Below are 54986 nucleotides of genomic sequence, written 5' to 3'. Positions count from 1 at the left end.
TTTTTGGAGAGCGCGTCGACAAGTTTGTTGAAGTTGGATACGCCAATACGACAGCAACTCAGGTCCAGCTCTACGAATGGCTTCTGGCTACAGAGGAACGGCATGTAGTACTGGAACTGGTCCGGCGTCGCGGCCATTTCTATGCTTCATGCATTCGCAGACCAAGCGACTACTCAGCTCTAGCCTTAAGCTTTCGGGGACATCACTCTTGATGTATTCCTTGATCAGCTGGTCGAGCACGGAGGGCATGTCATCCTGTGCTTTCAACTCAGCCTCGAGGTCCTTCTTCCAGTCGACGCGCCCTGTCAATTGAGCAGGGACCACCGTGACAACGTCCAGCTCACGCGCGTGCGTCCATAGATACGATGCGAACTTCATTTGTGTATTACTGCAGAGTTGAATGTAAAAGCGTTCCGCAGTCCCGCGAGAACTTTGATGAGTGGCACAGCCACGCAGATCGTTCCATCCCGCCAAGATCCACCCGTTGCCTGCACCACCAGATCGCGCCGCGGTCTGAGGCCTTCCTACCAAAGCGATGCTCAACCGGACACTGGTCCGCCGCGCCCAGCAGTCGGTCGATCGCTCAACGCGAAGAAGGCCCAAAAGCGGGACGCATCCCCACAAGCGCGCGCCGCAACTCTGCCGCACACATCGACACCGCCGCATTCGCCTCATCGATCAGCCGGCCCATGGTGATGAAGCCGTGGATCTGCCGCTCGAAGCAGACGTAGACCGCACGGTTGCCGACGGCGGTCAGGGCGCGCGCATAGTCCAGCCCTTCGTCGCGCAAGGGGTCGTAGCCGGCCGTCAGCACCAGGGCCGGCGGCAGGCGCGACAGGTCGGGGTGCAGCAGCGGCGAGGCGCGCCAGTCGAGGTCGTGCTGCGGATCGGCGATGTAGTGATCGTGGAAGTAGCGGATGCTGTCGCTGGTCAGCACATAGCCCTGGCCATTGGTGGTGTGCGAAGGGTGCCCGCGGCGCATGTCGGTGGCGGGATAGATCAAGAGCTGGAAGGCGAGGGGCAGGTTGCCGGCATCGCGCGCCGCGATCGCGACCACGGCCGCGAGGTTGCCGCCGGCGCTATCGCCGCCGATCGCGAGGCGGGCGGCGTCGACGCCGAGCGAGTCGGCATGCTCGCGCACCCAGTAGGTCGCGACCAGCGCATCGTCCACCGCGGCGGGGAAGCGGTGCTCCGGCCCCATGCGGTAATCGACCGCCACCAGCGCACAGCCCGAGAGATTGCAGAGCTCGCGGCACAGAGTGTCGTGCGTGTCGAGGTCGCCGATGGTCCAGCCGCCGCCGTGGTAATAGACCAGCACCGGCAACACGGCATCGTTCGCGCTGCCGAGCGGCCGGTAGTAGCGCAAGGGGATCGCGCCATGCGGGCCCGGCGCAGTCAGCTCGCGCACTTCGGCCACCTCGCCCGGCTCGGGCTGCGTGACCGCGCGGCGCTCGCGGTAGAACTTGCGCGCATCGGCCGGCGTCAGCGTGTGGGTGGGCGGCACCTTCCGCTCGATGAGCAGATCGATGAAGGCCTGGGCCTGAGGGTGCAGCATGGCGGGACTCCTTTGGCGGGATTTCAGGCAGCGCGCGGCTTGACGCGCGAGGCGGCTTCCTTGGCGTTGCGGCGCGCGGTCTCGATGTCGCCGGCACGCGCCAGGGCCACGCCCATGCGCCGCTTGACGAAGCTTTCGGGCTTGCCGAACAGGCGCAACTCGCTCCCGGGCACCTGCAGCGCATGGTCGACACCCTCGAAGACGATGCCGCGGGCGTCCGCGCCGCCATAGATCACGGCGCTGGCGCCAGGGCTCTTGAGCGTGGTGTCCACCGGCAGGCCGAGGATGGCGCGGGCGTGCAGCTCGAACTCGTTCTGCCATTGCGTCGTCATGGTCACCATGCCGGTGTCGTGCGGCCGCGGGCTCACTTCGCTGAACCAGACCTGCTCGCCCTTGACGAAGAGCTCGACCCCGAACAGGCCCTGGCCGCCGAGGTCGGCCGTCACGGCCTGGGCGATGCGCTGGGCTTTCTCCAATGCGGCGGGCGACATCGGGTGCGGCTGCCAGCTCTCGACATAGTCGCCGCTGACCTGCACGTGGCCGATGGGTTCGCAGAACTGCGTCTGCACCGTGGCGTCGGCAGCGAGGGCGCGCACGGTCAGCAGCGTGATCTCGTAGTCGAAATCGATGAAGCCCTCGACGATCACGCGGCCGTGGCTCACGCGGCCGCCGGCCATCGCGTAGTCCCAGGCTTTCTGCACGTCGGCCGGGCCATCGATCTTGCTCTGCCCCTTGCCGGAGCTGCTCATCACCGGCTTGACGATGCAGGGGTAGCCGATGCCGCCGTCGATCGCCGCCTGCAGCTCGGCCAGCGAGTCGCAGAACTTGTAGGGGCTGGTGGGCAGGCCCAGCGTCTCGGCCGCGAGGCGGCGGATGCCTTCGCGATCCATGGTGAGCCGGGCGGCGCGCGCGGTCGGGATCACGCGCACCGTGCCGGCCTCCTCCAGCTGCTGCAGCATTTGCGTGGCGATGGCCTCGATCTCGGGCACCACCAGCTGGGGCTTCTCGGCCTCGATCAGCGCCTTGAGCTGCTCGGGGTCGCTCATCGCGATGGTGCGCGCGTGGTGCGCCACCTGGTGGCCGGGGGCGTTGTCGTAGCGGTCGACGGCGATGGTCTCCACGCCCAGGCGCTGCAGCGCGATCAGCACCTCCTTGCCGAGCTCGCCGGAGCCGAGCAGCATCACGCGGGTGGCGGTGGGGGACAGGGGCGTGCCGAGGGTGGTCATGAGAGGTGATCGCGGTGAAAAGGGGAAGCCCGGCACTTTAAATCAACGCGACTGTCACCGGTGGCAACACGTGCGCCGCGCGCGCTGTTCCACAATCGCAGCTTTCAGTTCAAGGAGCATTTCACATGGCTATCCAGACCGTCGGCATCATCGGAGCCGGAACGATGGGCAACGGCATCGCCCAGGCCTGCGCCGTCGCGGGCGTCAACGTCGTCATGGTCGACATCGCGCAGGCCGCGGTCGACAAGGGCTTGGCCACGGTGGCCGGCAGTCTCGACCGGTTGATCAAGAAAGACAAGCTCAGCACCGAGCAGAAGGACGCGGCCCTGGCGCTGATCAAGGGATCGACGAACTACGAGGAGCTGAAGGCCGCTCAGCTGGTGATCGAGGCCGCGACCGAGAACCACGAGCTCAAGCTGAAGATCCTCAAGCAGATCGACGCCGTGCTGGCCCCCGAGGCGATCATCGCCTCCAACACTTCCTCCATCTCGATCACCCAGCTGGCCGCCGCCACCTCGCGGCCGGACCGCTTCATCGGCATGCACTTCTTCAACCCGGTGCCGATGATGGCGCTGGTGGAGATCATCCGCGGCTACCTCACCAGCGACGCCACGCACGACGCGGTGAAGGCGCTGGCCGTGGCGCTGGGCAAGTCGCCGATCACGGTGAAGAACGCGCCGGGCTTCGTGGTCAACCGCATCCTGGTGCCGATGATCAACGAGGCCTTCTTCGTGCTGGCCGAGGGGCTGGCCACGGCCGAGGACATCGATGCGGGCATGAAGCTGGGCTGCAACCAGCCGATCGGCCCACTGGCACTGGCGGACATGATCGGGCTCGATGTGTGCCTGGCGGTGATGGAGGTGTACCTGGAGCAGTTCGGCGATTCCAAGTACCGGCCGTGCCCGCTGCTGAAGGAGATGGTGGCCGCCGGCCAGTTGGGCCGCAAGACCGGGCGCGGGGTGTACACCTACTGAAGGGAGAGCTGCATGACCGCCATCCCCACCACACCCCCGCCCGAAGGCTGCATCGACACCCAGGTGCTCGACCATGTGCTGCTGATCGGCATCAACCGCCCCGCCAAGCGCAACGGCTGGACGCCGAAGATGTTCCGCGAGCTGGCCGAGGCCTACACGCGGCTGGACGACGATGCCGCGTTGCGCGTCGGCGTGCTGCATGCCTTCGGCGATCACTTCACGGCGGGCCTCGATCTGCCCGCGGTGGCCGAATTCATGAAGCGCGGCGAGAAGGCGACCCCCGAGGGCCTGGTGGAGCCGCATGACTTCGGGCTGCCGAACTACCGCCGCCGCACGAAGCCGATGGTGGTGGCGGTCAAGGGCATCTGCTTCACGGTGGGCATCGAGCTGATGTTGGGCGCGGACATCGTGGTGGCGGCGGACAACTGCCGCTTCTCGCAGATGGAGGTGCAGCGCGGCATCATGGCCACCGGCGGCGCCACGCTGCGCATGGCCGAGCGCGCGGGGCTGGGCAATGCGATGCTGCATCTGCTGACGGCGGACGAATTCGACAGCGCCGAGGCCTATCGCCTGAACTTCGTGCAGCGGGTGGTGCCGGCCGGGCAGGAGCTGGATGAAGCCTTGGCGCTGGCGCAGCGCATTGCCGCACAGGCGCCGCTGGCGGTGGTGGCGACGCGGCTCAATGTGATGAAGGCCATCGAGCAGGGGCCCCTGGCGGCGGTGGAGGATTTCATTCCGGTGCAGCAGCGGCTGGCGAACAGCGAGGATGCGGCGGAAGGGGTGCGCTCGTTCGTCGAGAGAAGGCCTGCCCGCTTCAGCGGACGCTGACTCCCTCCCCCTCTGGGGGGGAGGGCTGGGGGGTACCGGGCGGTCAAACGGGGATCAAGATCAAACAATTAACTTGCACACAACTTAATTGAACACTACAATTCACCTCATGCCCTCCAAAGCCACCGCCGACGAGATGCTCCAGCTCGACAACCAGCTCTGCTTCGCGGTTTATTCCGCCTCGCTGGCCATGACCAAGCTGTACAAGCCGCTGCTCGACAAGCTCCACCTCACCTACCCCCAGTATCTTGTGATGCTGGTGTTATGGGAGCGTGACGGCCTGATGGTGTCGGAGCTGGGCGAGCGCCTGTCGCTCGACTCGGGCACGCTGACGCCGCTCCTCAAGCGCCTCGAGGCCAATGGCCTGGTGGCACGCATCCGCGACGTGGCCGACGAGCGCCGCGTGCACGTCAGCCTCACGGCCGCCGGGCGCCGACTCAAGGCGCGCGCGGCTGCCGTGCCGGCCTGCCTGATGGCCGCCAGCCAGTGCTCGATCGAAGAGCTGGTGGCGCTCACGCAGCAGGTCCAGCAACTGCGGGACCGCGTGAAGGCGGCCGCCTAGGTTTTTTCCGTTCCCACCCGCTTCGGCATCGAAGCATCTTTTCCGCAACCACCAACCTGAAGGAATCATCATGGTCAAGCAGCTCGACAAGGTCCTCTACACCGCCCAGTCCCACACCACCGGCGGCCGCGACGGCGGCGCCGGCCAGTCCAGCGACAACGCGCTGGAGGTCAAGCTCAACCCGCCCGGCTCCGGCAAGCCCGGCACCAACCCCGAGCAGCTGTTCGCGGTCGGCTACTCGGCCTGCTTCATCGGCGCGATGAAGGCGGTGTCGCCGAAGATCAACGTCAAGGTGCCGGAAGACGTCGCGGTCGACGCCAGCGTCTCGCTCGGCCCGACGGACGGCGGCAAGGCCTACGGGATCGCGGTCAAGCTGGCGATCACGCTGCCGGGCCTGGACGACGCGCAGAAGAAGCTGCTGGTCGAAACCGCCCACCAGGTCTGCCCGTACTCGAACGCCACCCGCGGCAACATCGAGGTCGAGCTCGCGATCGCCTGATAGCGGCTCAGCTCGCCCGGCCCGGCGCGGCGTCACCCAGGTGACGCCGCGCCGGGCTTTTTTCATGCAACGGACGCAGCTTCGCGCTAAGGTGCTTTTCATGAGCACCACCACCCAGCTGCTGATCCGCAAGGACGATCTTTCTTCCACCCGTGTGCGCACGACCGAAGACGCGGCGCTGGCCGAGGGCCAGGTCCGGCTGCGCATCGACCAGTTCGCGCTCACGTCCAACAACATCACTTACGCCGCCTTCGGCGAGTCGATGAACTACTGGCAGTTCTTCCCGACCGGCGAGGAAGGCTGGGGCTGCATCCCGGTCTGGGGCTTCGCCTCGGTCGTGCAGTCGCTGCATCCAGGCGTGGCGGTGGGCGAGCGGCTCTACGGCTACGTGCCCATGGCCTCCAGCGTGGTGCTGGCGCCCGAGCGGCTCTCGCCCGCGCGCTTCGCCGATGGCACGCCGCACCGGACCGGGCTGCCGCCGGTCTACAACCAGTACTTCCGCTGCACGCGCGACCCGCTCTACACCTCCGACTCCGAAGACCTGCAGGCCCTGCTGCGCCCGCTCTTCATCACCTCCTGGCTGATCGACGACTTCTTCGACGACAACAACTTCTTCGGCGCGCGGCCGGGCATCGCCCTGCTCTCCAGCGCCTCGAGCAAGACGGCCTACGGCACCGCCTTCCAGATGCACCAGCGACCCGGCATCGAGGTGGTCGGCCTGACCTCGGCGGCCAACAAGGCCTTCTGCCAGAGCCTGGGCTGCTACCACCGCGTGCTGGTCTACGAGGAGCTCGACCAGGTCGCGACCGATATGCCCTGCGTGTACGTGGATTTCGCCGGCAACGGCGAACTGCGGCGCGCGATCCACACGCGCTTTTCGCAGCTGCGCCACGACTGCGTGATCGGCGGCACGCACGTGGAGCAGCTCGCGCCCGCCGGCACCGCCAAGGAACTGCCGGGGCCGCGCGCCGCTTTCTTCTTCGCGCCGGCCCAGATCAAGAAGCGCACCGAGGAATGGGGCGCCGAGGGCTTCGGCCAGCGCATGGTGCAGGCCTGGCAAAGCTTCCTCGCGAAGGTGGCGCGGCCCGCGACGCCCTGGCTGACGGCCGAGCACCACGATGGCGCCGAGGCGGTGCAGGCCGCCTATGCGCAGGTGCTGTCGGGCCGGGGCGATCCGCGCATCGGACATATCTTGTCGCTGTCCAGGTAGCGACAATGGGCGGATGACTTCTGCAGAGAAAGCCGCCGGCGCCCATCCCTACGAATCGCTCACGCCCGACGTGGTACTGGACGCGCTTGCCGGGTTCGGCCTGTACGGCGACGGCCGGCTGATGGCGCTGAACTCCTACGAGAACCGCGTCTATCAGGCCCACCTGGAGGACGGCCGCGCGGTGGTGCTCAAGTTCTACCGGCCGGGCCGCTGGAGCGATACGCAGATCGCCGAGGAGCACCGCTTCTCCACCGAGCTGGCCGCAGCCGAGGTGCCGGCGGTCGCGCCGCTCGCGCTGGAGGGCGCGACGCTGCACCACCACGGCGGCTTTGCCTTCAGCGTGAGCCCCTACCGCGGCGGACGCCAGTCGGAGCTGGACGACTTCGAGGTGCTCGAATGGGTGGGCCGCTTCCTGGCGCGCATCCACACGGTGGGCGCGGCGCGGCCCTTCGTCGAACGGCCGGCGCTCGACCTGCAGAGCTTCGGCCTGGCCTCGCGCGACTGGCTGCTCGAACACGAGATGATCCCGCTGGACGTGCAGCGCGACTGGGAAAAGGCCTGCAGCGAGGCCTTCGAGATGATCGCTCTCACGGCGCTGGGCGCAGACACTTACACCGAGTTGCAGAAGCTGCGGCTGCACGGCGACGTGCATCCCGGCAACATCCTGTGGACACCCACCGACCGCCCCGACGGCGGCCCGCACTTCGTCGACCTCGACGACACCCGCACCGGCTTCGCGGTGCAGGACCTCTGGATGCTGCTGTCGGGCGATCGTGCCCAGCGCACCGCGCAACTCAGCGGCCTGCTCGAGGGCTACGAGCAGTTCCGCCCCTTCGACCGGCGCGAGCTGGCACTGATCGAGCCGCTGCGCACCCTGCGCCAGATCCACTACAGCGCCTGGCTCGCGCGGCGCTGGCGCGATCCGATCTTCCCGATCAACTTCCCCTGGTTCGGCTCGAGCGACTACTGGAAGGAGCAGATCCAGATGCTGCAGGACCAGTGCGAGGCGATGGCAGAGGAGCCGCTGTACGCGTGAGCTGCTGGACGAAGCTCTGCACCACCAGGTTCTCCGGGCCGTTGCGCCACACGCAGTAGGCGTCGGAGTGCGCCACGTCGTCTTCCAGGGGGCGGAACACCGCGCCGCGCAGCATCGCATGCCGGAGCGCGCTGGGCACCAGCGCCACGCCCATGCCCTGCGACACCAGCGAGACCACCGACAGCCAGTGGCGCACCTCGTGCCGCACCTCGGGGCGGAAGCCGGCGTCGGCGCAGATGGCGAGGATGCGCTCGTGGTAGTCAGGCGAGGCGCTGCGCGAGAACAGCACGAAGGGCTCTTCGCGCAGGCTGGCCAAAGCCACTGAGCGGCGCCGCGCCAGCCGGTGCCCCGCCGGCAGGCAGGCGACGAAGGGCTCCGACAGCAGCAGCGCATGGCTCAGCTCGGCCGGCATGCGGCTGGTGTGGACGAAGCCCAGGTCCATGCGGTCGTGCAGCAGCTCGGCGATCTGCTCGCCTGAATTGAGCTCCGCGAGCGTGATGCGCACCGCCGGGTGCCTGGCCTGGAATTTCGCGAGCGCCTGAGGCAGGCCGCGGTAGAGCATGGCGCCGACGAAGCCGATGCGCAGGCGCCCGGCCGCGCCGCGCGCGACGTCGCGCGCCTCCAGCGCGGCCTCCTCGGCCTGGCGCAGCAGGCGGCGCGACGAAGCCTGCAGGGCCTCGCCCGCGGGCGTCAGCCGCACCTCCTTGCTGTTGCGCTCGAAGAGCCGCGCGCCCACAGCGTCCTCCAGCTGCCGGATGGCCACGCTCAGCGGCGGCTGCGAGATGGACAGCCGCCGGGCCGCGCGGCCGAAATGCAGCTCCTCGGCCAGCACGACGAAATAGCGCAGGTGGCGCAGCTCCATGGCCCTTCTCCAACGATAGGCAGATCGGATCGATCCAGACCCAATCAATATTAGACAGGAATCGTCGGGGCTCGAACAATGCGGCCGAACAAGGAGACACGCCATGACCCGCGCCGCCGAACACCCAGTCCCCGACCGCCACGGGCAGAACCTCTACAGCACCGACGCCGAGCTGCTGAAGCTGCTGCCGCTGTACCTGCCGCCCGCGCTGCTCGCCCACATGCAGCCGCACTTCGAGCGCCTGGGCACGCTGGCCGGCGGCCCGCTCGACGAGCTCGCGCACACCGCCGACATCAACCCGCCCACGCTCTCGCACCGCAGCCGCACCGGGCTGGACGAGCAGAAGGTGGTCAAGCACCCCGCCTACGTCGAGATGGAGCGCCTCGCGCTCAGCGAATTCGGCCTGGCCGCGATGTCGCACCGCGAGGAGACGCTGGGCTGGAAGGGCAAGATGCCGCCCCTGGTCAAGTACGTGCTGACCTATCTCTTCGTGCAGGCGGAGTTCGGCCTGTGCTGCCCGGTCTCGATGACCGATTCGCTGGCGCGCACGCTGCGCAAGTTTGGCAGCCCCGAGCTGGTCGAGCGCTTCCTGCCGCGCTTCCAGTCGCTGGATTTCGACACCCTGGCCCAGGGCGCGATGTTCATGACCGAGCAGGCGGCCGGCTCCGACATCGCCGCCACGCTCACCCGCGCCTCGCAGGACGAGGCCCGCCAATGGCGCCTCAGCGGCGACAAGTGGTTCTGCTCCAACCCCGACGCCGACTTCGCGATGGTGCTGGCCCGCCCCGATGGCGCGCCCGCGGGCATGAAGGGCGTGTCGCTGTTCCTGCTGCCGCGCCGGCTGGACGACGGCACGCTCAACCACTACCGCATCATCCGGCTCAAGGACAAGCTGGGCACGCGTTCGATGGCCAGCGGCGAGATCCGGCTCGAAGGCGCCATCGCCCATCTGGTGGGCGAGCCCGGCCGCGGCTTCCAGCAGATGGCCGACATGGTGAACAACTCGCGCCTGTCCAACGGCGTGCGCGCCGCCGGCCTGATGCGCCGCGCGGTGGCCGAGGCCGAGTACATCGCGAGCCGGCGCCGGGCCTTCGGGCAGCGCCTGGACCAGATGCCGCTGATGCAGCGCCAGCTGCAGAAGCTGCGCCTGCCGGCCGAGCAGGCCCGCACGATGGTGTTCCAGACCGCGCTGGCGCTGGCACGCTCCGACGGCGGCGACGCGAGCGCCTATCCGCTGCTGCGCATCCTCACGCCGCTCATCAAGTTCCGCGCCTGCCGCGATGCGCGCAAGGTCACGGGCGATGCGATGGAGGTGCGGGGCGGCTGCGGCTACATCGAGGAATGGGCCGATCCGCGGCTGGTGCGCGACGCGCACCTGGGCTCGATCTGGGAAGGCACCAGCAACATCGTGGCGCTCGACGTGATACGCGCGGTGCAGCGCGAGAACTCGCTGCCGGTCTTGCAGGCGCACTTCGGCGCCCTGCTCGCCGAGGCCGGCATCGCACCGGCCTTCGCCGCCGCTCTGCGCGATGCCCTCGCACGTGCCGCCGAGCTGGCCCACACGGCCGCGCAGGAAGGCGGCGCCGTGCTGGCGCGCCAGGCCGCCTCCGCCCTCTACCACTGCAGCAGCGCGATCGCGATGGCGTGGGAAGGCGCGCGCGCCGGCTCTGCGCAGCGCGTCGGCTGGGCGCAGGCGGTCCTGCTGCACCGGGTGCTGCCGCGCGACCCGCTCTCGGCCGGCACGGTGCCGGCCGACTGGAACACCGCATCCTGAACACCCCAACGGAGACAAGCTCATGCGACGACTCGCCACCCTCCTCCTCGCCTGCGCCGCGGCCCTGCCGCTGCTGCCCGCGGCCCACGCGGCCGACTTCCCCGACAAGCCCGTCATGCTGGTCGTGCCCTTCCCGCCCGGCGGCCCCACCGACGCGATGGCGCGCACGCTGGCCGCCGAGATGAAGGACCGCCTCGGCCAGCCCATGATCGTGGAGAACCGCGCCGGCGCCGGCGGCAACATCGGCGCCGAGTTCGTGGCGCGCGCGCCGGCCGACGGCCAGACCCTGCTGTTCGGCACCTCCGGGCCGCTCGCGATCAACGCCAGCCTTTACCGCAAGATCGGCTACGACCCGGTCAAGAGCTTCGCGCCGGTGATCCAGGTCGGCCATCTGCCCAACATCCTGGTGGTGCACCCCTCCGTGCCGGCCAAGGACGTGAAGGAGCTCATCGCCTACGCCAAGGCCAACCCCGGCAAGCTGAGCTACGCCTCCTCGGGCAACGGCGCCTCCTCGCACCTCGCGGGCGTGCTCTTCAACTCGATGGCGGGCATCGACCTCCAGCACATTCCGTACAAGGGCACGGGGCCTGCGCTCAACGACCTGCTGGGCGGCCAGGTCGGCATGAGCTTCACCGACGTGCTCACCGCCCTGCCCTACGTCAAGGCCGGCAAGCTGCGGGCGCTCGGCATGGCCAGCGCGGCGCGCTCGCAGGCACTGCCCGAGGTGCCGACCATCGCCGAGCAAGGCCTGAAGGGCTACGACGTCAGCGTGTTCTTTGGCATCGTGGCGCCGGCCGGCACGCCGGCGGATCGGGTCCAGAAGCTCAACCGCGCCTTCGCCGAGGTGCTGGCCTCGCCCAAGGTGAAGCAGCAGTTCGCCGCCCAGGGCCTGGAGCCGCCGCCGGCCACCACGCCCGAGCAGCTCGCGAAGTTCATCCCGGCGCAGATGCAGATGTGGGCCACGGTGGTCCGGCAATCCGGCGCGCAGCTCGACTGAGCACGGGAGTCCTCGCATGAACAACACCACCACCGGCGCGCTCTCCGGCATCCGCGTGCTCGACCTGTCCCGCGTGCTGGGCGGCCCCTACTGCGGCCAGGTGCTCGGCGACCACGGCGCCGACGTGCTCAAGATCGAGCCGCCGCAGGGCGACGACACGCGCACCTGGGGCCCGCCCTTCCGCGACGGCGTGTCTTCCTACTACCGCGGCCTCAACCGCAACAAGCGCGTGCAGCACCTGGACCTGGGCTCGGAGGAAGGCCGCGCAACGCTGATGGCGCTGCTGCCCGAGGCCGACGTGCTGATCGAGAACTTCAAGACCGGCACCATGGAGCGCTGGGGCATCGGCTACGAGACGCTGTCGCAGCGCTTCCCGCGCCTCGTGTGGTGCCGCGTCTCGGGCTTCGGCGCCGACGGCCCGCTGGGTGCGCTGCCGGGCTACGACGCCGCGGTGCAGGCCATGACCGGGATCATGAGCATCAACGGCGAAGCCGAGGGCGGCCCGCTGCGCGTCGGCCTGCCGGTGGTGGACATGGTGACCGGACTCAACGCCACCCTCGGGGTGCTGCTGGCGCTGCAGGAACGCGCGAAGAGCGGCCGCGGCCAGTTCGTCGAGGCAGCGCTCTACGACAGCGGGCTCTCGCTGCTGCATCCGCATGCGGCCAACTGGTTCCTCGACGGCGCGACGCCGAAGCGCACGGGCAATGCGCATCCCAACATCTACCCCTACGACGCGCTGGCGACCGGCACCGATCCGGTCTTCGTCGCGGTGGGCAACGACCGGCAGTTCGCGAGCTTCTGCGGCTGCATCGGCCTGCCCGGGCTGGCGGACTATCCGCTGTACCGCGACGCCCGCTCGCGCTCGGTGAATCGTGAAGGGCTCAAGCAGCAATTGGAAGCCGCGCTCGCAGGCTTCGACGGCCGCACGCTGGTCGAAACGCTGATGGCCGCCGGCGTGCCTGCCGCGCCGGTGCTGCCGGTGGATGCGGCGCTCCAGCATCCGCACACGGCGCATCGCGGGATGGTGGTGGAGCTCGAAGGCGGCTACCGCGGGATTGCGTCGCCGATCAAGCTGAGCCGCACGCCGGCGAGCTACCGTCATGCGCCGCTGACGCCGGGGGAGCGGTTCCTGGAGGGATAGGGAGACGCGCGGCGCGGTCAGCGTCGCCCCATGCTCTCCTGTCGGGTTTTTTGGACTCAGCCGGGCGCGGACCGCGATTCCTGTCGTGAATTTTTGATCAGAACATCGTCCATGTCGGAAATTTTGGCGCTAGTGGTTTTCATGCCAGCAGATCCGATCAGCCGCCTGACTCCCGAAATACGTTAAAAAACGCGACAAATATCAAAACAAAGGCTAATATTTACGACAAACGGGCTCACGATTCTGAACCGAGCCCAAAAAATGCGACAAGACGACGTCCTCTACCTCAACGCCGAACTGAGCCCCGCGGAGCAGCGCGCCGTGCAGCGTCGGGTCGTGGCGGGCGAACTGCACCGCGTGCGGGCTGGTATCGCCACCCCGCTGCCGGAGCCGGAATGGCCGGCGCTCTTCAAGCGTGAGAAGGCCAGGGTCCTCGCCGCGCTCTTCCCGGACGCTGTCGTGGCGTTCCGCAGTGCCTTCGACGGCATGGTCGGCAACACCATCTACCTGGCCGCCGGCTATCGACGAGTCGTTGAACTCCCCGGACTCAAAGTCTCGCTGTCAGTGGGTGCCGGCCCCGTCGACGGCGACACGAAGATCCAGGGACGCCAGCTCTACTTTCCGAGCCGGGAGCGCATGCTGCTCGATGCCATGGCGCCGCCGCCTCGCGGCAACGATCCGGCATATCCCCGGAACATCAGCGCAGAGGAACTCGAGGAGCGCCTCATCTCGATCTGCGACGCGCGGGGCGAGCCGGCCTTCCTGGCCTTGCGCGATCGCGTGAAGGTCGTGGGCGCGCTGCTGAAGACACCCAAGACACGCCTGGACGAATTGGATCGCCTGATGGGTGCGATTCTCGGCACGCGACCCGATCGAAAGATGGCCACGACATTAGGTGCGGGCCGTGCCAGGGGCTACGACGCGCCGCGCATGGATCTGTTCCACAAGCTCGTTCAGGCTCTCAAAGTGGAGGAGTTGCCGCGCATCACAGACGTGGCGGGCGCTCCACCGGCCAGCACCCATTTCGCCTTCCTCGAGTCGTACTTCAGCAACTTCATCGAGGGGACCGAGTTCGAGATCGGCGAGGCTCGCGCGATCGCGCTCGAAGGCAGGATCAGCGAGCTCCGTCCGAAGGATTCGCACGACATCCAGGGCGTCTTCGAGCAAGCGCGAGGCCCCGCCTGGCGCGCACGCGGCATCACCGACATCAGAGCGTTCGACGAGACCTTGCGCGAGCGCCACGCGTTGATGATGGCCGCGCGGCCCGAGGTTCTGCCGGGCGAATTCAAGACCGTGCGAAACGTGGCGGGCAACACCACCTTCGTCGAACCCAGGCTGGTGGTGGGCACCTTGCGCGAAGCCGGCCTGCTTCTTCACGATGTCGACGCGGGCCTTCCGCGGGCGCTCCTGGCGATGTTCATCGTCTCCGAGGTGCACCCCTTCAACGATGGCAACGGCCGCCTGGCGCGCCTGGTGATGAACTCGGAGCTGAGCGCGGCGGGCGAGCTGCGGATCATCGTCCCGACCCTCTATCGCGAGCAGTACCTCGACTGCCTGCGGGAGCTGACGCGCGCGGCGCGGACCGAGCCCTACCTCGATGCGATGACGAACATCCAGCGATGGACTGCAGCGTTCAGCTACGGGGATCTTGATGCGACCATCGATTTGATGAGGCGGTGCAATGCCTTCGAAAGATCACTGGTCAAGCACCGGCTTTTGTGGCCCGAGGGCGGGGGCGAACTACTCACCTGAGCAGTTGGACCCCCGGGGCGCGGTCATGGAATGAGCCAATTGCCGTGCTGTACGCCTGAGTCACGGTTGCCAACGTATGCCAGGAGGCTAGTTCATCGCGCCTTGGCGTGCTCGGCAGCAAGGCGGGCGCGCACTCTGTCAGCGGGGACAGCTCGGGAAGGATCGGCCTTCAATGCATCGTAGGCTGGACCTGCCTGGCTGTGTAGCCAACTCTCGACGGCTCGATCACGCGCCAGAAGTACGCGCGGGCCGTCACGGGTGACCTCGCTTTCGGTGGCGCATTTCCCCGTCCGCACCTTAGCCTTCACCACGTCGGCTAATTCGTTGGGTAGCGTGATGCTCAGTTGTTGCGTTGTTCGCATGGTCAGCCTCCGGACAACAGAACGGACTCAAGACTCGATCGGCAGCCCCAGACTCAGCGGCACCCGCAGGTACCCACGAAAGCGCACGCGCCCGCCGCGCACCGTCGGCCCGCACAGCCGGTAGTCCGGAAAGCGCGCAAGAAAGGCGGCGATGGCCACGCGCGCTTCCAGCCGCGCGAGGTTCATGCCCACGCACTGGTGCGTGCCGGAGCCGAAGGCCAGGTGGCGGTTGGGCGAGCGCGTGATGTCCAGCCGGTCCGGCTCTGCAAACACCGCCGGGTCGCGATTGGCCGCGCCGATGCACAGCGTGATCCGCGTGCCGGGCTGCACCTCGATGCCGCCCACGCTTGTCGCCACGGTGGCAATGCGATTGCCCAATTGGTTGGAGCTTTCGAAGCGCAGGAACTCCTCGATCGCGCCACGGATGAGCGAAGGGTCGTCGAGCAGCCGCTGCTTTTCTTCAGGCCATTCGAGCAGCGCGACGAGGCCGTTGCCGATCAGGTTGGTGGTGGTCTCGTGCCCGGCGTTGAGGATGAAGATGCAGTTCTGGTAGAGCTCGTTCTCGGTCAGCCGGTCGCCGCCGTCTTCCTCGCCCTGGATCAGCCGCGTCAGCACGTCGTGCGCCGGGTCGCCCGGGTGCCGGCGGCGCTCCAGCACCAGCCCGCGCAGGTAGGCCACCATCTCCGTCACCGCGCGATTGCCGGCTTCCAGCTGCGCCGCGCTGGGCTGCGGCTCCAGCGCGCCGAGGATGGCCAGCGACCAGTGGCGCAGCGGCCCGCGCTCCTCGCGCGGCACACCCAGCAGGTTGCCGATGACCTCCACCGGGATGGCGGCGGCGAAGTCCTCGATCAGGTCCACCTCGCCGCCGGCGTGCTGCCGCTCTTCCATGCGGTCGAGCAGGCCCGCGACGAGGTGCGTGAGCCCGTCCTCCATCGATTCGATGGCGCGGGCCGTGAGCGCCCCGGCGATCAGCCCGCGCACGCGCGTGTGCAGCGGCGGGTCGTTGAACACCAGGCTGGTGGTGTGGTGCTCGTAGAGCGGGCTGCCGACGCCGTACTTGGGCGCGTACTCGGCGCGCTTGTCGGAGCTGAAGGCGTGCGTGTCCTTGTAGACCGCCACGCAATCGGCATGGCGCGTGAGCAGCAGCGAGCCGTCGGGCATGCGGCGCACCGGCGTCGCGTCGCGCAGCGCCGCATACCAGGGGTAGGGGTTCTCGTAGAAGGCCGTGCCGGGACTTCGCAGATCGAAGCCCGAGAGATCGACGACACAAGGCTCGGCGTTCATGAATCGCCCCCGTGCGGGATTCGGGCCGGCCGGCGGCGCGGCCTCGGGTCCCCGCCTAGACCAGCAGTGCGTTCACGCGCCGCACATAGGCGGCAGGGTCGGCCGGCAGGCCGCCCTCGGCGAGCAAGGCCTGGTCGAACAGGATGTTCGCCAGGTCCTCGAAGTGCGGCGAGCCCTCCAGCTTTTTCACCAGCGGGTGCTCGGCATTCACCTCCAGCACCGGCTTGACTTCCGGCGCCGGCTGGCCGGCCTGCTTGAGCATGCGCGCGAGCTGGGTGCTCATGCCGCCGTCCTGCACCACCAGGCAGGCCGGGGAATCGACCAGTCGGGTGGTGACGCGCACGTCCTCGGCCTTGTCCTTGAGGGCTTCCTTGAGCCGCTCCAGCATGGGCTTGAAGGACTCGGCCGCTTCCTCGGCCGCCTTCTTCTCGGCCTCGTCCTGCAGCTTGCCCAGGTCGACCGCGCCCTTGGCCACGCTCTGCAAGGGCGTGCCGTCGAACTCGGTCAGGTAGTTGAGCGCCCACTCGTCGACGCGGTCGGTCATCAGCAGCACCTCGATGCCCTTCTTCCCGAAGATCTCGAGCTGCGGGCTGTTCCGGGCGGCGGCCTGGGTCTCGGCGGTGATGTAGTAGATCGCCTCCTGGCCTTCCTTCATGCGCGCCTTGTAGTCGGCGAAGCTGACGCTCACCGTGTCGCTGGTGCTGGAGGCGAAGCGCAGCAGCTTGGCGATGCGCTCGCGGTTGCCGAAGTCCTCGCCCAGGCCTTCCTTCAGCACGGCGCCGAACTCGGCATAGAACTTGGCGTACTTGCCCGATTCGTCGCCGTACTCGGCCGCGGCCTCGGCGGCCAAGGTGGTGTCGGCGTTCTTGTCGACCACATCGGTCACGCCATCGGCCGGGTTGGGCGCGGGCACCGATTCGCCGGAGCCGATGTCGAGCTTGCCGTCATCGCCGCTGCTGGTGGTGGTCTTGCGCTGCTTCTTCGCCAGGTCTTCGAGCATGCCGAGCACGCGCTTGGTGCTGCCCTCGCGGATCGCCTTCACGTCGCGGCTTTCCTGCAGCAGCTCGCGGCTCACGTTGAGCGGCAGGTCGGCCGAGTCGATCACGCCCTTGACGAAGCGCAGGTAGGTCGGCAGCAGCGCCTCGGCGTCGTCCATGATGAAAACGCGCTTGACGTAGAGCTTGACGCCCGCGCTCTTGTCGCGGTTCCACAGGTCCATCGGCGCCTTGGCCGGGATGTAGAGCAGCTGGGTGTATTCGGTGTTGCCCTCCACGCGGTTGTGGCTCCAGGCCAGCGGCGCCTCGAAGTCGTGGCTGATGTTTTTGTAGAACTCCGCGTACTGCTCGTCGGTGATGTCCTTCTTGGGCCGGCTCCACAGCGCGTTGGCCTGGTTGACCGGCTCCCACTCGCCGGTCTTGACCATCTGGCCGCCCTTGTTGTCTTCGCCTTCCTTCCACTCCTCCTTCTCCATCAGGATGGGCAGGGAGATGTGGTCGGAGTACTTGGAGATGATGGACTTGAGCTTCCAGAGGTTCAGGTATTCCTCGGCGTCGTCGCGCAGGTGCAGCGTGACGCTGGTGCCGCGCTGCGGCCGGGTGATGGTGTCGACCTCGAAGTCGCCGGCGCCGGCGCTGACCCAGCGCACGCCTTCTTCCGCCGGCAGGCCGGCGCGGCGCGACTCGACGGTGATCTTGTCGGCCACGATGAAGCCCGAATAGAAGCCCACGCCGAACTGGCCGATCAGCTGGGCGTCGACCTTCTGGTCGCCCGAGAGCTTGCTCATGAACTCTTTGGTGCCGCTCTTGGCGATAGTGCCCAGGTTGTCGATGGCTTCCTGCTGCGACAGGCCGATGCCGTTGTCGGCGATGGTGAGGGTCTTGGCGGCCGGGTCGAAGGACACGCGCACCTCCAGCGTGGGCTGGTCCTCGTAGAGCGCCGGCTGGTCGATGGCCTCGAAACGCAGCTTGTCGCAGGCGTCGGAGGCGTTCGAGATCAGCTCGCGCAGGAAGATTTCCTTATTGGAGTAGAGCGAATGCGTGACCAGGTGAAGCAGTTGCGCGACTTCGGCCTGGAAGGGGAGTTTGGTCTTGGAAAGCGTCATGGCTCGGTAAGGAACAGGTGAAAGGCGCCGCCTTGGGCGAATCGAGAACTTTACAAGAGCGCGCCCGCGGGAGCCACGGCGAGCTTGAACGCGTCGTCCAGCGCGCGATCCGTTCGAACGTCGCAACCGCGCGACGCTTGCAAATGAAATACATCGTTACTTTTTAACGGAAGTACTCATTTGACAGGCGTTTGAGAACTAAGTCCTACAAAAGCTTGTAGTCCGTCGCCTACATTTCAGCCATCGCTGAATACCAACCGCCTACAAAAAGGACGCCAACATGAAAAAGCTTCTTCTGGTCACAGCCCTCGCCGCCATCGCCCCGCTGGCGGCCCAGGCCGAATCGAACTTCGTCACCGGTACCGGCGCCCTGTCGGCCAGCGCGAAGCTCGATTTCGTCATCACCATCCCCAAGGTGCTGTTCCTGCAGGTCGGTACGGGTACGAGCAACGCCAACAACACCACGGTGAACGACATCACCTTCGCCGTGCCGGCAGGCAACGTCGGCAACGGCACGGCGGTGGCAGGCACCGGCGGCGACCTGGCCGGCGGCGGCGTCACGGTGCGCGTGCTCGGCAACAGCGGCACCGTCTCCCTGGGCAACACGGTCACCGGCCCGCTGAGCAGCGGCACCGCCGGCAACCCCACCGTGCCATGGAGCGACATCGTGGTGACGGCCGGCGCCCTGGCGACGGCCACCACCGGGTTCACCAATGCCGCCATTGTCCACCCGGCCTTCAACACCGCGGCCGCCGGCGGCGCCTCGGCGACGCCCACCACCCTGGCGGCCTCCGGCGGGCTGGTTCGCCGGGAAGGCAGCTGGACCTTCGCGTATGCCAATACGGCAACGCTGCCGGCTGGCACCTACGGCAACACGGTGGCCAACAACGGGACCGTGACCTACACCGCCACCGCACCCTGATCCTGATGCGCCCCCTGGGTCTCGCGCTGGTGCTGGGCGTCGCCGGCCTGCCCGCGGCGCACGGCTACACGGTCGGCATCACCGCCGGCACGCGGGCGCTGTTCCTGCAGGTGGGCGCGGGGACGATGACGGGCGGCAACTTCAGCAACAACGCGACGCCGGGCAACAACAGCACCGTCAACACGGCTTCGGTCACAGTGCCCAGCGCGCAGCTCGGCTCCGGCACCGCGCAGGCCATGACCACCAACAGCACCGTGACGGCCAGCCCCTGGGACGGCTTCGCGTTCTGCACGACGCCGGCCACCACCGGGCAGGTGTACGTGGGCGGCTTCTACCGGGTGCCGGGCAGTTCCGGCGCCGCCGCCACGCTGAGCGTAAGCACGCCGGCCAGCCTGACCAACGCCAACGGCGACACTCTCGCGTTCAGCAGCATCGCCTGGACTTCCTCCGGCAACAGCGACACCACGCCGACCATCCCGAGCGGCGCCTTCACCGGCGGCGCGCAGACCCTGCTCTCGGTCACGCGCAACACCTGGTTCGAGAGCTGCCTGGCCTTCCGCTACCTCAACACCCAACTGGTTCCCGCCGGCACCTTCACCGGACGCGCGACCTTCACGCTCACCACGCCATGAAGGCGCGCCGTCTTTCCCGCGCCGTGGCCATCGCGCTGATCGCGCTCGCAATTGCGGCCCCGGCCGCCGCCGCGACCTACCGCGTCGACGACACCGGCACCTACCTGAGCCAGCCGACGACACCGATGCGCTGGCGCCAGCTGGTGCCGGGCCGCGCCGGGGACCACACGGTCGAAGGCCGGGTCAACGTGGCACTGCGGCTCAACCTCTCGCCCTGGCTCAACCGCCCGGCGCGCCTCTACATGGGCTTGGCGCCGACCGAGGGCGAACAGATGGTCGCCACCTGGCGCACCCAGGGCCGGCTGCTGCCCGGCTCGGTGCGCGGCGGCGGCCGCACCCTGGTGTTCGAGGGCGTGGTGCGCGAACCCTTCCTGCAGGAAAGCATCGTGCTCGACCTGATGGCCGACGGCCGGACCGTGGAGCGCGCGCAATCCCTGCAATTCTTCTTCGAGATCGAGGTCACGCCTTGACGCGCCTTGCCGAGTTCCTGCGCCGCCGCCGCGCCGCCTTCCGCCTCGCCACCCTCCTCGCTGCCTCGGCGGCGGCCGTCCTTCCGGCCCAGGCCCAGTTCTCGCTGGCGGTCTCGCCGCCGCGCTTCGAACTCTCCGCCAAGCCCGCCGAGCGGGTGCGCGAGGTGCTCGAGCTGACGCACAGCGATGTGCGCGCCGGCGCCTACAAGCTCAAGACCGCTGACTGGACGCTGCGCCCGGATGGCTCGGTCGACTTCAGCGACGAGCTGCTGCCCGGCAGCTGCCGGCCCTGGGTGGCGATCGAACGGCGCGAGCTCAGCATCACGCCCGGGCGCCCCTACCGCTTCCGCTTCGAGGTCGCGCCACCGGCCGACACGCCGGCGGTGGAATGCCGCTTCGCCGTGATGATCGAAGGCCAGCAGCCGGCGGCCGCGCCGGGCATGCCGATCGCGCTGGGTGCGCGCATCGGCGTCATCGTGTACGTGGCCGTGGGGGACGTGGCGCCGGTGCTGGAACTGGCCGGCACCGCCGTCAAGACCATCGACGGCCGTCCCACGCCCGTGCTCAAGGTCCGCAACACCGGCAACGCGCACGGCCGGCTGGCCGGCTTCCTCGGCGGCAAGGACGCCGACGGCACCGCGCTGGAAGTGCAGGCCGCCACCACGCCCATCATGGCGGGCGAGACGCGCGAGATCGCGCTGGTGGCGACGAAGCCCGGCGACACCGAGACCGCCGTCGCGATCCGCTACCCCCTCAGCGTCAGCGGCAAGCTGGAGTGGGGCCGCAAGGGATCGATGGCCGTCGAGCAGCGATTCGCTCCGTGAGACGAGGGTTCGCGCGTCACGCCCTCGGACTGTGCTGGGCGGGTTCCACCCTGGCCGGCGCGGGCGCGTGGGCGCAAGCCGCGCCGCCTGCCGCGGCGCCGGCGGCCGCCGAGTACGTCGACCGCTTGCTCGACGAGAGCCCACAAGCCGCGGAGGCCGACGAGCCGGTCGCGCGCGACAGCGGTTGGCCGCGCGGCTGGAGCGTGGAGGGCCAATCGACCCGGCAGAGCGGCGTGGTGCGCCAGACCAGCCAGTCGCTGCTGTTCTCCGGGCACCTGGACACGCCCGATTACGGCACCTTCTCGGCCAACCTCAACCTGAACCGCGACAGCGCCCCGGTCACCGGCCTCGGCCTCATCGGCAGCACCGGCACGCCCACCACGGTGGTGCCCTACAGCTACAGCACCGGCAGCACCTGGCGCATCGACCAGCGCGGCATGCCCTTCAACGGCGGCTGGTTCGGCAACAACAGCGCGGGCAACATCAACATGGCGAGCACGCCGCTGGCGCGCGGCGTCGGCCGGGTCTACCTGCCCAGCCTGCCGATCGAGGGCGTGGCCGCCACGCTGGAGCAGCCGGGCCGCACCAGCGTCAATGCCTCGGCCGGGCGGCTGGGCTACTTCGACGGCCTCAACTTCCAGGGCTTCACGACCGGGCGCGGCACCGCCGCCGGCATGGGCGCGCAGACGCAGCTGGCCGGCCCTGAGGGCGCGCTGGCGCCGAACCGGGTGGACGCGGCGGTGCAGATGGTCGAGACGCGCGACTTCAACCTCAACGGCGTGCCCGGCTATGCACAGAACACGCGCTCGGTCTGGACCGCCGTGGCCTGGCAGGGCCTGGCGCCCTGGGCCGACACACTGGGCAGCGGCTTCGGCGGCCTGGCCGACAAGGTGGGCGGCATGCGCATCCAGGCCAACCTGGCACGCAGCGAGGGCCGGCCCTCGGAGGCCGGGTCGCTGGCACCGCGCGATTCGGCCACCGGCGCCTGGGTCGACGCCGCCTGGCGCAGCGAGCTGATGCAGCAGGCCGCCTCGGTGTTCTATTTCGAGCCCTCGCTGCGCTGGGGCGGCGACACGCTGCCGAACGACCTGCGCGGCGCTTCGTGGCGCGGCGACATCTCGACGCGCCAGTGGCAGCTGGGCACCAACATCGAGTTCAGCGACAGCGTCAGCGGGCTGCGGCGCAGCTCGGTCTTCGGCAACCTCTTCGGCCGCTGGCGCTTCGACTCGCGCGACGCGATCTCCGGCACCCTCGCCGCGCGCAGCGGCAGCTTCGCCGCGCAGTCGGCGCAGCTCACCTGGGAGCACAAGTCCGACTGGGGCTACACGCAGTGGCGCACCGACCTCGCCCACGGCACCGACCTGCGCGTGCTGCGCAGCGGGGTCGACCATGCCTGGAGCGTGGGCGAGACGCAGTCGCTGTCGACCTCGCTGGCCCTGGAGCACTCGCGCGAGCAAGGGGTCGAGCGGCGCACGGTGTACTGGGGCGTGCTCGGCACCACGCCGCTGCCCGCCGGCGCCCGCCTGGACCTGAGCGTGCGCGGCAGCAACGGCACAGGCGACAACAGCGCGCGCTTCCTGAGCGCCAACGCGCGCCTGAGCTGGCCGCTGGGGCTGGGCTGGTCCTTCATCGCCCAGTACACCGCGGCGCGCGGGCAGGAGTCGCTCAACCCGGCGGTGGTCTCGGCGCTCACCGCGGCCACGCAGGCGCCGGTGCTGGTCACGCCCTCGAACCGCAGCTTCATGGTGGCGCTGCGCTACGAGAGCCGCAGCGGCCTGGCCAGCGCGCCCATCGGCGGCATGCCGGGCAGCGGCGCGGGCCGGCTCGAGGGCCATTTGTTCTTCGACCAGGACTACAACGGCCGGCGCGAAGCCAGCGAGGGCGGCGTGGCCAACGTGACGGTGGTGTTGGATCGCCGCTACGTCGCGCGCACCGACGCCCAGGGTTTCTACAGCTTCCCGTCGGTGGCGGCGGGCGGCCATGAGATCGAGCTGATCCAGGACAACCTGCCCCTGCCCTGGACCAGCGCCGGCGCGCCCTCGCGGCGGGTCGAGGTCTACGTGCGCGACACCGCCCGGGCCGATTTCCCCGTTCAGAAGGACCGCTGAGGCCCAGGCCACGGCGCGGCTTTTCTCAAAAGTCGCCCTTTTGGCCGATTGCGGACGGCGCCTTCCTCGTATTTACTTTCGGATACATCGCCGGCTCGACCGGGAACGGGCTTCAACATTTCCCTCTTGCTGCCGATATCCGGAAGTCGGGCGTCAAAGGGGCGCACGGCGATCTTCATTTGCCGGGTGCCGTATGTCCGCCAGCGTGTTTTCCAGGGGTGTCTGCATGAAAAGCGCCCTGTCCGCGATGCTCCTGCTGCCGCTGGCCTGCATGGCGGAAACGCGGGTGGGCGCCAACAGCGCGACGGCCCGGCTGAACTTCACGGTCATCGTGCCACCGGTGTTCCGGGTGCTGCAGGTCACGCCCATGGCGGGCGGCTACGAGTACCGCGTCTGGACCAACCAGCGCTCGGTGGTGCTGAACGGCCGCGAGTTCCGCTTCAGCCAGGTCGGCGAGAGCACGCTGAAAGTGCCCGCGGCGCCCTCGGCGCTCTACGTGGTGCACGGGCTCTAGCGAGCGCCGCTCAGTGGGTGTTGCCCGAGGGCGGCATCGGCGCCGTGGTCTGCCCCGGCAGTTCGGTGCCGCTCGCATGCGAGGCGGCGACCGCGCCCGCATAGACATCGGTGTCGGACACCTTGGAGGTCATCGCCGGCGCGCTGGTCGACTGGCCGATGGACTCGGTGCCGGCCGGGCGCGCAGCCGCCATGGCGCCGGCCTGCACGTCGGGGTTGACCGGCGAATTCATCATGAGCGGGTGGTAGTCGGAGCCGTCGGTGGTCTCCTGCGCCTGGGCGCCGAGCGCGGCGAACGCGATGGCGGCGAAGAGCGGCAGGAAGCGGGTGGATGCAGGCATGGTTGTCTCCGCGACAAAGGGCGGGATCTCGCCGCAGACGCGACATGCGCCACGGCAGAAGCCGCTCGCGCCACTCTAGGAAGCCCGACTTAGGGCAGCCTGACCTCAGCGCCGCGCGAAGGCGGCGATCTCTCGGAGTCGTGCCATGCATGCCATGCGTCCCCTGCCCGGCACGCCGCCGATGCCGGCGCAGCCGCTTGGGGTTGCGCCACCATGGCGCCGCTGACGAAACCCGCGGCCAGCGCGACGGTTGCCGCGCCGAGCATGCGGCGGTGGGCGGCGCCGGGTCCGGCGCCGCCGATGGTGCTTCGATCCCAAGCCGCTTGCGACATCTGCGTTCCTCCTCAATCGGCCACAGGCCACCAGGCCATCGCGGCAAGCGGCGGCGCGTTCATGTCGACCGGCTCGCCGATGCGCGGCGTCACCACCGGCACCTCGCGCGCCGAGGCCAGCGCGGCGATGCGCGTCAGCGGGTCGTGCCAGTCGTGCATCGCCAGGTCGAAGGTGCCGTTGTGTACCGGCATCAGGCGCTTGCCGCGCAGGTCCAGGTGGGCCTGCAGCGTTTCCTCGGGCTGCATGTGCACGCCGGACCACTGGCGGTCGTAGGCGCCGCACTCGATCATCGTGAGGTCGAAGGGCCCGTACTTCTCGCCGATGGCCTTGAAGCCGTCGAAGTAGCCGGTGTCGCCGCTGAAGAAGAGCTTGAAGTCGTCCGCCTGGACCACCCACGAGGCCCACAGCGTGGGGTTGTCGCTGAACAGGCCGCGGCCCGAGAAATGCTGCGCCGGCGTGGCGACGAAGCGAACGCCCTCCACCGTGGTGGACTGCCACCAGTCCAACTGCCGCACCTTGGCCGGGTCCACGCCCCATTCGACCAGCAGGTCGCCCACGCCCAGCGGCGCCACGAAATGCCCGACCCGGCCGGCCAGTTGGGCGATCGCGGCCTTGGCGAGGTGGTCGTAGTGGTCGTGCGAGAGCAGCACGCCCTGGATCGGCGGCAGCTCGTCGATCGCGATCGGCGGCGCGTGAAAGCGCTTCGGCCCGGCCCATTGCACCGGCGAGGCGCGCTCGGAGAACACCGGGTCGGTCAGCCAGAAGGCCCCCTTGAGCTTCATCAGCACCGTCGAGTGGCCGAGGCGCACCACGGTCCGGTCGGGCGCGGCCAGCAGTTGCTCGCGCGTGAGGCGGGCCACCGGCAGCGGCGCGGCGGGCGTGGCCTCGGCCGGCTTGTCGGACAGCATGCGCCAGACGACGCGGGGCGCCTCGCGCCAGCCGACCGTCTTCGGCGTCACGGGATTGCGGAAGCCGCCGTCGCGGAACTGCGGCGAATCGGCATGGCGGGCGGCATTGCCGCAGGCGCTCAGTCCAAGCGTGGTCATGGTGGCGATGAGGGTGAGGAGCAGCGCGGCCGCAGCACGGGGCGCGCGGGGAAAACGGGACGAAGGCACGGGCGGCTTGCCGGCCCGGCGGGGTTTGGACCCGCGCCGGGCCGGCGGCGGATCAGAGCCGGCTGCCGCCGTTGGCGTTGGAGGTGCGCACATCCATGGGATGCGGCATCGTCGAGATGACCTTGCTGTTCACGCGCGAGCCGGAGGACACGTTCTGGTCCGGCGCCGCGGCCGCGCGCATGGCTTCCTGCGCCACGGCCTTCGAATCGGCGACCGCCTTGAAGGGCTCCGCGCCGCGCGAGCCGCGCACCACGTTCTGGTTGGGGGCAGAGGCGGTACGGACGGCTTCCGCATCCACGTCGGTGCGGCTCAGGGCCGCGGCGTGCGTGAGCACGCCGTCGTAGTTTTCGGCCTGGGCGGCCACCGAGGCCAGGCCCGCGAGGGCGCTCAGGGTGGTGATGGCGAGGAACTTCAGGGAGGCTTGCATGGCGGTGAACTCCGGGTGACTGGCAGGTCTCGCGCCGGGTGCGACATGCGTCTCGGCTGACCTGGGATGCACTCTAGGCAGCCACACTGAGCCGATCGTTAGGGAAAACTTAGCCGAGTCTTAGCCCCTCGGAGGGCGCCTCGAATTCAGGCGCGGGCGACAGTCAGCAGGCCGTCGATGGCGTGGACAACGCCGCGTCGCGCCTCGGGCGTGGGCGCGCCTTCGACCAGCAGCTGGCGGATCAGGCCCAGCGTGTTGAGCAGCTCCGCCTCCATGTCCGTCAGCAGCGGGATCACCTCGTACTTGGGGTAGTGGCCACGCGCGCCCAGCGGGCGGCCGGGGCCGGAGAGATCCACGTCGTAGCCTTCGTAAATTGCTTCGGTTTGGGTCTTCATGGTCTTGGTTTGCCGAAATCCGCCGGGGGCGGAGATTGCCAACGATTCAGCTCAGCTGCATCAGCTCCGAGAGCCGGCGGCCGACCGCCTGCATCCGCGAGCGCTTTTCGCCGGCGCGGCGCTCGGCCAGCTGCTCCAGCGCCATCGCCACGGACTCCGCGCCCTGGTCGCCCTCCTCCAGGCGGCGGCGCCACTTCTGCGCGAGCGCCGACAGCTGCTCGCTGTCGAGGCGCTTCGGCGGCAGATCCAGCGCGGGCTGCTGGGCCCGCGCTCGCCGTCCGCCCGGGGGCGGCAGCGTGGCGCGCAGCAGGCGGAGGAGGCCGTTGGACGACCACTGGGCTTGGGGGTCGGAGTGATGTTGCATGTAATACATTGTGCCTAGTTAAACACAAAGTAACAAGTAAACTTCTTCACTTTTTTACTACTTTCGCCTGCGCCCCCACGGCAGGCTCGTTTTGCACCTTCATCAGGCCGGCAGGTAGACCCGGGCGATCAGCCCGGTGCCGCCCTCCTCCTGCTCGCTGCGGTTGCTGAGCGCGATGCGCAGGCCGTGGCGCAAGGCCGCGGTGCGCGCGATCGCCAGGCCCAGGCCGCTGCCGCCGGCCGAGGTGCCGGGCACGCGGAAGAAGCGGTCGAAGACGCGCGTCATGAACTCCGGCGGGATGCCCGGCCCGTTGTCGACCACGTCCACCACCGGCTGGCCCTGCACCTCGTGCAGGCGCACGTCGACCACGCCGCCCTCGGGCGCGTGGCGCAGGGCGTTGTCGATCAGGTTGTCGAACACGCTGCGCAGCTCGGCCGCGGGGGCGCTGACCACCGGCGTCACCGTGCCGTCGAAGCCGACGTCGATGTGGCGCCGGTCCGCCACCACCATCAGCTGGCCCAGGCTCTCGCGCAGCAGCGCGGCCACGTCGACCGGCTCGGCGCTCGCCGCCGGCGCGGCGCTCTCCTGGCGCGACAGGCGCAGCAGCTGCTCGATCAGGTGCTGGGCGCGGGTGACGCCGGCCTCGAGCTGCGCGAAGCGCTCGGCGGCATCGCCGGGCGGGACATGCGCACGCAGGTTCTCCAGCTGCAGCCCGATGGCGGCGACCGGCGTGCGCAACTCGTGCGCCGCGTCCTGCACGAAGCGGCGCTGTGCGGCGAAGGCGTCGCGCAGGCGCGCCAGCAGGCTGTTGAAGGAGCTCACCAGCGGCGCGATCTCGTCCGGCACGCGCGTCAGCGAGAGCTCCGAGAGGCTGCGCTCGTCCTGCGCCGCCACCTCGCGCGCCACCGCGTGCAGCGAGTAGGAGCTGAGCCACACCACCAGCCACAGCACCGCCAGCGAGACCGGCAGCAGGAGCGCGATCGGCAGCGCCGCGAACAGGGCGCGGTGGGCGACCTCGTGGCGCATGAAGCTGCCGCTCTGCGCGATCTGCACGCGCGGCTGGTTGGCGCGCGGGCCGGCCTCGGCGGTGTAGACGCGCCAGTCCTCGTCGCTGCCGGCGCCGGTGCGCACGTTGCGCAGGCCAGGTTCGGCCTGCAAGGGCACCGCGAGCTTGGGCCAGGAACTGGCCAGCAGCCGGCCGTCGGGGCTCCAGATCTGGACGATGAAGGAACCCCACTTGAAGACGCTCTGGTCCGCCAGCGGCAGCAGTGCCGGCGTGCTGTCGTTGGCCGCGTAAGAGTTGGCCAGGAGCTGCATCTGGTCGTCCATGAAGGTGTGGACCATGCGCCCGTAGCTCATATAGGAGGCCCAGCCCGTGACGCCGGCCGCGATCAGGTGCAGCGAGACCAGCCACAGCAGCAGCTTGGCCCGCAGCGAGCAGGGCATGTACCAGGGGCGCGGATTCATCTTCTTCATGCTGCCGCCGCCACCCGCCATCCGAGCCCGCGCACGTTGCGAATCGCATCGGGCCCGAGCTTGCGCCGCATGCCGTGGATCAGCACGTCCACAGCGTTGCTGGTGACCTCCTCGCCCCAGCCGTAGATGCGGTTCTCCAGCTGCTCGCGCGACAGGATGGCGCCGGGCCGCTCCAGCAGCGCGTGCAGCAGCGCGAACTCGCGCGCCGTGAGGGCCTCGCGCGTGCCGTTGCGCAGCACTTCGCGCGTGGTCAGGTCCAGCTGCAGGCCCGCGCCGCCGATCACCGAGTGCGCAGCGCCGTCGCGGCGGCGGATCACGGCGCGCATGCGCGCCAGCAGCTCGCGGAATTCGAAGGGCTTGAGCAGATAGTCGTCGGCGCCGAGGTCCAGGCCCTGGATGCGGTCCTCCAGGCCGTCGCGCGCGGTGAGCACCACCACGGGCGTGGTGTCGCCGCGCTCGCGCGCCCGGCGCAGCACCTCGGTGCCGTCCTGCTTGGGCAGGCCGAGGTCGAGCAGCACGCAGGTGTAGCCGCCGTCGGCGAAGGCGCTCTGCGCCAGCGCGCCGTCGCGCACCCAGTCGACCGACCAGCCGGCGCCTTCGAGCGCATGCCGCAGGCTGCTCCCGATCATCTCGTCGTCTTCCACCAGCAGCGTGCGCACGGCGCCTCCTTTTTCGCGAAGCAATGAAGGCTACACGCGGATTCTTAGCGTGTCATGAGGCCCGATGATCCGCTAGAAGCGCTCGTGCGGCCCCAGATAGCGCCACAGCCCCACGGGCAGGTGCCCCAGCACCACGCGCCCGATGCGGATGCGCTTCAAGCCCACCACCTTGAGCCCGACCTGCTCGCACATGCGGCGGATCTGGCGCTTCTTGCCCTCGGTCAGCACGAAGCGCAGCTGCTCGGGGTTCTGCCAGTCGACCAGCGCCGGCTTGAGCGGCTGGCCGTCCAGGCTCAGGCCATGGCGCAGGCGCTGCAGCTGCTCGCGCGGGAAGGTGGCCTGCGGGTTCTGCGCCACCTCGCCGTAGCTCACGCGCACCAGGTATTCCTTCTCCATGCCCGAGTCCTCGCCGATCAGCTGGCGCGCGACGCGGCCGTCCTGCGTGAGCACCAGGAGGCCCACCGAGTCGATGTCCAGCCGGCCGGCCGGCGCCAGGCCGCGCAGCTGGGGCGGCGAGAAGCGCAGGCGGCTCGGGTCCTCGCGCCAGTGCGTGCGCGGGTTGATCAGCACCACGGCCGGCTCATGACCGTCCTCGGCCTGCCCGCTGACATAGCCCATGGGCTTGTGCAGCAGGATGGTGACCTGTTGCTGCTGGTGGTCCTGTGCCTTGCGATCGACCTCGATGCGGTCGGCAGGGCCGACCTTGAGCCCCATCTCCGCGACGCGGCCGTTGACCTTGACCCAGCCGTGCGCAATCCAGGCGTCGGCCTCGCGGCGCGAGCACATGCCGAGCTCGGCCATGCGCTTGTTGAGTCGGGTCGGTTCGGGGCTGTCGGACATGGGGCGGAGGCTGGGCAGGCGGCGCGCCATTGTCCGCCATTCGACAGAGCCGCTGCCGAAGGCACAGGCCGGATGGCACATCGCATTTCGACCCGCCGGCGACCATACTGGGACGACCCCCGTTCGCCACCCTTCATCGGAGACACACCATGCCACGCTATGTCATCGAACGCACGCTCCCGGGCGCCGGAAAGCTGTCGGAGCGCGACCTCAAGGCCCTGTCCATCAAGTCCAACGGCGTCCTGCACGAACTCGGGCCGGAGATCAACTGGGTCGAGAGCTTCGTCACCGACGACAAGATCTACTGCGTCTATGTCGCGCCCAATGACGAGATGATCCGCGAGCACGCGAAGCGCGGCGGCTTCCCGGCCGACAGCGTGGCACAGGTGCGCGCCATCATCAGCCCGACGACGGCGGAGTGAGCCGGGGCCTCAGGGCACCAGCCGGTAGCCCACCGCGGTCTCGGTCAGCAGGTGCCGCGGCTGCGCCGGATCGGCTTCCAGCTTCTGGCGCAGGTGCCCCATGTAGATGCGCAGGTAGTGGCTCTGCTCGGCATGCGAGGGGCCCCACACCTCGCGCAGCAGCTGGCGCTGCGTGAGCACGCGGCCGGCATTGGCGACCAGCACCGAAAGCAGCCGGTACTCGGTGGGCGTCAGGTGCACCTCGGTGCCGGCGCGCCGCACCAGGCGGGCCAGGCGATCGACCTCGACCTCGCCGAAGCGGAACACCGGCTCGGCCTCCTCGCCGCCGTTGGCGGTGCGCGGCCGGCGCAGGTTGGCGCGCACGCGGGCCAGCAGCTCGCCGGTGCCGAAGGGCTTGGTGAGGTAGTCGTCGGCGCCGGCGTCGAGCGCCGCGATCTTGTCGGCCTCGTCGGTGCGCGCCGAGAGCACGATGATGGGCACGCCCGACCAGCCCCTCACGTCGCGGATCAGCGCCACGCCATCGCCGTCGGGCAGGCCCAGGTCCAGCACCACCAGGTCGGGTTGTCGCGTGCCGGCCGCCGCCAGCCCGTCGCGCAGCGTCCCGGCCTCGTGCACCAGCCAGCCCTCGGCCTCCAGCGCACCGCGCACGAAGCGCCGGATCTGGGGCTCGTCTTCGATCACGATGGCGGTGGGGCTGGGCATGGCTCAGGGAATCAGGAACGGGAACGAATTTTCACACCGTCTCCTCGGCGGACGGGGCCTCCCGCCGAGGCAGCGTCACCGTGAACTCGGCCCCGCCGTCCACCGCATTGGCGGCCGCGATCTCGCCGCCGTGCGCGCCGACCACCGCCTTGCAGATCGCCAGCCCCAGGCCCACGCCGGGCGTGGCCGACTCGGCCTGGCCGCGCGTGAACTTGTCGAACAGGGTCTGCTCGCGGCCCTTGAGCGCCGCCGGCAGCCCGGGCCCGTGGTCGCGCACGCCGAGGAGCAGCGAGCGCTCGGTGGTGCGCGCACTGACCACGACCGGCGCGGCGCCGTACTTGCCGGCGTTCTCCAGCAGGTTGACCAGCACGCGCTCGATCAGCACGGCATCGAACTCGACCAGCGGCAGATCGGGCGGCAGCTCGGTCCGTACCATCATCTCGCCGAGCGCGGGCCTCGCCGCGCGGATCGCCGCGCCCACCACCTCCTCGACCGACTGCCATTCGCGCCGCAGCTGGACCGCGCCGCCGGCGATGCCGCTTTCGAGCCGCGCCATGTCCAGCAGGTTGTTGACCAGCGCGTGCAGCTGGTGCGCCTGCACGACGATGGCGCGTGCCACTGCCGGCCGGTCGACCCCGCCCACGCCGGGCGGCGCCTGCAGCGATTCGGCCAGCGCGATCAGCGCCGTCAGCGGCGTGCGCACGTCGTGGGAGATCGCGCCCAGCAAGGCGTTGCGCAGGCGCTCCGACTCCATCTCGACCACCGCCTGCTGCGCCACGTCGACGTAGTGCACCCGCTCCAGCGCGATCGCGATCTGCCGCGCCAGCGTGTCGAGCTGCTGCGCCTGCTCCGGGATCATCAGCCAGCGCGGCTGGGCCGGCTCCAGCGCGAGCACGCCGCGCACGCGCATCGGCGCCTTCAGCGGCACGTAGTGCCAGGGCTGCGCCGCCAGCGTGGCGGTGGCCAGGCCGGCCGGCTGGCCCTGGCGGAAGGTCCAGTCTGCGACGCTGGGATCGAAACCGGGCGGCGGCTCGGCGGGGGTCGCCAGCCGGTCGTTCGCATCGGTCACCAGCACCAGCGCGCGCCCGCCGAAATGGCCCTGCACCGCGTCCGCGCCCAGCTGCACAACCTGCGAGGTCTCGAGCGCCGCCGAGAGCTCGCGAGTGAGCTCGAACAACGACTGCGCGCGCCGCTCGCGGCTGGTCGAGACGCCGGCGGCGAAACGCAGCCCCGCGGTGAGCTGGCCGACCAGCAGGCCCACGCCCAGCATCACCGCGAAAGTCACCAGATACTGCACGTCGCTGACCGCGAAGGACAGGCGCGGCGAGACGAAGAAGAAGTCGAAGGCCGCGACGTTGAGCAGCGCCGCGAAGGCGGCCGGCCCGCGGCCGAAGCGCATCGCCACGCCGACCACGCCGAGCAGGAACAGCATCACGATGTTGGCGAGCTCCAGCCTGCCCGCCAGCGGCGTGGCCAGCAGCGTGACGGCGACGCAGCTGGCCGCGGCCCAAGCATAGCCGGGCCAGCGCGCGTGCGGGCGGTCGCTGTCCTCGACGTCGGAGGTGCCGCGCCGGCCCGGCCGCGGCGGGGCCAGGCGGCGCGAGCTGTCGGCGCGCGCCGCCTCGACGATGTCGATGCCCTCTGCATGGCGCGCGAGCTCGCGTGCCAGCACCCGCTGCGGCCACCCCCTTCGCCAGCCCTGCGCCGGCTCCGGCCGCCCCACCACCAGCGTCGCGCAGTTCAGGCGCTGGGCCTGGGCCGCGAGCGCCTCGGCCACGTTCTCGCCGGTCAGCACCGCGGTCTCGGCGCCCAGCTCTTCCGCGAGCTGGAGCATCGCCAGGATGCGGTCGCGCTGCGGCGCCTCCAGCCGTTGCAGGCGCGGTGTCTCGACGTAGGCCGCATGCCAGCGGACGTTGAGCTGGCCCGCCAGCCGCGCCGCGGTGCGCACCGTCTGGCCCGCGCCTTCGTGCGGGCCCACGCAGGCGAGGATCGCGCCGGAGGTGTTCCAGGCCGGCGGCCCCGCCTCGCCCCCGCGCCCGGACTGCTCGATGCGCCAGCCGCGCACGTCGTCTTCCACGTGCTCGGCGGTGCGCCGCAGCGCGATCTCGCGCAGCGCGATGAGGTTGCCCTTGCGGAAGAAGTTCTGCGCCGCGCGTTCGGCCTGCTGCGGCAGGTAGACCTTGCCGGCCGCGAGCCGCGCGGTGAGCTCGTCGGGCGTGACGTCGACCAGCACCACCTCGTCGGCTTCGTCGAGCACGGTGTCGGGCACGGTCTCGTGCACGCGCACGCCGGTGATGGCGCCCACCGTGCCGTTGAGGCTCTCCAGGTGCTGGACATTGAGCGCCGACCAGACCTCGATGCCCGCGGCCAGCAGCTCCTGCACGTCCTGCCAGCGCTTGGCATGGCGCGAGCCGGGCGCGTTGGAATGCGCGAGCTCGTCGACCAGCAGCACCACGGGCTTGCGCGCCAGCGCGCCATCGAGATCGAACTCGGCCAGCGTGCGGCTGCGGTAGGGCACTTGGCGCAGCGCCAGCGTCTCCAGTCCCGCCAGCAGTGCCGCGGTCTCGCTGCGGCCATGCGTCTCGACCACCCCGATGACCACGTCTCGCCCACCCGCGCGCTCGCGCTGCGCGGCGCTCAGCATGGCCCAGGTCTTGCCGACGCCCGCGCTCGCGCCGAAGTAGATGCGCAGCTTGCCGCGCTGGGCCTGCGCTTCCTGCGCGCGCAGTTCGGCCAGCAGCGCATCGGGGTCGGGGCGGGCGGCGTCGTTCATGAAGGCGGGCACGTCGCAGGTTATCGCACCCTCGTCACCGCAACGCGTCATCCAGCGCCAGGTTGAGCGCCAGCACGTTCACCCTCGGCTCGCCGATGACGCCGAGCCACCGGCCTTCGGTGTGATCGTCGATCAGTTGCTCGACACGGTCGAGCGGCAGCTTGTGCAGCCGCGCCACGCGCGCCGCCTGGTAGCGCGCCGCGGCCGGGCTGATGTGCGGATCCAGCCCGCTGGCCGAGGCCGTGACCAGGTCCACCGGCACCGGCTGCGCGTTGCCCGGATCGGCCGCGCGCAGCGCCTCGACGCGGCTCTTGACCGCATCGGCCAGCGCCGGGTTCAGCGGCCCCTGGTTGGAGCCGCTGGAGGCGCCCGCGTTGTAGGGCATGGGCGCGGTGGCCGAGGGGCGGCCCCAGAAGTGCGCCGGATCGCTGAAGTTCTGGCCGATCAGCGAAGAGCCCACCGGCTTGCCGCCGCGCAGCACCAGGCTGCCCTCGGCCTGCGCCGGGAACAGCGCCTGCGCGGCGCCGGTCACGGCCAGCGGATAGAGAAGCCCGGTCAGCGCGCTGAGCAGCACGAAGATCACGAGCGTGGGACGAAGAATCTTGAACATGGGGATGGCTTTCCTCAGACCAGATGGATGGCGACCAGCAGCCAGTCGATGAGCTTGATGCCGATGAAGGGAACGACCAGGCCGCCCAGCCCGTAGATCGCCAAATTGCGGCGCAGCAGCGCGGCGGCGCCCACCGGCCGGTAACGCACGCCCTTCAGCGCGAGCGGGATCAGGAACACGATGACCAGCGCGTTGAAGATCACCGCCGACAGGATGGCCGACGACGGGCTGGCCAGCCGCATCACGTTGAGCGCCGCAAGCTGCGGATAGGTCGAGACGAAGATCGCCGGGATGATGGCGAAGTACTTCGCCACGTCGTTGGCGATCGAGAAGGTGGTGAGCGAGCCGCGCGTCATCAGGAGCGCCTTGCCGGTCTCCACCACCTCCAGCAGCTTGGTCGGGTTGGAGTCGAGGTCGACCATGTTGCCGGCCTCCTTGGCCGCCTGCGTGCCCGTGCCCATGGCCACGGCCACGTCGGCCTGCGCCAGCGCGGGTGCGTCGTTGGTGCCGTCGCCGGTCATCGCGACCAGGCGGCCTTCGGACTGGTACTTGCGAATCAGCGCCAGCTTGTCCTCGGGCGTGGCCTCGGCCAGGAAGTCGTCGACGCCGGCCTCGGCTGCGATGGCGGCGGCCGTGAGCTTGTTGTCGCCGGTGATCATCACCGTGCGGATGCCCATGCGGCGCAGTTCGGCGAAGCGTTCGCGGATGTCGGTCTTGACGATGTCCTTGAGCTCGACGATGCCCAGCACGCGCTTGCCCTCGGCCACCGCCAGCGGCGTGCTGCCGCGGCGTGCAACCTCGTCGGCGGCGCGCAGGACCTCGGGCGGCATCGTGCCGCCGAGCACCTCCACGTGGCGGCGCACGGCGTCGACCGCGCCCTTGCGCAGCGGAACGTGGTCGGCGTCGAGGCTGTTGGGTGCGGGCGGCAGGTCCACGCCGCTCATGCGCGTCTGTGCGGTGAAGGGCACGAAGCGCGTGCCCTCGGCCCCTGTTTCGTCGACGCCACCACGGTGCGCCAGTTCGACGATGCTGCGGCCCTCGGGCGTCTCATCGGCCAGCGAGGCGAGCAGCGCGGCGCGTGCCAGCCGCTGCTGCATCACGCCCGGTGCCAGCAGGAAGGCGCTGGCCTGGCGATTGCCGAGCGTGATGGTGCCGGTCTTGTCGAGCAGCAGCACATCGACGTCGCCCGCCGCTTCCACCGCGCGGCCCGAGGTCGCGATCACGTTGGCCTGCATCATGCGGCTCATGCCGGCCACGCCCACGGCCGACAGCAGGCCGCCGATGGTGGTCGGGATCAGGCACACCAGGAGCGCGACCAGCGCCGTCAGCGGCACCACCGTGCCCGCGTGCATCGCGCCCACGCTGAAGATGGAGTACGGGAGCAGCGTGACCGTGACCATCAGGAACACCAGCGTCAGCGCGACCAGCAGGATGGTCAGCGCGATCTCGTTGGGCGTCTTCTGGCGCTTGGCAGCCTCGACCATGCCGATCATGCGGTCGAGGAAGGACTCGCCCGGGTTGACCGTGATGCGCACCACCAGCCAGTCGGACAGCACGCGCGTGCCGCCCGTCACGGCCGAGAAGTCGCCGCCCGACTCGCGCACCACAGGCGCCGATTCGCCGGTGATGGCGCTCTCGTCGACCGAGGCCACGCCTTCGATCACCTCGCCGTCCAGCGGGATCACGTCGTGGGCCTCGACCAGCACCACGTCGCCGCGGCGCAGCTCGGGTGCCTGCAACGGCAGCCACTTGCCGCCGTGGTACGGCTCGACCATCTTCTTGGCCCAGGTGTCCTTGCGCAGGCCGCGCAGCGAGGCCGCTTGCGCCTTGCTGCGGCCTTCGGCGAGGGCTTCGGCGAAATTGGCGAAGAGCACGGTGAACCACAGCCAGATCGAGATCGCCAGCACGAAGGCCGGCGCCATGCCGGTGTCGCCCGGGAAGCTCAGCGCATGCACCCACAAGAGCGTCGTGAGGAGGCTGCCGATGTAGACGATGAACATCACCGGGTTGCGCCACTGCACGCGCGGGTCCAGCTTGGCGACGGCGGCCCACAAGGCGGGGCGCACCAGCTCGGCGTCGAAGAGGCCGAGGTGCTTTTTCTTCCTGGCCTGGACCTTGGCTTCGGCCGCAACCACGGCCTGGACGGGCTCGCCCAGGGGGATCGAGGAGGGATTCTTTTTCATGGTCTGCGGTCTCATTTCCACAGCATCAGGTGTTCGACGGCCGGGCCCAGGGCGAGTGCCGGAACGTAGTTGAGAAGGCCCACCAGCAGCACGGTGCCGATCAGCAGCGTCACGAACAGCGGGCCGTGCGTGGGCATGGTGCCGGCCGTGACCGGCAGGCGCTTCTTGGCGGCCAGCGAGCCCGCGATGGCGAGCACCGGCACAATCACGCCGAAGCGGCCGAACCACATCGCAACGGCCAGCATCGCGTTGTAGAAAGGCGTGTTGGCCGACAGGCCGGCAAAGGCGCTGCCGTTGTTGTTGCCGGCCGAGGTGAAGGCATAGAGGATCTCGGAGAAGCCATGGGCACCGGGGTTCGCGATGCCCGCCTTGCCGGGATCGGCGATGACGGCGACGGCGGTTCCGGCCAGCACGAGGATCGGCGTGACCAGGATCGCGATCGAGCTCAGCTTCATCTCGCGGATCTCGATCTTCTTGCCCAGGTACTCGGGCGTGCGGCCGATCATCAGGCCGGCGATGAACACCGCCAGCACCGCGAAGATCAGCATGCCGTAGAGGCCCGTGCCGACGCCGCCGAACACCACCTCGCCGAGCTGCATCAGCACCAGCGGCACCATGCCGCCCAGCGGGGTGAAGGAGTCGTGCATCGCGATCACCGCGCCGCAGGAGGCGGCGGTGGTGATGGCCGCGAAGAGCGCGGAGGCGTCGATGCCGAAGCGCACCTCCTTGCCTTCCATGTTGCCGCCGGCCTGCAGCGCGCTGGCCGCCTGGTCGACGCCGAGCGGCGGCAGGAGCGGGTTGCCGGCGTGCTCGGCCGGGATCACCGCGATCACGGCCAGCACGAACAGCACCGTCATCGCCGCGAGGATGGCCCAGCCCTGGCGCGGGTCGCCGACCACGCGGCCGAAGGCGAAGCACAGCGCGGCCGGGATCAGGAAGATCGCGATCATTTGCACGAAGTTCGCGAGCGCCGTCGGGTTCTCGTAGGGGTGCGCCGAGTTGGCGTTGAAGAAGCCGCCGCCGTTGGTGCCCAGCATCTTGATCGCCTCCTGCGAGGCGACCGGGCCCATGGCCAGGGTCTGGGTGGTGGTGCTCGCGGCCTCGGTCACCGCGTTGCCGGCCGCGTCCTTCAGCGGCTGGCCGGCGGCATCGAGCTTGGGGTTCTGGTAGGCGGTGGCTTCCAGCGTCGTCACCGTCTTGTAGGTGTCGAAGTTCTGGATCACGCCCTGGCCCACGAATACCATGGCGATCACGAACGAGATCGGCAGCAGCAGCCAGGCGGTGATGCGGGTCACGTCCGTCCAGAAGTTGCCGACGAAGCCTCTGCCGTCGGTGTTGCGCGCTGCGAAGCCGCGCGCCAGCGCGAAGGCGACCGCGATGCCGGTGGCGGCGGAGAGAAAGTTCTGCACCGTGAGCCCCAGCATCTGCGTGAGATAGCTCATGGTCGACTCGCCGGCATAGCCCTGCCAGTTGGTGTTGGAGACGAAGCTCACGGCCGTGTTGAAGGCCGAGTCGGGCGACACCGCGCCGATACCGACCGGGTTCAGCGGCAACAAGTGCTGCAGGCGCTGCAGGCCGTAGACGGCGAGTGCGCCGACGGCATTGAAGGCCAGCAGCGACAGCGCATAGCCGCGCCAGTGCATGGCACGCTCGGCGTCCACGCCGGCGAGCTTGTAGAGCGGCGCTTCGGCGCGCTGCATCCAGGCGGGCAGCCGGCCTTCGCACAGCGCCGCCAGCCAGCGGCCCAGCGGCCAGGCGAGCAGGCCCAGCACCACGAGGAACACGCCCAGGAGAGTCCAGGCGGAGGCATCCATTTCAGAATTCCTCGGCGCAGATCAGCGCGAACACCAAGTAGGCGAAGAGGATCACGGCCAGCAGGCCGGCGAATCCATAGAGCACATCGAGGCTGATCATTGAGCCTCTCCCTTGGGCGCGTCGAGCTTGCCGAGGCCGATGACCGCCTCCGCCATGACGACCCAGAACACCGCGATGGCGGCGATCCAAACGAAATCCATCTTTCAACTCCTGCATGCGAAGCACGTGCAGGCAGTCTCGTGAGACGCACGTAAAGATGGGGAACAGAGTCGGCAGGCGGCCGTAAAGAAAGCGTAAAAACGACGCCCGTGCCGTGCGCATTTGCACACTCGCCGCGCCTTTGTGGCACGGCGCGTGCCGCTTTGTGAATTCCTTGCTAGCCGTTCGTCCTGAGCCTGCGTACAACCGGCGCATGGACTGAAAGACGAGGATTCACATGGAAACGGAAGCCATCGCACTCATCGTGGACGAACCGATTGCCGGCCACTTCTACTGGGTGCTGCAGAAGCAGGACGGCAACGACTGCCGCCCCATCGACGCCGCCGAGGGGCCGATGCCCACCTACGGCGCGGCCATGATGGCCGGCATTGCGGCGCTGCAGCGGCGCAACGATGCGCGAGGCAGCGGCGGCGCGCGGACTGTGCACTGAGGCAGCGGGCGCGCTGAGACGCGCCCTTCCATCGCCCCTCGGCAAGGGCGGCATCTCGAATCGCGTACCCTTCGTTGCGCCCGATCCGGCACACTGCCGGCCAGCGTGCGCAGTCCTCAGGCTGCGCCTGAAACGAAGAGACACCCCATGATCCGAAAGCTGCTGACCTCCGCCGTCCTCGCACTGGCCTTCGCCGCCGTGCAGGCCCAGCCCTATCCCGCCAAGCCCGTGCGCCTGATCGTGCCCTTCCCGCCCGGCGGCGGCACCGACATCCTGTCGCGGCTGGTGGCCACCAAGCTGACGGAGGTCAGCAAGTGGACCGTGGTGCCCGACAACCGCGCGGGCGCCGGCGGCACCATCGGCATCGCGGAAGCGGTGCGCGCCGCGCCCACCGGCTACGACATCGTGATGGGCCAGAAGGACAACATGGTCGTCGCGCCCTGGCTCTACAAGAACCTCAGCTACGAGCCGACCAAGGACCTCGCGGCGGTGGCCCATGTGGCCTACACGCCGGTGGTGATCGTCACGCGCACCGAGTCGAAGTTCAAGACGCTGAAGGATGTGGTCGATGCCGCCCGCGCCGCGCCCGACACCATCACCTACGGCTCGCCCGGCAACGGCACCACCATCCACCTGGCCGGCGAGATCTTCAAGAGCGCGGCCAACATCAAGATGCGCCACGTGCCCTACAAGGGCTCGAACCCCGCGATGATGGACGTGCTGGCCGGCAACGTGGACCTGATGGTGTCCTCGCTGCCCTCGGCGATGGGGCAGATCAAGTCCGGCAAGCTGCGCGCGCTGGCCGTGACCTCGGCCAAGCGCAGCAGCTCGCTGCCCGAGGTGCCCATCGTGGCCGAGCTGGGCTACAAGGACTTCGACGTCAGCACCTGGTACGGCCTCTTCGCGCCCGCTGGGACGCCGAAGGAGATCGTCACCACGCTGAACGCCGAGGTGAACAAGCTGCTGGCCACGCCCGAGATGAAGGCCGCGATCATCGCCCAGGGCGCCGAGCCGCAAGGCATGACGCCCGAGCAGTTCGGCACGCTGCTGAAGACCGACTACCTGAAGTGGCGCGACATCGTGAAGGCCTCAGGCGCAACCATCGAATAGCCCATCAGGGCTCGCGCACATCGGCCACCGGCTTGCTGCCGAAGTCCGCACGCTCCAGATAGGCCAGCACCTTCGCCGCTGCCTCGTCAGGCGACCAGAGCTGGCCCTGCGCCTTGAGCCGTTCGAAGCGCGCGCGGTCCGGGAACAGGGCGGCATCGCTTTCGCGCAGCTGGACCTGCATGTCGGTGTCGATCACGCCGGGCGCGAGCGAGACGATCTTCGCGCCGCCGCCCAGCGCCTCTTCCTCCAGCGCCACCGCGCGCGAGAAATGATCCATGCCCGCCTTGGCCGCGCAGTACGGCGCCTGGCTGGCCATGGCGTTGCGGCCCAGGCCCGAGGAAATGTTGAGCACCTTGCGCTCGCCGCGCCAGCCGCGGGTGGCGCCGAGGAAGGCGGAGCTCAGCAGCAGCGGCGCCTCCAGGCCCACGCGCAAGGCCTGCGACAGCTCAGCCGCCACCGCCTGCGACAGGGGCCCGATGCGGCCGACGGCGCCGGCGTTGTTAATCAGCGCGACGCCGTCGAAGGACTGCCCGTCCAGGCCCTGCAGCCAAGCCGCGAGCCGGGCCGCCGCCGGCACCGGGTCGGTGAGGTCCTGCTGCCATTGCTCGAGCTCGGCGCCTGCTTCGCGTGCGCGCGCGGCGAGCTGCTCGTCGGCCCGGCGCGCGATGCACAGCAGGCGATGGCCCGGCTGCGCCAGCAGTTGCTCGGCCATGGCGCGGCCCAGGCCGCGCGAGGCGCCGGTGATGATGGTGAGTTGGCGTGAATTCATGGCGGTTCTCGTGAAATGCGTCATCGACGGCGACATGCCGTGTGGCTCGCATGCTATCGGCGGATTGACGAAGCGCGAGGCGGCTTCTTACATTCAGCCGATGCCCATCCAGTACGAGCCTGCCAGCGACGCGCGCCATTTTGCCGAGAGCTTCGGCCTGGCCGGCCCTGCGCAGCCCTCGGTGGTGCGGCCGGGTGGGCAGGGCGTCTTCATCCGCCGGCCGCGGGGCGACCGCGAGGGCAGCGCCATCACCGCGCGCTTCGAGGCGGCCGAGGGCCGCTGGGGCCTGGTCCCCCTGTTCGCCAAGGAGCGCGACTACCCCCACACCTTCGAGGCCCGTGGCGAAACGGCCGCGAGCGAACGCAACTTCTACCAGCCCTGGAAGCGCGGCCACCGCTGCGTGGTGCTGGCCGATGCGCTGTACCGCCGCGGCGACAGCGAAGATCAGGTGGTGCGCGTCACCCGCGCCGATGGCCAGCCGCTGGCGATGGCCGGCCTGTGGAACGGCTGGCGGGCCCCGGACGGCGAGTGCGTCGAGAGCTTCGCGCTGCTGACGCTGCCGGCCGTGGAGCAACCCTCGCAGCGCCGCGTGGTGTTCCTGCGCGAGGCCTGGATCGACGACTGGCTGCATTGCCCGGTCGAGGAGACGGCCGCCTACCTGCGCCCCTACGCGCTCGACAAGCTGGTGCGCCGCGCGATCATCCGCGACTCCGGCATTCCCCTGCCGGAAAGGGCGCCCGAGGCGTGATCGCCTGATCACTCCCTGCCCGCCACCCCGCCCGCACGCAAGGCCGCGAGGTCGAGCACGCGCAGCCCGCCGTACTCGACGCGGATCGCACCCTCGGCCTGCAAGGTGCGCAGCGCCTCGTTGACGCGCTGGCGCGAGAGCCCGATCAGGTAGGCCAGCTCCTGCTGCGTGATGCGCAGCAGTTCGCCCACGCCGGGGAAGAGCACCGGATTGAAGAGCGCCGCCAGGTTGCGCGCGACGCGCGCATCGGGGTCGTTGAGCCGATCGGCCTCGCGCGCGGCGATGAACTGGCCGAGGCGCTCGTTGAGCTGGTTCATGACGAAGCGGTTGAAGCCGATCGAGTGGTCCAGCAGCCAGTGGAAATCGTCCACCGGCAGGCCCGCCACCACGCTGCGCCGCAGCGCCTGGATGTTGTAGCGATAGGGCTCGCGCTTGAGCGCCGTGCCCTCGCCGAACCAGCCGCCCGGCGGCAGGCCGCTGTAGGTCATGGAGGTGCCGTCGGCGTTGTCGTTGCTCATCTTGAGCAGGCCCTCGACCACGCCGAACCAGAAGGTGGGCGAGCGGCCGATGCGGCACACCAGGTCGCCGGGTTCGGCGTCGCCCACCACCACCGCGGCCTCCGCGCGGCGGCGTTCGGCGGGCGTCAGCGTGTGAAGCCAGGGAATGTTCTGCAGCTCCTCGGCGGTGGCCGGCCGCACGCGCTCGCGCAGGGAAGAAGTGCCGCTGGAATTGCCGTGGCTCATCGGGAAACTCCGGGGAGTACTGTCCCTAGGATTGTCGTTGAAACGACAAGTTGGCGACAAGCGGGGTTCTACAGTCCGCCCATCGTGCAAACCAACGCCAACACCTTTCCCCGCCTGCTGCTGGCCCATGCGCAGCGCCAGCCCGACGCGCCGGCCGTGCGCGAGAAGGACCTCGGCATCTGGCAGACCTGGAGCTGGTCGGCCGTCGCCCGCGAGGTGCGCGAGCTCGCCTGCGGGCTCGCCAGCCTGGGCTTCAAGCCGGGCGACAACCTGGCGATCGTCGGCGCCAACCGGCCGCACCTGTACATGGCGGTGGTGGCGGCGCAGAGCCTGCGCGGCGTGCCGGTGCCGCTGTACCAGGACGCGGTGGCGGGCGAGATGGTCTTCATGCTGGAAGACGCGGCCATCGACTTCGTGATCGCCGAGGACCAGGAGCAGGTCGACAAGCTGCTCGAATGCCGCGAGCTGATGGCGGCCCAGGGCAAGCCGGGCCTGCGCCGCATCGTCTACGACGACCCGCGCGGGCTGCGCCACTACGAGCAGCCGGGCCTGCTCGGCTACGAGGCCCTGCGCGCGCTGGGCCGCGCCTTCGACGGCGCGCAGCCGGCTTTCTTCGAGCAAAGCCTGAACGGCGTCGAGCCCGGCGACGTCGCCGTGATCCTCTACACCTCGGGCACCACCGGCCGGCCCAAGGGCGTGTGCCAGACGCACGCCAGCTTCATCGCGGCGGGCCGCGGCGGCGTCGAGACCGACGGGCTCGGCCCCGGCGACAACATCATGAGCTACCTGCCGATGGCCTGGGTCGGCGACCACCTGTTCTCGGTGGCGCAATGGCTGGTGGGCGGCTTCACGCTCAACTGCCCGGAGTCCTCGGCCACGGTGATGAACGACATGCGCGAGATCGGGCCCAGCTACTACTTCGGCCCGCCGCGCACCTTCGAGGGGCTGCTCACGGCCGTGTCGATCCGCATGGAGGACGCGGCGGCGCCCAAGCGCTGGCTCTACGCGAAGTTCATGGCGCTGGCACAGCGCGTGGGCGCCGACATTCTGAACGGCGCGAAGGTGGGCCTGGGCGACCGGCTGCTCTACGGCCTGGGCGACCTGCTGATCTACGGGCCGCTGCGCAACGTGCTGGGCATGAGCCGCATCCGCGTGGCCTACACCGCGGGCGCGGCGATCGGGCCCGACCTGTTCCGCTTCTACCGATCGATCGGCGTCAACCTCAAGCAGTTCTACGGCCAGACCGAGACCTGCGCCTACGTGTGCCTGCAGCAGGACGGCAAGGTGAAGCTGCAGACCGTGGGCAGCGCGGCGCCCGGCATCGAGCTGCGCATCGCACCCGACGGCGAAGTGCTGGTGCGCGGCGTCTCGGTGCTCCAGGGGTACTACAAGCGGCCCGACGCGACGGCCGAGGTGCTCGATGCCGAGGGCTACTTCCACACCGGCGATGCCGGCGTGATCGACGCCGAGGGCCACCTGCGCATCATCGACCGCGCCAAGGACGTGGGCAAGCTCTCGCGCGGCGCGATGTTCGCGCCCAACTACATCGAGAACAAGCTCAAGTTCTTTCCGCAGATCAAGGAAGCGGTGTGCTTCGGCAACGGGCGCGAGGAGGTCTGCGCGGCGATCAACATCGACTTCGAGGCGGTGGGCAACTGGGCCGAGCGCCGCGGCCTGCCCTACGGCGGCTACGTGGACCTGGCCGGCAAGCCCGAGGTGCTGCAGCTGATCGCCGAATGCGTGGAGAAGGTCAACGCCGACCTGGCCGGCGAGGAGGGCATGGGCGACACCCAGATCGCCCGCTTCCTGGTGCTGCACAAGGAGCTGGACCCCGACGACGACGAGCTCACCCGCACCCGCAAGGTGCGGCGCGGCTTCATCGCGGAGAAGTACCGCGTGCTGGTCGATGCGCTCTACGGCGGCAAGGCCGAGCAGTACATCGAGACCCAGGTCAAGTTCGAGGACGGGCGCACGGGCGTGGTGAACGCCACGCTGAAGATCGTCGAAGCCAAGCGCTTCCCCCCGATGAAGGCCGCCGCATGAACGCGCAGAACACCGCCGAGACCGCCATGCTCGCCAGCGCGACCCACGGCGGGCGCCGGATCGGCGAGGTGATCCTGGACGTGCAGAACATCAGCCTGTCCTTCGGCGGCGTGAAGGCGTTGGCCGACATCAGCTTCGACGTGCGCGAGCACGAGGTACGCGCCATCATCGGCCCCAATGGCGCGGGCAAGAGTTCGATGCTCAACTGCATCAACGGCGTCTACCAACCGCAGCAGGGCTCGATCACCTTCCGCGGGCAGCACTTTCGGCACATGAACTCGCGCCAGGTGGCCGAGATGGGCGTGGCACGCACCTTCCAGAACCTGGCCCTGTTCAAGGGCATGAGCGTGCTCGACAACATCATGACGGGCCGCAACCTCAAGATGAAGAGCGGCCTGCTCGCCCAGGCGCTGCGCTGGGGCCCGGCCGAGCGCGAGGAGATCGCGCAACGCGAGTCCGTCGAGCGGATCATCGACTTCCTCGAGATCCAGCCGCACCGCAAGACGCCGGTGGGCCGCCTGCCCTACGGCCTGCAGAAGCGCGTGGACCTGGGCCGCGCGCTGGCGATGGAGCCGCAGGTGCTGCTGCTGGACGAGCCCATGGCCGGCATGAACGTGGAGGAGAAGCAGGACATGAGCCGCTTCATCCTCGACGTGAACGACGAGTTCGGCACCACCATCGTGCTGATCGAGCACGACATGGGCGTGGTGATGGACATCTCGGACCGCGTGGTGGTGCTCGACTACGGCAAGAAGATCGGCGACGGCACGCCCCACGAAGTGCGCAACAACGAGGACGTGATCCGGGCTTACCTCGGGACGGAACACTGATGGGCTTTTTTCTCGAAACACTCTTCGGCGGCCTGATGGTCGGCATGCTCTATTCGCTGATCGCGCTGGGCTTCGTGCTGATCTACAAGGCCTCCGGCGTCTTCAACTTCGCGCAGGGTGCGATGGTGCTGTTCGCCGCGCTGGCGATGGCGCGCTTCGCCGAGTGGGTGCCGCAGTGGACCGGCATCGAGAACCGCTGGTTCGCCAATCTCGCGGCCTTCGTGCTGGCCGGCGCCGTGATGTTCGCGGTGGCCTGGCTGGTGGAGCGGCTGGTGCTGCGGCACTTGGTCAACCAGGAAGGCGCCACGCTGCTGATGGCCACGCTGGGTATCACCTACTTCATCGACGGGCTGGGCCAGACCATCTTCGGCAGCAACATCTACAAGATCGACATCGGCATGCCCAAGGAGCCGATCTTCGCCTTCGAGTCGGCGTTCCAGGGCGGCATCCTGCTGAACAAGGAGGACCTGATCGCCGCCGCGATCGCCGCCGCGCTGGTGGCGCTGCTGTCGCTGTTCTTCCAGAAGACCGGCACCGGCCGCGCGCTGCGGGCGGTGGCCGACGACCACCAGGCCGCGCAGTCCGTCGGCATCCCGCTGGCGCGCATCTGGGTCATCGTGTGGTGCGTGGCGGGCGTGGTGGCGCTGGTGGCCGGGATGATCTGGGGCAGCAAGCTGGGCGTGCAGTTCTCGCTGGCCACGGTGGCGCTGCGCGCGCTGCCGGTCGTCATCCTCGGCGGGCTGACCTCGGTGCCCGGCGCCATCCTCGGCGGGCTGATCATCGGCGTCGGCGAGAAGCTGTCGGAGGTCTACCTCGGGCCGCTGGTGGGCGGCGGCATCGAGATCTGGTTCGCCTACGTGCTCGCGCTCCTGTTCCTGCTGTTCCGGCCGCAGGGGCTGTTCGGCGAAAAGATCATCGATCGCGTGTGAGCGCGGAAAGACCCACCCCATGCTCTACCGCGAAAACGGCCAGTTCAAGACCAGCTACCGCGCCGACCAGCAGGTCTTCCCGATCCTGCAGGACCGCGTGTTCATCGTGTTGCTGCTGGCTTTCGCCGTCGTCGGCGTGCCGCTGCTGGCGAGCGACTACCTGTTCCGGGCCATCCTGATCCCCTTCCTGATCTTCTCGCTGGCCGCGGTGGGCGTGAACATCCTGGTGGGCTACTGCGGCCAGATCTCGCTGGGCTCGGGCGCGTTCATGGCGGTGGGAGCCTACGGCGCCTACAACTTCTTCGCCCGCGTTCCGAACATGCCGCTGATCCCGGCGCTGATCCTCGGCGGGCTGTGCGCCACCGCCTTCGGCATCCTGTTCGGGCTGCCGAGCCTGCGGGTGCGCGGCCTGTACCTGGCGGTCGCCACGCTCGCGGCGCAGTTCTTCGCCGACTGGATGTTCCTGCGCATCAAGTGGTTCACGCTCGACACGCCCTCGGGCTCGGTGGCGGTGTCGAACCTGCAGGTGTTCGGGCTGCCGATCGAGAGCGCGGTGAGCAAGTACCTGTTCTGCCTGGTCGTGCTGGCCCTGGTCGCGCTGATGGCCAAGAACCTGGTGCGCGGCGCCATCGGGCGCGAGTGGATGGCGATTCGCGACATGGACGTGGCCGCGGCGGTGATCGGCATCCGCCCGATGTACGCCAAGCTCAGCGCCTTTGCCGTGAGCTCCTTCATCATCGGGCTGGCAGGCGCGCTGTGGGCCTTCATCTACCTGGGCGCGTGGGAGCCCTCGGCCTTCTCGGTGGACTACTCCTTCCGGCTGCTGTTCATGGTGATCATCGGCGGGCTGGGCTCGATCATGGGCAGCTTCTTCGGCGCGGCCTTCATCGTGGTCCTGCCGATCGCGCTCAACCAGTTCCTGCCGCTCTTGGCCGGGCTGTTCGGCATCGAGATCTCGACCGCGGGCATCGCGCATGCCGAGCTGATGATCTTCGGCGGCCTGATCGTGTGGTTCCTGATCGTGGAGCCGCACGGGCTGGCGCGGCTGTGGTCCACGGCCAAGCAGAAGCTGCGGCTGTGGCCCTTCCCTTATTGATACCGCGCTTCGCAGAATCCCCCGCACCCTAGAACCGACCCAAGGAGACAATCATGAGAGTCCTCAGTTCCGTCATCGCCGCGGCCGCGTGCATGACCTGCCTGGCCGCCGTCGCGCAGACCAAAGAGCAGTTCATCCCGGTGCTGTCGTATCGCACGGGCGCCTTCGCGCCCAACGGCGCGCCCTGGGCCAACGGCTATGTCGACTACTTCAAGCTGGTGAACGCCCGCGGCGGCCTCAACGGCGTCAAGCTCAGCTTCGAAGAATGCGAGACCGGCTACGACACCGCGCGCAGCGTCGAGTGCTACGAGCGGCTCAAGAGCAAGGGGGCCTCGTTCGTGCAGCCGCTGTCGACCGGCGCGACCTTCGCCATCACCGAGAAGGCGCCGGTGGACAAGATCCCGGTGGTGACCATCGGCTACGGCCGCAGCGAGAGCGCCGACGGCACCGTGTTCAAGTGGAACTTCCCGATCGCCGGCACCTACTGGGTGGCCTCCGACGCGATCCTGCAGGCCATCGCCAAGAAGGAGGGCGGGCTGGACAAGCTCAAGGGCAAGAAGCTGGCCCTGGTCTACCACGACAGCCCCTACGGCAAGGAGCCGATCCCGCTGCTGCAGGAGCGCGCCAAGCTGCACGGCTTCGACCTGCAGCTGCTGCCGGTGACCTCGCCCGGCGTCGAGCAGAAGGCGACCTGGCTGCAGATTCGCCAGAACCGGCCCGACTACGTGCTGCTGTGGGGCTGGGGCGTGATGAACTCCACCGCGCTCAAGGAAGCCCAGGCCACCGGCTACCCGCGCGAGAAGATGTACGGCGTATGGTGGGCCGGCGCCGAGCCCGACGTGAAGGACGTGGGCGACGGCGCCAAGGGCTACAACGCCGTGACCATGCAGCATGGCGCGGAGCCGCAGTCGAAGGTGGTCAAGGACGTGCTGGCGATGGTGCACGAGAAGGGCCAGGGCACCGGCCCGCGCAACGAGGTCGGCCAGGTGCTCTACATGCGCGGCGCGATGAGCGCGATGCTCGGCGTGGAAGGCATCCGGGCCGCGCAGGAACGCTTCGGCAAGGGCAAGGTCATGACCGGCGAGCAGGTGCGCTGGGGCCTGGAGAACCTGAACCTCACGCAGGCCAAGCTCGACGCACTGGGCTTCGCCGGCGTGATGCGGCCGATCAGCACCTCGTGCACCGACCACATGGGCGCCTCCTGGGCGCGCATCCACACCTGGGACGGCACGAAGTGGAACTTCACCTCCGACTGGCTGCAGGGCGACGAGCAGGTGATCAAGCCGCTGGTTCGCTCCACCGCGGCCAAGTACGCGGCCGAGAAGAAGCTCAGCGCGCGCCCGCCGGAGGACTGCCAGTCCTGAGCGCCTGATCGCCATCGATCCCGGCTCTCCGGAGCCGGCATCTGGAAGCGCGGCGCCGCCGGGCTTCCAAATGCTCCACACACAACCATGAAGCAAGCCGACATCCTCCTCGACGTCAACGGCATCGAAGTCATCTACAACCACGTGATCCTGGTGCTCAAGGGCGTCTCGCTCAAAGTGCCCGAGGGCGGCATCGTGGCGCTGCTCGGCGGCAACGGCGCCGGCAAGACCACCACGCTGCGCGCGGTCTCGAACCTGCTCGCGGGCGAGCGCGGCGCGGTCACCAAGGGCAACATCACGCTGCGCGGCGAGCGCATCGAGGCGCTGTCGCCGGCCGAGCTGGTGCGGCGCGGGCTGATCCAGGTGATGGAAGGCCGCCACTGCTTCGCCCACCTCACCATCGAGGACAACCTGATGACCGGCGCCTACACCCGCACCGACGGCAAGGCCGCGGTGGCGCAGACGCTGGAGAAGGTCTACGCCTACTTCCCGCGCCTGAAGACGCGGCGCTCCTCGCAGGCCGCCTACACCTCGGGCGGCGAGCAGCAGATGTGCGCCATCGGCCGCGCGCTGATGGCCAACCCCAGCATGGTGCTGCTCGACGAGCCCTCGATGGGCCTGGCACCGCAGATCGTGGACGAGGTCTTCGGCATCGTGAAGGACCTGAACCAGAAGGAGCGCGTGACCTTCCTCCTGGCTGAGCAGAACACCAACATGGCGCTGCGCTATGCCGACTACGGCTACATCCTGGAGAACGGCCGCATCGTGATGGACGGCGAGGCGCACAGCCTCAGGGAGAACGAGGACGTCAAGGAGTTCTACCTGGGCGTGGGCGGCGCGGACCGCAAGAGCTTCCGCGACGTGAAGAGCTACAAGCGCCGCAAGAGGTGGTTGGCGTAATGGCTCGCCCCCAGGTTGGCTCACTTCGTGTAGCCGCCCACCCCCTACCGGGGGCAACACCAGCGGCCCGGCAAAGCCGGTTCCGCGGTGTTCCCCGAACAGGCCTGATCCAGGACAACGGCTATGAATGATTACTACGATGCGCTTGAAGTGCGCGACCCGGCGGAGCGCGAGCAGGACTTGCTGGCTGCGTTGCCGAAGCAGATTGCCCAGGCCCAGACCGCCGCTCCCGCCTTCGCGAAGATCCTCGACGGGGTGAAGCCCGCCGACATCGACAGCCGCGAGGCGCTGGCGCGCCTGCCCGTCACGCGCAAGCACGAGCTGCTGGAGCGGCAGAAGGCCGAGCGCGCGCGCGATCCCTTCGGCGGCTTTTCGGCCATTCGCTTCGGCCCGCGCATGCTGCGCGTGTTCGCCAGCCCCGGCACCATCTACGAGCCCGAGGGCGAGGCGCTCGACTACTGGCGCACGGCGCGCGCGCTGCATGCGGCGGGCTTTCGCAGCGGCGAGCTGGTGCACAACAGCTTCAGCTACCACATGACGCCGGCCGGCGCGATCATGGAAAGCGGCGCGCGGGCCCTGGGCTGCACCGTGTTCGCCGGCGGCACCGGCCAGACGGAGCAGCAGGTGGACGCGATCGCCGATCTCAAGCCCGCCGGCTATGCCGGCACGCCCAGCTTCCTGAAGATCCTGCTGGAGAAGGCGGCCGAGCGGGGCATCCCCCTGCCCTCGCTGACCAAGGCGCTGGTCTCGGGCGAGGCCTTCCCCCCCAGCCTGCGCGACTGGATCGCCGAGCGCGGCGTGGCCGGCATGCAGTGCTACGCGACCGCCGATCTGGGCCTGATCGCCTACGAGACGGCGGCACGCGAAGGCCTGGTGCTCGACGAGGGTGTGATCGTCGAGATCGTGCGCCCCGGCACCGGCGACCCGGTGCCCGAGGGCGAGGTGGGCGAGATCGTCGTCACCACGCTGAACCCCGATTACCCGCTGATCCGCTTCGGCACCGGCGACCTCTCGGCCGTGCTGCCGGGAGGCTGCCCGACCGGCCGCACCAACACCCGCATCAAGGGCTGGCTCGGCCGCGCCGACCAGACCACGAAGGTGCGCGGCATGTTCGTGCATCCGGGCCAGGTGGCGGAGATCGCGCGGCGCTTCCCCGAGGTGCGGCGCGCGCGGCTGGTGGTCGAGGGCGAGATGGGCGAGGACCGCATGACGCTCCGGCTCGAATGCGCGTCGGAGCCCGAGGGCTTGGCCGGCCGCATTGCCGCGGCGGTCCGCGATGTCACCAAGCTGCGCGGGGAGGTCGAGCTGATGGAGCCGGGCAGCCTGCCCAACGACGGCAAGGTGATCGAGGACGCGCGCAGCTACCGATAGGTCCGGGCTTCGTCGATCGTATTCGCGGGGTTTTTGAGGACCGGCACGCGCGATGTCGCAGCTGGGGAAGTGCGCTCGGGTTTTTCCCGACTCGCTCCGCGACGATTGATCAGATTTCAACTTGCGGGGCGTCGCAACAATTTGCGGCATTCGCGCCGCACGTGTTTCGTCCAGGTCGGCGCGCCGCTCCCCTCGCGCCACCACGATGACCTACCGTTTCCTTGCGTCGCTCCGCCTCATTGCCGCCGTTTTTTCGCTTCATCTTGGCCTTGCCGCCTGCGGGGGAGGCAGCGACGGATGGGTCGGTATTCCCGCCAGCGCAACAGCGGCGCCGGAACCCGTCGGCCCGCCCGCAGCGCCGCCCTCGTTGCCCTCCGAACCCCCTCCCGACGAGACAACGGCGCCGGTGACCCGCACCATCGGCGGCAAAGTGACCGGATTGGCCGAGAACGGGAAGATCGTCCTGCTGAACAACGGGGGCGATGCACTGACTTTGGCCACCAACGGCCCGTTTCGCTTTCCCTCGGCGGTGCCCGTCGATGCAGGCTACGCAGTGACGCTGAATGTCCCACCGCTCTGGCAGGCATGCAACATCGCCAACGGAAGCGGTACGGCCACGACCGATGTGGCCGACGTAGAAGTGAGCTGCGACGATTCGCCCGCACAAGTTTCCACGCTGGCCGGCAGCATTGCGCCAGGTTTCAACGACGCCACGGGAACCGCGGCTTCGTTCAATGCACCCGCGGGCGTCGCCGTCGATCACTGGGGCAACCTCTATGTCGCGGATACGGAGAATCACCGCATTCGGAAGATCGATCCGGGCGGCGCCGTCACGACCCTGGCGGGATCCGCGAGCCCGGGCTTGGCCGACGGCCTCGGCGCTGCAGCTTCATTCAGGTTCCCATCGAACATCGCGGTCGACCGGAACGGCAATCTCTACGTGACGGATACGCAGAGCCACTCCATCCGGAAGATCACCCCAACCGGCCAGGTGTCGACGCTGGCAGGCTCCACGACACCGGGGTCAGCGGATGGCGTCGGCACCGCGGCGTCATTCGATGGCCCCTACGGGGTGGCGGTCGACGCAAATGCCAACGTGTACGTCGCGGACCTGAACAACAACAGGATTCGCAAGATCACGCCCACCGGCGTGGTCACGACGCTGGCCGGTTCGCAGAGCGGATCAGCGGACGGCACGGGTGGGGCAGCGTCGTTTTTTCAACCGGCCGGAATTGCGGTGGGCGCCGATGGGCAACTCTATGTCAGCGACTATGGCAACAACACCATCCGCAAGGTCACGCCGGAGGGCGTCGTCACGACAGTGGCAGGCTCCGGCCTGCGTCGAACCGTCAATGGGACGGGCGCAGCGGCGTCCTTCCTGGATCCCGTCGGCGTGGCGGTGGATGCCGGCGGCACGGTGTTCGTCGCCGAGTATCTGGGCAACGTCATCCGAAAGATCACACCCGCCGGGGACGTCACCATCTTTGCCGGCGCTTCGGCCAGGGGCTCGATCGACGGCGTTGGCGAAGCCGCGAGGTTCGATTCGCCGCACGGCTTGGCCATCGACGCGGACGGCCAGCTCTATGTCGCGGACTCGCTCAACCACATGATCCGAAAGATGGCTCCCGTTCGCTGACGGGTCGCACATCGTCGGCGATGGCCACCCTCAGGCGTGCGTGCGCACGCCGGCAAAGGCTTCCACCATCACACGATTGAAAGCCGGCAGGTCCGCGGGCTTGCGGCTGGTGATCAGCGGCCCATCGGCCACCACCTCCAGGTCCACCCACTTGGCGCCGGCATTCTTCAGGTCCGTGCGCAAGGAGGGCCAGGAGGTCATCGTGCGGCCCTTGACCGCGTCCGCCTCGATCAAGGTCCACGGGCCGTGGCATATGGCAGCGATGGGCTTGCCGGCCTTGGCGAAGTCGCGCACGAAGGCGACGGCCTGCTCGTCGATGCGCAAAGCATCGGGGTTCGCCACGCCGCCCGGCAGCACCAGGGCATCGTATTCATGGGCGGCCGCCTGCTGCAGCGGCACATCGACGTCGAAGCGGTCGGCCGGCGCATGGTGCTTCCAGCCGCGCACGCCGCCGTTCTTCGGGGAGACCAGGCTGGTGTCCGCGCCGGCGGCCTCGAGGGCCTTGCGGGGCTCGGTCATCTCGGACTGCTCGAAGCCGTCCGTCACGAGGATGGCAATCTTCATGCCCTCGAGCTGGCGTTTGATCATGGGAGGTCCTTTCATGCAAGTGGAAATTCCACGCTAAGGCCGCCCGCGCGCCGACGGATGGGCCTGCGTCGCCTCCCCGTGTCGGACAAATCGGCAAGTGTGGGATCGCTCACCTGCAAGCCAAGGCGATCCGCCACCAGCGAGGGCGCCGGTGGGCCGAACGGCTGGCAAGCGCCAATCTCCGAAGCATTGGGTAGGAAACGGCTGACAGACACGCACGCGTTCGCGTGGACAGTGGGTGGCTTCTGGCGTTTACGGAGAATTTGTCCATGCCCATCGTTTGTGGGGCTTGCGGAAGCGAGAACCGGGAGAACGCGAAGTTCTGCATCGGTTGCGCACGCCGCCTGCCCGGTTTCGTGGCCACCGGACCCTCGGCCCTCGAGACCATCAACCATGCGCACCCGCGCGCGCCTGCCCGCTCGGCCCGCGTCTGGCGCCGCGACGATCCGCTGGCGCTGCTGCCGGCGGAAACGGCGGGCTTCTGGCTGCGCCTCGCGCTGCTGGGCCTGGCGATGGGACTCGGCTTCATCGGCTGGTACCTCTATGTCACGCGCCAGCTGGCGGAGCCGCCTTTTCTGAACCAGGTCACGGCGGCGCTGACGCTGGAGGACCGCAAGCCGGCTTCGGACGAGCCGCCGATGGCGTTGGCGGCTCCGAGCACGTCGACCGCGAACTCGACCACGACGCCGGCGCAAGCGTCGGCGCCTGCGCCGACGGCTCCTTCTGCGCCGGGCCCCTCCAAGCGCGAGTCCGCGAAGGCGGCAGCGCCCGCGCTGGCCGCCGCGCCCGAGAAACAGGCCGCGTCCGCGAATTCAGCCGCGCCGGAGAAGCCCGCCCCGCCTGCACCGGCAGCGGCAAGGGCTGAGCCCCCCGCGGCAGCGCCGGCCCCTCGCACCGCCTCGGCCACGCCGCCGGAACGCAAGCGCGAGGAGCCGCCTCCGGTGGTTCGGCAGCCTCGCACGCCAGCCTGGGCCGATCCGGAGCCTGCGGTCGCAGCCGCACCTGCAACGCCCTGGATCCGCCCCCCGGGCTGGACCCGCGACGATCCGGGCACACCGATCGTCCGCGGCCCGGCGCCCGTGGAAGCACCGCCGCGCGCGACCGCTTCGATCCGTGGCGATGGCGGACCGCCGATCGCGCGCGGTCCCGGGCCCGTCTACAACTTCAACTCGCCGGGCAGTTCGCCATCGGCGCGTGACGACCCCGGACCGCCGATCGCGCCCGGCCCGGGACCGCTCTACGAGTCGGCACGCACGCCGAACTGGGCGGCCAACGATTCGGGCCCGCCGATCGCGGTCGGCCCCGGCCCGGTCTACAACCGCACGCGGGACCGGTAGGCCGGCGGAAGGCGCTCGATCGCGGCCTGACGGACCGCGCTTCGAACCACATCCGCAGCGAGAAATCGTGGGAGATTTCCTAAGGGCATTCCGGTAGTCGCCGGCCGGCGGCGGGCGATAAGATCGCGGCCCCTTGAACTTGGATTGAACACGGAGAGAGATCATGAAGAAACTGCTCGTCCTCACGGCGATCGCCGCCGCAGCCGCGGGCGCCCATGCCCAGGACTTCCCGGGCAGCAAGCCCGTCACCATCGTGGTGCCTTTCGCCGCCGGCGGCCCGACCGACCGCGTGGCCCGCGACCTGGCCGAGGCCCTGCGCAAGCCACTCGGCGCCAGCAGCATCGTGGTCGACAACGTGCCCGGCGCCGGCAGCTCCATCGGCGCAGCCAAGGTGGCGCGCGCCGCGCCGGACGGCTACACCCTGCTGCTGAACCACATCGGCATGGCGACCGTCCCGACGCTGGTGCGCAACGTGCCCTTCAAGGTCGAGAGCGACTTCGAGTACCTGGGCATCGTCAACGACGTGCCGATGACGCTGATCGCCAAGCCCACGATGAAGGCCAACAACTACAAGGAGCTGACGGCCTGGCTGGCGGAGAACAAGGGCAAGATCAACCTCGGCAACGCGGGCGTGGGCTCGGCCTCGCACCTGTGCGGCCTGCTGTTCCAGAGCGCGACCAAGACCGAGATGACGCCGGTGCCGTACAAGGGCACGGCCCCCGCCATCACCGACCTGATCGGCGGTCAGATCGACCTGCTGTGCGACCAGACCACCAACACCTCGCC

Annotated in this window: 54 protein-coding genes (2 of these 54 running past the window's edge); 30 read left to right on the top strand and 24 right to left on the bottom strand. The window is 69.3% G+C overall.

Translation table 11 applies throughout. The annotated features are described in order from the left end of the window. From GXN78_RS16485 to purT, 3 genes are all read right to left on the bottom strand, one after another. A protein-coding gene (locus GXN78_RS16485; RefSeq protein WP_106559030.1) for a hypothetical protein crosses the window boundary here: on the bottom strand, window positions 1–137 show its 5' end (the start). The gene continues 784 nt to the left of window position 1, outside the view; 137 of the gene's 921 nt are visible here — the first part of the coding sequence; its start codon is at window positions 135–137; the stop codon falls past the left edge of the window. A 446-nt stretch (window positions 138–583) separates the two neighbouring features. Further along, entirely contained in the window at window positions 584–1555 is a 972-nt protein-coding gene (locus tag GXN78_RS16480) for an alpha/beta hydrolase (RefSeq protein ID WP_106559029.1), read from the bottom strand. A gap of 23 nt (window positions 1556–1578) precedes the next feature. Continuing rightward, complete coding sequence (gene purT / locus GXN78_RS16475; protein ID WP_106559028.1) at window positions 1579–2781, bottom strand: formate-dependent phosphoribosylglycinamide formyltransferase; 1203 nt, start codon at window positions 2779–2781, stop codon at window positions 1579–1581. Window positions 2782–2906: 125 nt separating this feature from the next. Here purT and GXN78_RS16470 point away from each other — a divergent pair, with 125 nt between their 5' ends. The 6 genes from GXN78_RS16470 to GXN78_RS16445 all read left to right on the top strand — a co-directional run bounded on the left by GXN78_RS16470 (window position 2907) and on the right by GXN78_RS16445 (window position 7890). Continuing rightward, window positions 2907–3755, top strand: a complete 849-nt coding sequence (locus GXN78_RS16470; protein ID WP_106559027.1) for a 3-hydroxybutyryl-CoA dehydrogenase — start codon at window positions 2907–2909, stop codon at window positions 3753–3755. 12 nt (window positions 3756–3767) lie between these two features. After that, window positions 3768–4583 (top strand): crotonase/enoyl-CoA hydratase family protein, encoded by an 816-nt coding sequence (locus GXN78_RS16465; RefSeq protein WP_106559026.1) that lies wholly within the window; start codon window positions 3768–3770, stop codon window positions 4581–4583. A 109-nt stretch (window positions 4584–4692) separates the two neighbouring features. Beyond that, window positions 4693–5145, top strand: coding sequence for a MarR family transcriptional regulator (locus tag GXN78_RS16460; protein ID WP_106559025.1), 453 nt, complete (start codon window positions 4693–4695; stop codon window positions 5143–5145). 70 nt (window positions 5146–5215) lie between these two features. After that, entirely contained in the window at window positions 5216–5644 is a 429-nt protein-coding gene (locus GXN78_RS16455) for an organic hydroperoxide resistance protein (RefSeq protein ID WP_106559024.1), read from the top strand. Window positions 5645–5744: 100 nt separating this feature from the next. Beyond that, entirely contained in the window at window positions 5745–6854 is a 1110-nt protein-coding gene (locus GXN78_RS16450) for a DUF2855 family protein (protein ID WP_106559023.1), read from the top strand. A gap of 13 nt (window positions 6855–6867) precedes the next feature. After that, window positions 6868–7890, top strand: coding sequence for a serine/threonine protein kinase (locus tag GXN78_RS16445; RefSeq protein WP_106559022.1), 1023 nt, complete (start codon window positions 6868–6870; stop codon window positions 7888–7890). Here GXN78_RS16445 and GXN78_RS16440 read toward each other — a convergent pair. Continuing rightward, window positions 7790–8752 carry a LysR family transcriptional regulator gene (locus GXN78_RS16440; protein WP_106559021.1) on the bottom strand — a complete coding sequence of 321 codons (963 nt, stop codon included), beginning with the start codon at window positions 8750–8752 and terminating at the stop codon, window positions 7790–7792. The genes GXN78_RS16445 and GXN78_RS16440 overlap by 101 nt on opposite strands. Window positions 8753–8855: 103 nt before the next feature. Between GXN78_RS16440 and GXN78_RS16435 the strand changes: the two genes are divergently transcribed. The 4 genes from GXN78_RS16435 (at window position 8856) to GXN78_RS16420 (ending at window position 14416) form a co-directional block, all read left to right on the top strand. Continuing rightward, window positions 8856–10526, top strand: a complete 1671-nt coding sequence (locus GXN78_RS16435) for an acyl-CoA dehydrogenase family protein (protein WP_106559020.1) — start codon at window positions 8856–8858, stop codon at window positions 10524–10526. 22 nt (window positions 10527–10548) lie between these two features. Continuing rightward, window positions 10549–11523, top strand: coding sequence for a tripartite tricarboxylate transporter substrate binding protein (locus tag GXN78_RS16430; RefSeq protein WP_106559019.1), 975 nt, complete (start codon window positions 10549–10551; stop codon window positions 11521–11523). Window positions 11524–11539: 16 nt separating this feature from the next. Next, window positions 11540–12664, top strand: a complete 1125-nt coding sequence (locus GXN78_RS16425; protein ID WP_106559018.1) for a CoA transferase — start codon at window positions 11540–11542, stop codon at window positions 12662–12664. A 261-nt stretch (window positions 12665–12925) separates the two neighbouring features. Beyond that, window positions 12926–14416: a Fic family protein gene (locus GXN78_RS16420; protein ID WP_106559017.1), complete on the top strand. Its 1491-nt coding sequence runs from the start codon at window positions 12926–12928 to the stop codon at window positions 14414–14416. Window positions 14417–14508: 92 nt separating this feature from the next. On the opposite strand, the gene GXN78_RS41255 is transcribed toward GXN78_RS16420, so the two are convergent. Genes GXN78_RS41255 through htpG form a run of 3 tightly spaced genes read right to left on the bottom strand, consistent with a single transcriptional unit; the run spans window position 14509 to window position 18163 of the window. Continuing rightward, window positions 14509–14778 (bottom strand): type II toxin-antitoxin system ParD family antitoxin, encoded by a 270-nt coding sequence (locus GXN78_RS41255; protein ID WP_106559016.1) that lies wholly within the window; start codon window positions 14776–14778, stop codon window positions 14509–14511. 27 nt (window positions 14779–14805) lie between these two features. Beyond that, a complete protein-coding gene (locus GXN78_RS16410; RefSeq protein ID WP_106559015.1) occupies window positions 14806–16062 on the bottom strand; it encodes a cytochrome P450 in 1257 nt (418 codons plus the stop codon). Between the two features lie 55 nt (window positions 16063–16117). Then, window positions 16118–18163, bottom strand: coding sequence for a molecular chaperone HtpG (gene htpG, locus GXN78_RS16405; RefSeq protein WP_106559014.1), 2046 nt, complete (start codon window positions 18161–18163; stop codon window positions 16118–16120). Between the two features lie 280 nt (window positions 18164–18443). On the opposite strand from htpG, the gene GXN78_RS16400 reads away from it, so the two are divergent. From GXN78_RS16400 to GXN78_RS16375, 6 genes are all read left to right on the top strand, one after another. Next, complete coding sequence (locus GXN78_RS16400; RefSeq protein ID WP_106559013.1) at window positions 18444–19085, top strand: hypothetical protein; 642 nt, start codon at window positions 18444–18446, stop codon at window positions 19083–19085. A gap of 5 nt (window positions 19086–19090) precedes the next feature. Further along, window positions 19091–19717 (top strand): hypothetical protein, encoded by a 627-nt coding sequence (locus tag GXN78_RS16395; protein WP_106559012.1) that lies wholly within the window; start codon window positions 19091–19093, stop codon window positions 19715–19717. After that, on the top strand, window positions 19714–20187 hold the full coding sequence (locus tag GXN78_RS16390; protein WP_106559011.1) for a hypothetical protein: 474 nt from the start codon (window positions 19714–19716) through the stop codon (window positions 20185–20187). Before GXN78_RS16395 ends, GXN78_RS16390 begins: the two co-directional genes overlap by 4 nt. Beyond that, window positions 20184–21011 carry a hypothetical protein gene (locus GXN78_RS16385; RefSeq protein WP_106559010.1) on the top strand — a complete coding sequence of 276 codons (828 nt, stop codon included), beginning with the start codon at window positions 20184–20186 and terminating at the stop codon, window positions 21009–21011. Before GXN78_RS16390 ends, GXN78_RS16385 begins: the two co-directional genes overlap by 4 nt. After that, entirely contained in the window at window positions 21008–23119 is a 2112-nt protein-coding gene (locus GXN78_RS16380; RefSeq protein ID WP_106559009.1) for a hypothetical protein, read from the top strand. The genes GXN78_RS16385 and GXN78_RS16380 overlap by 4 nt, the downstream gene beginning before the upstream one ends. Before the next feature lie 226 nt (window positions 23120–23345). Continuing rightward, window positions 23346–23633 carry a hypothetical protein gene (locus GXN78_RS16375; RefSeq protein WP_146163115.1) on the top strand — a complete coding sequence of 96 codons (288 nt, stop codon included), beginning with the start codon at window positions 23346–23348 and terminating at the stop codon, window positions 23631–23633. A gap of 10 nt (window positions 23634–23643) precedes the next feature. On the opposite strand, the gene GXN78_RS16370 is transcribed toward GXN78_RS16375, so the two are convergent. From GXN78_RS16370 to GXN78_RS16335, 8 genes are all read right to left on the bottom strand, one after another. Next, entirely contained in the window at window positions 23644–23973 is a 330-nt protein-coding gene (locus GXN78_RS16370; RefSeq protein ID WP_106559007.1) for a hypothetical protein, read from the bottom strand. A 344-nt stretch (window positions 23974–24317) separates the two neighbouring features. Beyond that, entirely contained in the window at window positions 24318–25352 is a 1035-nt protein-coding gene (locus GXN78_RS16365; protein WP_106559035.1) for an MBL fold metallo-hydrolase, read from the bottom strand. A gap of 121 nt (window positions 25353–25473) precedes the next feature. Further along, entirely contained in the window at window positions 25474–25848 is a 375-nt protein-coding gene (locus GXN78_RS16360) for a DUF4148 domain-containing protein (RefSeq protein ID WP_106559005.1), read from the bottom strand. 146 nt (window positions 25849–25994) lie between these two features. Continuing rightward, window positions 25995–26243, bottom strand: a complete 249-nt coding sequence (locus GXN78_RS16355) for a hypothetical protein (RefSeq protein WP_106559004.1) — start codon at window positions 26241–26243, stop codon at window positions 25995–25997. A gap of 46 nt (window positions 26244–26289) precedes the next feature. Then, on the bottom strand, window positions 26290–26607 hold the full coding sequence (locus GXN78_RS16350) for a hypothetical protein (RefSeq protein ID WP_146163114.1): 318 nt from the start codon (window positions 26605–26607) through the stop codon (window positions 26290–26292). Window positions 26608–26709: 102 nt separating this feature from the next. Beyond that, window positions 26710–28083, bottom strand: coding sequence for an ATP-binding protein (locus GXN78_RS16345; protein WP_239142735.1), 1374 nt, complete (start codon window positions 28081–28083; stop codon window positions 26710–26712). Further along, window positions 28080–28742, bottom strand: a complete 663-nt coding sequence (locus GXN78_RS16340) for a response regulator transcription factor (RefSeq protein ID WP_106559002.1) — start codon at window positions 28740–28742, stop codon at window positions 28080–28082. Before GXN78_RS16340 ends, GXN78_RS16345 begins: the two co-directional genes overlap by 4 nt. 72 nt (window positions 28743–28814) lie before the next feature. After that, window positions 28815–29582, bottom strand: coding sequence for a pseudouridine synthase (locus tag GXN78_RS16335; protein ID WP_106559033.1), 768 nt, complete (start codon window positions 29580–29582; stop codon window positions 28815–28817). Window positions 29583–29731: 149 nt separating this feature from the next. Here GXN78_RS16335 and GXN78_RS16330 point away from each other — a divergent pair, with 149 nt between their 5' ends. Beyond that, window positions 29732–30004, top strand: a complete 273-nt coding sequence (locus GXN78_RS16330) for a DUF4242 domain-containing protein (protein ID WP_106559001.1) — start codon at window positions 29732–29734, stop codon at window positions 30002–30004. 9 nt (window positions 30005–30013) lie between these two features. Here GXN78_RS16330 and kdpE read toward each other — a convergent pair whose 3' ends face one another. The 6 genes from kdpE to kdpF are packed head-to-tail and all read right to left on the bottom strand — an operon-like array spanning window position 30014 to window position 38186. Then, complete coding sequence (gene kdpE / locus GXN78_RS16325) at window positions 30014–30706, bottom strand: two-component system response regulator KdpE (protein WP_106559000.1); 693 nt, start codon at window positions 30704–30706, stop codon at window positions 30014–30016. A 31-nt stretch (window positions 30707–30737) separates the two neighbouring features. Further along, entirely contained in the window at window positions 30738–33479 is a 2742-nt protein-coding gene (locus GXN78_RS16320) for a DUF4118 domain-containing protein (protein WP_106559032.1), read from the bottom strand. Between the two features lie 34 nt (window positions 33480–33513). After that, window positions 33514–34089 carry a potassium-transporting ATPase subunit KdpC gene (gene kdpC, locus GXN78_RS16315; protein ID WP_106558999.1) on the bottom strand — a complete coding sequence of 192 codons (576 nt, stop codon included), beginning with the start codon at window positions 34087–34089 and terminating at the stop codon, window positions 33514–33516. A 14-nt stretch (window positions 34090–34103) separates the two neighbouring features. Then, entirely contained in the window at window positions 34104–36272 is a 2169-nt protein-coding gene (kdpB, locus tag GXN78_RS16310; protein ID WP_106558998.1) for a potassium-transporting ATPase subunit KdpB, read from the bottom strand. A gap of 11 nt (window positions 36273–36283) precedes the next feature. After that, window positions 36284–38086 carry a potassium-transporting ATPase subunit KdpA gene (gene kdpA, locus GXN78_RS16305; protein ID WP_106558997.1) on the bottom strand — a complete coding sequence of 601 codons (1803 nt, stop codon included), beginning with the start codon at window positions 38084–38086 and terminating at the stop codon, window positions 36284–36286. 1 nt (window position 38087) lies between these two features. Beyond that, a complete protein-coding gene (kdpF, locus tag GXN78_RS16300) occupies window positions 38088–38186 on the bottom strand; it encodes a K(+)-transporting ATPase subunit F (RefSeq protein WP_106558996.1) in 99 nt (32 codons plus the stop codon). Between the two features lie 337 nt (window positions 38187–38523). Between kdpF and GXN78_RS16295 the strand changes: the two genes are divergently transcribed. Together GXN78_RS16295 and GXN78_RS16290 are read left to right on the top strand one after the other, a co-directional pair. Continuing rightward, on the top strand, window positions 38524–38736 hold the full coding sequence (locus GXN78_RS16295) for a hypothetical protein (RefSeq protein ID WP_106558995.1): 213 nt from the start codon (window positions 38524–38526) through the stop codon (window positions 38734–38736). Between the two features lie 147 nt (window positions 38737–38883). Next, window positions 38884–39846, top strand: coding sequence for a tripartite tricarboxylate transporter substrate binding protein (locus tag GXN78_RS16290; protein ID WP_106558994.1), 963 nt, complete (start codon window positions 38884–38886; stop codon window positions 39844–39846). 4 nt (window positions 39847–39850) lie between these two features. On the opposite strand, the gene GXN78_RS16285 is transcribed toward GXN78_RS16290, so the two are convergent. Next, window positions 39851–40615 carry an SDR family NAD(P)-dependent oxidoreductase gene (locus GXN78_RS16285; protein WP_106558993.1) on the bottom strand — a complete coding sequence of 255 codons (765 nt, stop codon included), beginning with the start codon at window positions 40613–40615 and terminating at the stop codon, window positions 39851–39853. Between GXN78_RS16285 and GXN78_RS16280 the strand changes: the two genes are divergently transcribed. Continuing rightward, window positions 40614–41363 (top strand): SOS response-associated peptidase family protein, encoded by a 750-nt coding sequence (locus GXN78_RS16280; protein WP_164255494.1) that lies wholly within the window; start codon window positions 40614–40616, stop codon window positions 41361–41363. The genes GXN78_RS16285 and GXN78_RS16280 overlap by 2 nt on opposite strands. Window positions 41364–41371: 8 nt before the next feature. Here GXN78_RS16280 and GXN78_RS16275 read toward each other — a convergent pair whose 3' ends face one another. Then, window positions 41372–42106 carry a Crp/Fnr family transcriptional regulator gene (locus GXN78_RS16275; RefSeq protein WP_106558991.1) on the bottom strand — a complete coding sequence of 245 codons (735 nt, stop codon included), beginning with the start codon at window positions 42104–42106 and terminating at the stop codon, window positions 41372–41374. 84 nt (window positions 42107–42190) lie between these two features. Between GXN78_RS16275 and GXN78_RS16270 the strand changes: the two genes are divergently transcribed. The 8 genes from GXN78_RS16270 to GXN78_RS16235 all read left to right on the top strand — a co-directional run bounded on the left by GXN78_RS16270 (window position 42191) and on the right by GXN78_RS16235 (window position 52275). After that, window positions 42191–44149, top strand: a complete 1959-nt coding sequence (locus GXN78_RS16270) for an AMP-binding protein (RefSeq protein ID WP_106558990.1) — start codon at window positions 42191–42193, stop codon at window positions 44147–44149. Beyond that, a complete protein-coding gene (locus GXN78_RS16265) occupies window positions 44146–44979 on the top strand; it encodes an ABC transporter ATP-binding protein (protein ID WP_106558989.1) in 834 nt (277 codons plus the stop codon). The genes GXN78_RS16270 and GXN78_RS16265 overlap by 4 nt, the downstream gene beginning before the upstream one ends. Next, a complete protein-coding gene (locus GXN78_RS16260; RefSeq protein ID WP_106558988.1) occupies window positions 44979–45908 on the top strand; it encodes a branched-chain amino acid ABC transporter permease in 930 nt (309 codons plus the stop codon). Before GXN78_RS16265 ends, GXN78_RS16260 begins: the two co-directional genes overlap by 1 nt. Before the next feature lie 19 nt (window positions 45909–45927). Beyond that, window positions 45928–47004, top strand: a complete 1077-nt coding sequence (locus tag GXN78_RS16255) for a branched-chain amino acid ABC transporter permease (RefSeq protein WP_106558987.1) — start codon at window positions 45928–45930, stop codon at window positions 47002–47004. A gap of 53 nt (window positions 47005–47057) precedes the next feature. Then, window positions 47058–48368: an ABC transporter substrate-binding protein gene (locus tag GXN78_RS16250; protein ID WP_106558986.1), complete on the top strand. Its 1311-nt coding sequence runs from the start codon at window positions 47058–47060 to the stop codon at window positions 48366–48368. An 87-nt stretch (window positions 48369–48455) separates the two neighbouring features. Beyond that, a complete protein-coding gene (locus GXN78_RS16245) occupies window positions 48456–49268 on the top strand; it encodes an ABC transporter ATP-binding protein (RefSeq protein ID WP_106558985.1) in 813 nt (270 codons plus the stop codon). Between the two features lie 123 nt (window positions 49269–49391). Next, window positions 49392–50639: an AMP-binding protein gene (locus tag GXN78_RS16240; RefSeq protein ID WP_106558984.1), complete on the top strand. Its 1248-nt coding sequence runs from the start codon at window positions 49392–49394 to the stop codon at window positions 50637–50639. Between the two features lie 205 nt (window positions 50640–50844). Next, the gene (locus tag GXN78_RS16235; RefSeq protein WP_106558983.1) at window positions 50845–52275 is read left to right on the top strand and encodes an NHL repeat-containing protein; all 1431 of its coding nucleotides are present in this window, start codon (window positions 50845–50847) and stop codon (window positions 52273–52275) included. A gap of 30 nt (window positions 52276–52305) precedes the next feature. On the opposite strand, the gene GXN78_RS16230 is transcribed toward GXN78_RS16235, so the two are convergent. After that, window positions 52306–52863, bottom strand: a complete 558-nt coding sequence (locus GXN78_RS16230) for a type 1 glutamine amidotransferase domain-containing protein (protein WP_106558982.1) — start codon at window positions 52861–52863, stop codon at window positions 52306–52308. A 269-nt stretch (window positions 52864–53132) separates the two neighbouring features. On the opposite strand from GXN78_RS16230, the gene GXN78_RS16225 reads away from it, so the two are divergent. Together GXN78_RS16225 and GXN78_RS16220 are read left to right on the top strand one after the other, a co-directional pair. Then, window positions 53133–54200, top strand: coding sequence for a zinc ribbon domain-containing protein (locus GXN78_RS16225; RefSeq protein WP_146163113.1), 1068 nt, complete (start codon window positions 53133–53135; stop codon window positions 54198–54200). A 163-nt stretch (window positions 54201–54363) separates the two neighbouring features. Continuing rightward, window positions 54364–54986 carry the 5' portion of a tripartite tricarboxylate transporter substrate-binding protein gene (locus GXN78_RS16220; RefSeq protein ID WP_106558979.1) on the top strand. 355 nt of this gene lie beyond the right edge of the window, so the window shows 623 of its 978 coding nt (coding positions 1–623); its start codon is at window positions 54364–54366; its stop codon lies off the right edge, out of view.

Origin of the sequence: Variovorax sp. WS11 (genome assembly GCF_010499245.1) — a bacterium.
Classification (GTDB): Bacteria; Pseudomonadota; Gammaproteobacteria; order Burkholderiales; family Burkholderiaceae_C; genus Variovorax.
This window is presented reverse-complemented; position numbering and strand designations above follow the sequence as displayed.

Excerpts from the sequence above, each read along its gene's own strand:
- GXN78_RS16480 (WP_106559029.1), bottom strand. The coding sequence starts at position 1,555 with ATGCTGCACCCTCAGGCCCAGGCCTTCATCGATCTGCTCATCGAGCGG.
- purT (WP_106559028.1), bottom strand. The coding sequence starts at position 2,781 with ATGACCACCCTCGGCACGCCCCTGTCCCCCACCGCCACCCGCGTGATG.
- GXN78_RS16470 (WP_106559027.1), top strand. The coding sequence starts at position 2,907 with ATGGCTATCCAGACCGTCGGCATCATCGGAGCCGGAACGATGGGCAAC.
- GXN78_RS16465 (WP_106559026.1), top strand. The coding sequence starts at position 3,768 with ATGACCGCCATCCCCACCACACCCCCGCCCGAAGGCTGCATCGACACC.
- GXN78_RS16460 (WP_106559025.1), top strand. The coding sequence starts at position 4,693 with ATGCCCTCCAAAGCCACCGCCGACGAGATGCTCCAGCTCGACAACCAG.
- GXN78_RS16455 (WP_106559024.1), top strand. The coding sequence starts at position 5,216 with ATGGTCAAGCAGCTCGACAAGGTCCTCTACACCGCCCAGTCCCACACC.
- GXN78_RS16450 (WP_106559023.1), top strand. The coding sequence starts at position 5,745 with ATGAGCACCACCACCCAGCTGCTGATCCGCAAGGACGATCTTTCTTCC.
- GXN78_RS16445 (WP_106559022.1), top strand. The coding sequence starts at position 6,868 with ATGACTTCTGCAGAGAAAGCCGCCGGCGCCCATCCCTACGAATCGCTC.
- GXN78_RS16440 (WP_106559021.1), bottom strand. The coding sequence starts at position 8,752 with ATGGAGCTGCGCCACCTGCGCTATTTCGTCGTGCTGGCCGAGGAGCTG.
- GXN78_RS16435 (WP_106559020.1), top strand. The coding sequence starts at position 8,856 with ATGACCCGCGCCGCCGAACACCCAGTCCCCGACCGCCACGGGCAGAAC.
- GXN78_RS16430 (WP_106559019.1), top strand. The coding sequence starts at position 10,549 with ATGCGACGACTCGCCACCCTCCTCCTCGCCTGCGCCGCGGCCCTGCCG.
- GXN78_RS16425 (WP_106559018.1), top strand. The coding sequence starts at position 11,540 with ATGAACAACACCACCACCGGCGCGCTCTCCGGCATCCGCGTGCTCGAC.
- GXN78_RS16420 (WP_106559017.1), top strand. The coding sequence starts at position 12,926 with ATGCGACAAGACGACGTCCTCTACCTCAACGCCGAACTGAGCCCCGCG.
- GXN78_RS41255 (WP_106559016.1), bottom strand. The coding sequence starts at position 14,778 with ATGCGAACAACGCAACAACTGAGCATCACGCTACCCAACGAATTAGCC.
- GXN78_RS16410 (WP_106559015.1), bottom strand. The coding sequence starts at position 16,062 with ATGAACGCCGAGCCTTGTGTCGTCGATCTCTCGGGCTTCGATCTGCGA.
- htpG (WP_106559014.1), bottom strand. The coding sequence starts at position 18,163 with ATGACGCTTTCCAAGACCAAACTCCCCTTCCAGGCCGAAGTCGCGCAA.
- GXN78_RS16400 (WP_106559013.1), top strand. The coding sequence starts at position 18,444 with ATGAAAAAGCTTCTTCTGGTCACAGCCCTCGCCGCCATCGCCCCGCTG.
- GXN78_RS16395 (WP_106559012.1), top strand. The coding sequence starts at position 19,091 with ATGCGCCCCCTGGGTCTCGCGCTGGTGCTGGGCGTCGCCGGCCTGCCC.
- GXN78_RS16390 (WP_106559011.1), top strand. The coding sequence starts at position 19,714 with ATGAAGGCGCGCCGTCTTTCCCGCGCCGTGGCCATCGCGCTGATCGCG.
- GXN78_RS16375 (WP_146163115.1), top strand. The coding sequence starts at position 23,346 with ATGAAAAGCGCCCTGTCCGCGATGCTCCTGCTGCCGCTGGCCTGCATG.
- GXN78_RS16370 (WP_106559007.1), bottom strand. The coding sequence starts at position 23,973 with ATGCCTGCATCCACCCGCTTCCTGCCGCTCTTCGCCGCCATCGCGTTC.
- GXN78_RS16365 (WP_106559035.1), bottom strand. The coding sequence starts at position 25,352 with ATGACCACGCTTGGACTGAGCGCCTGCGGCAATGCCGCCCGCCATGCC.
- GXN78_RS16360 (WP_106559005.1), bottom strand. The coding sequence starts at position 25,848 with ATGCAAGCCTCCCTGAAGTTCCTCGCCATCACCACCCTGAGCGCCCTC.
- GXN78_RS16355 (WP_106559004.1), bottom strand. The coding sequence starts at position 26,243 with ATGAAGACCCAAACCGAAGCAATTTACGAAGGCTACGACGTGGATCTC.
- GXN78_RS16350 (WP_146163114.1), bottom strand. The coding sequence starts at position 26,607 with ATGCAACATCACTCCGACCCCCAAGCCCAGTGGTCGTCCAACGGCCTC.
- GXN78_RS16345 (WP_239142735.1), bottom strand. The coding sequence starts at position 28,083 with ATGAAGAAGATGAATCCGCGCCCCTGGTACATGCCCTGCTCGCTGCGG.
- GXN78_RS16335 (WP_106559033.1), bottom strand. The coding sequence starts at position 29,582 with ATGTCCGACAGCCCCGAACCGACCCGACTCAACAAGCGCATGGCCGAG.
- GXN78_RS16330 (WP_106559001.1), top strand. The coding sequence starts at position 29,732 with ATGCCACGCTATGTCATCGAACGCACGCTCCCGGGCGCCGGAAAGCTG.
- kdpE (WP_106559000.1), bottom strand. The coding sequence starts at position 30,706 with ATGCCCAGCCCCACCGCCATCGTGATCGAAGACGAGCCCCAGATCCGG.
- GXN78_RS16320 (WP_106559032.1), bottom strand. The coding sequence starts at position 33,479 with ATGAACGACGCCGCCCGCCCCGACCCCGATGCGCTGCTGGCCGAACTG.
- kdpC (WP_106558999.1), bottom strand. The coding sequence starts at position 34,089 with ATGTTCAAGATTCTTCGTCCCACGCTCGTGATCTTCGTGCTGCTCAGC.
- kdpB (WP_106558998.1), bottom strand. The coding sequence starts at position 36,272 with ATGAAAAAGAATCCCTCCTCGATCCCCCTGGGCGAGCCCGTCCAGGCC.
- kdpA (WP_106558997.1), bottom strand. The coding sequence starts at position 38,086 with ATGGATGCCTCCGCCTGGACTCTCCTGGGCGTGTTCCTCGTGGTGCTG.
- kdpF (WP_106558996.1), bottom strand. The coding sequence starts at position 38,186 with ATGATCAGCCTCGATGTGCTCTATGGATTCGCCGGCCTGCTGGCCGTG.
- GXN78_RS16295 (WP_106558995.1), top strand. The coding sequence starts at position 38,524 with ATGGAAACGGAAGCCATCGCACTCATCGTGGACGAACCGATTGCCGGC.
- GXN78_RS16290 (WP_106558994.1), top strand. The coding sequence starts at position 38,884 with ATGATCCGAAAGCTGCTGACCTCCGCCGTCCTCGCACTGGCCTTCGCC.
- GXN78_RS16280 (WP_164255494.1), top strand. The coding sequence starts at position 40,614 with ATGGCGGTTCTCGTGAAATGCGTCATCGACGGCGACATGCCGTGTGGC.
- GXN78_RS16285 (WP_106558993.1), bottom strand. The coding sequence starts at position 40,615 with ATGAATTCACGCCAACTCACCATCATCACCGGCGCCTCGCGCGGCCTG.
- GXN78_RS16275 (WP_106558991.1), bottom strand. The coding sequence starts at position 42,106 with ATGAGCCACGGCAATTCCAGCGGCACTTCTTCCCTGCGCGAGCGCGTG.
- GXN78_RS16265 (WP_106558989.1), top strand. The coding sequence starts at position 44,146 with ATGAACGCGCAGAACACCGCCGAGACCGCCATGCTCGCCAGCGCGACC.
- GXN78_RS16260 (WP_106558988.1), top strand. The coding sequence starts at position 44,979 with ATGGGCTTTTTTCTCGAAACACTCTTCGGCGGCCTGATGGTCGGCATG.
- GXN78_RS16255 (WP_106558987.1), top strand. The coding sequence starts at position 45,928 with ATGCTCTACCGCGAAAACGGCCAGTTCAAGACCAGCTACCGCGCCGAC.
- GXN78_RS16250 (WP_106558986.1), top strand. The coding sequence starts at position 47,058 with ATGAGAGTCCTCAGTTCCGTCATCGCCGCGGCCGCGTGCATGACCTGC.
- GXN78_RS16245 (WP_106558985.1), top strand. The coding sequence starts at position 48,456 with ATGAAGCAAGCCGACATCCTCCTCGACGTCAACGGCATCGAAGTCATC.
- GXN78_RS16240 (WP_106558984.1), top strand. The coding sequence starts at position 49,392 with ATGAATGATTACTACGATGCGCTTGAAGTGCGCGACCCGGCGGAGCGC.
- GXN78_RS16235 (WP_106558983.1), top strand. The coding sequence starts at position 50,845 with ATGACCTACCGTTTCCTTGCGTCGCTCCGCCTCATTGCCGCCGTTTTT.
- GXN78_RS16230 (WP_106558982.1), bottom strand. The coding sequence starts at position 52,863 with ATGATCAAACGCCAGCTCGAGGGCATGAAGATTGCCATCCTCGTGACG.
- GXN78_RS16225 (WP_146163113.1), top strand. The coding sequence starts at position 53,133 with ATGCCCATCGTTTGTGGGGCTTGCGGAAGCGAGAACCGGGAGAACGCG.